A 55,130-nucleotide genomic window follows, 5' to 3' on the forward strand; every position below is an offset into this window, starting at 1 on the left:
CCCTAGAAAATGGCAAAGCACTGCAACTGACCCTAGGCGGGACGCCAAACGTGTGGGATGCGTATCTGCAAAATGGCTTAAGCCTCATCACGGATGCCTTCAGTGGTTATGGCTTTATGGCTGAAATCATGGGCAGAGAGGCACTCAATCGCAGTTTGCAAGAACGTACCTTAGATATGGCGTTCGCTTTTGACCAAATCAAAGCCGATGAGCTCAATTGTAAAAAAGTCGCGGATGTGGTGTTGGTCTTGGTTTCGACCTCAGAGGGCAGCGTGGATCAAGTGCTGGAAGACAAGTACGTGTATGTCGATTGGGGCACTAAGTTTGCCTCTGAACATGCTGAGCGTCACCCTAAAATCCCAGCGCCTTATCTACGTACTTCAACAGCGCGCATCGCTTTAGACTTCATCCTTGAAAAGGGAGGAAGTGCTTACTTACCCACCTCTCTTGTCGAGCCCTTCTTAGCCAGCGGGCAATTGGTCAAAGTGGATGGCGTGGCAGAGTGGTATCGTCCGATCTACTTGAGTTATCGCAAGGCGAGCACGTCGATTGATGCCATCAGTCAGGTAGAGAAGTTGGTGAAAACCATCGACCCTGTCACGGCGTTCAGCTTTCAGCAGATGGCGGATTGGCCGGTAGACGAGTAGGCCTGAGTGGTTGAAACGGAATAGCTTGAATCGGGATGGATTAAAACGGTTTGTTAAGAAACGAGCTCGATAGAAAAGAAAAACCTCGACGATCCGATTAAGTGAAGCGTCGAGGTTTTTTTGTGTCTAGCAATCGAGAAAGTCGGGTTATACGAGCTCAGCCAATTGAGTAAGCGCTTGCTCACGAGCTTCTGCAGCCGGCTCATCACCCATGTTGAGTGCTTCTGCGTAAACAAACTCAACATCGGTAAGGCCGATAAAGCCAAGAATCGTGGTGAGGTAACTTTCAATCGAGTTACGAGGTGAATCTTTGTGTAGACCACCGCGTGTTGTGACCACCACGACTTTTTTGTTTTCAAGTAGGCCAACAGGACCGTTTTCCGTGTAGCTGAACGTGACGCCCGCACGAGCAATCAAGTCGAAGTAGTTCTTCAGTTGAGTCGGGATCAAGAAGTTGTACATCGGTGCGCCAATCACGATCTGATCGGCCGCTTTGATTTCATCGATCAACTGGTTCGAAAGTGCGAGCACGGCTTTGAGCTCGTCAGATAAATCTTCTGCTGGGCTACGAAGCGCAGTAGCGACGTTAAGGTCAAGAACAGGGATTGGGTTGGCGGCCAAATCACGCTCGATGATGCCTGATTTTCCCTCTAGCACCTTGTCAATGATTTGGTTTGACTGAGAGTGCTCACCCAAGATACTGGATTTTAGAACGAGTGTCTGTGCCATAATTTTATCCTTTCAATGAGGTTCTTAAACTCTAAACACGAATCGCAGAACGGTTAAGTGTCTCTAGCTCGGCTAGTTGATAACCAGTCTATCGCTATGTCAGAGAAAGGATAAGCGGAGAAAACTGAGTGACTCATTCAATTTTTTTGAATGAGTCACTCTCTCAACAACTAGAGGCCATTCAGAGATTCATCAGGCTTTCGATGGACTCTTCAACGCTCAAATGATGGAACGACTGCACATGCGCTCCGTCGGAGGCATCAATCAGAATGTGGTCAATATTGGCTGCGCCATGCGAGTCGATGTAACCGAGCGATTGTTCGACGCTGTCGCAGATCATGGTGATGTTGTCCTTTAGGACAATCGTGCAAGTGTGTAAATTCATAGCCAACTACCTTATTTTTATTGTTCATCTTTTAATTTAGATGAGGTTCGCACTTTCGCCAAGACCTTCATCCCAAAGTTTTCATCCAAAAGTTGAGAAGGTTGAGTTCCGAAAATGGCTAGTATTGCGTGTGCAAACCGTTAGACTTTCTCCATGACTTAGCGCCAAGAGAGCAATGTGAATAATGACCACAGGTGAAAAAGGACAGGGCGTGTCATCGCCGATGGCGATGCTCGGCCCATTGAGTGTGCACGAATGCCAGCAAGCGAGGTTAAGCCGAGATGCCCGCTTTGACGGCCAGTTCTACATTGGCGTCAAAACAACGGGTATTTTCTGCCGTCCGATATGCCCAGCCAACTTACCGAAAGAGGAAAACGTCACCTACTTTCTTGATCGCGCCCAAGCATTGCAGGCGGGCTTTCGACCATGCCTACGCTGTCGACCGGACAGTGCGCCGAGTTCGTGGGCATGGAAAGGGGTGGAAACCACATTTCAACGTGCCATCACTCTGATTGAGCAAGGAGAGGTAGACAGTAAGGGATTGCCTCATTTGTCCGAGCGTCTGGGGATCAGCGATCGCTATTTGCGCAAGCTGTTCGAAAAATACTTAGGGATGTCACCGAAACAATACCTGCAATCGACTCAGCTGCTGTTTGCCAAACAACTGCTCCACTCGAGCTCGATGCCGATTGGGGCGATTGCGTTTGCCAGTGGATTTCAAAGCGTGCGGCGCTTCAACGACGCGTTTAAACAGGTGCTGAAACTAACGCCGAGCCAAGTGCGTCGGCAAGGCAGTGATGCCCAATCGCACTCTGTGATTGATCTTGCGTACAAAGGCCCACTGGATTGGTCGCAAATGCTGGATTTTTATCGTTTGCGCGCAATAGAGGGATTAGAGCAGGTCAGTGACCGCCATTATTCGCGCGTTGTCACTGTCGGTCATCATCACGCTCATATTTGCATTTATCCCCATAAACCGGGCGTGATGAGGGTAGAGTTTGAGCTTGAGGACACACGCTTGCTTCGACCTTTAGTGACTCAGCTAAGACGCATGTTTGATTTGGACACCGACATCACCGCGGTGGAAGCACATTTGACGGCGATAGAGTCGTCATTGGTTAAGTATTCTGGGCTGCGAATTCCCGGTGTCTGGGATTGTTGGGAGGCCGGCGTGAGGGCGATTTTGGGTCAGCAAGTGTCCATCAAAGCGGCGATTGGACAGCTCAATTTATTGGCCTCGACCCTCCAACCAGGCGGCGTCACTCACTTTCCAACGCCGGCCGAGGTGGCGAGTGCCGATTTGGCGTTTTTGAAAATGCCGCAAAGTCGCAAGGAGACCCTCTCGCGGTTTGCCCAGTTTATGCTAGAACAACCTCAGGCAGAGCCCGATGAGTGGCTGACCTTGAAAGGCATCGGCCCTTGGACAGTCAACTACGCCAAACTGCGCGGCGCCTCGCAAGCGAACTGCTTTCTTGATACGGATCTGGTGGTGAAAAAAGCGTTGGCGCGCTTTCCTTCTCTCACCTCTACACGCGTCGCCCCTTGGGGGAGCTACGCGACTTTTCATTGTTGGAGCCATGCATGACCACGCACAACGAGCAAACTCAATACGTCTACACCACCATGACCAGTCCTCTCGGTGAGATGGTTTTACAAGCCACTCGTGAGGGGCTGACTGGAGCGTGGTTTGAAACACAGACCACTCAGCCAGAAAATTTAGGCCAGCGCAGCGATTCTGATCCTATACTGACTAAAGCAATCAAACAGTTAGAGCAGTACTTTGCCAATCAGCGTGACAGTTTTGACCTGCCTCTCGCCGCGCAGGGCACGCCATTTCAACGTCAAGTTTGGCAAGCGCTAACGACGATACCTTTTGGTGAAACGTGGAGCTATCAGCAACTCGCCGATGCCATAGGCAACCCTAAAGCGGTGCGCGCGGTGGGGGCGGCGAACGGGAAAAATCCCATTTCGATCATTGTGCCTTGTCATCGCGTAATAGGTAAAAGCGGTAAATTAACGGGTTATGCGGGGGGCGTGGAGCGTAAGGCGTCTCTCTTGAAATTGGAAAGTACGAGGTAAAGTTATGGTTGGTCGACAATGCAATTGGGGGATGAGGATACTGCTGGCGTCACTGGTTCTTGTCGGCTGTTCAGAAGATGACGCTGAACGTTACCTCAACAAGCAAACCTATGAGTTTGTCGGTGACTACGAAAACCAGTACAACGACGACGTGCTGCGCTTTAATAATGCGATGGTGACCTTTATTAAAGCGGGGCAGCCGAACTTAGAAAAGAGTTTTAATGTCGAGGGCAATCAGTTGTTCATCCAAATGCGCAACAACTCAAAAGAGCAGCGAGAAGATATCGTGATGCGTATCCACGGCAAAAATGAATTGCTGACGTGCAGCGTGTGCGCGAAATATCAGTTGGCGAGCATCTGGCAAAAGCGCGGTGCGCAGCCTTTGCCAGTGAAGCCTTAATTTTGTCTGTTACGCGCGCTAGAGCGTTTAGAACGTTAAAACGTTAGAACAAGCCCCCATTGAGCGCCATGTGGCAGACGATACTCGCGATATAACCAAGCGCGATAACGGGCATCCATTTGAGGTGACCAAAGAATGTGTACTTACCGTGCGCCGCCCCCATCAAGGCTACCCCCGCCGCAGACCCTATTGAGAGTAAGCTACCACCGACACCGGCGGTCAGTGTGACCAGTAGCCAGTTACCCATCGACATACTCGGCTCCATGGTGAGTACAGCGAACATCACAGGAATGTTATCGACGATGGCTGAGAGAATCCCCACCATGACGTTGGCCCACATGGGATCCCACTGGGTGTACATCACCTCAGAAATCACGCCTAAGTAGCCGAGCAGACTTAACCCTCCCACACACATCACGACGCCGTAGAAGAACAGTAAGGTGTCCCACTCCGCGTGAGAGACACGGCGAAACACATCAAACGGGACGACAGACCCTAGGCGCTTGAGTGCGTAATCATCACGGTTCGCAATCGCGCGCGCGGCTTTTTTGTGTAAAGAGGTCTTGAGGGTTTTTCGAAGAAAAAAACCAAAAAACTGCAAATAGGCGAGCCCCATCATCATGCCCATCACCGGTGGGAAGTGCAGCACGGCATGGAAGGCTACCGCCGTCGCGATCGTCAGGATAAACAGCCCGACAATACGGCGCGCGCCGCGTTTGAGCTCAATGTGTTCATGCACCACGTTCGGCTTACTATTGGGTACAAACAGCGACATGATGAACGCCGGAATGATGTAGTTAATCAGTGAAGGGACAAACAGCGGCATAAACTCAGCAAAGGAGACATGGCCCGCCTGCCACACCATCAGGGTGGTAATGTCACCAAATGGGCTAAAAGCGCCGCCTGCGTTGGCGGCAATAACAATATTAATACAGGCTAAATTGATGAATTTAGGGTTATTGCCCGCCACTTTCAGTACAACGGCGCACATCAGCAGTGCGGTGGTTAAGTTATCGGCAATCGGTGAGATAAAGAAGGCGAGAATTCCGGTCAGCCAAAACAGCGCGCGGAAATTAAAGCCCTTGCCCACCATCCACGCTTGCAGCGCATCAAACAGTCGACGCTCTTCCATCGCGCTGATGTAGGTCATGGCGACCAATAAGAACAGTAACAGCTCAGCGTATTCGAGCAGGTTATGTTCCAGCGCGGCTTTGGCGACCTCTATCTGATCGTGCTGAGAATAGACGTAGCCAATCATTGCCCAGATGATACCCGCAGCCAACAAGACAGGTTTGGACTTTCTCAGTTGTAAGTACTCTTCGAGCATCACCAAGGTATAGGCCATCGCAAAGATCAGCAGTGCGGCGTAACCTATGGTCGATTGGGTAAGAGGCAGTGTGTCATGGGCGGTGGAAGCAAGGGTCGGAAAAGGGAGCAACAAAAGGGCAAATAGAGCTGACCAATGCAATTTCATACTTTCACTCCTTGAAAGAGTTGTTATAGAAAGATAGCGAGAATGTTGAGTCCCTATTTTAAAGAGTTATCAGATGGGGATGTGTGAGATAGATTGGATATGCCTGAATTTGAATGAGTTATTGTCGACGTTTGACTAAATGGGTAGATGAGAAAGCAAAAGCCTCAAACCGAGGTTTGAGGCTTTTGGCGTACTTTCATTGCGGAAGGTCCGCGAGATGAGCGGTTAGGCCTCAACCTGCTTGAGATGAACCTCTTCCTCTTTTACGCCCGCTTGAGGGTCGTTAAAGCGTGTCTCATCCAGTGCGCCTTCCGATTTCGCGACGATGACCGTCACTGCGCTATCACCGGTAATGTTGACGGCGGTACGGATCATATCCAGCAAGCGGTCGACACCCATGATAAGGGCGATACCTTCCAACGGCAGACCGACTTGGTTAAGTACCATCGCCAGCATCACGAGACCAACACCTGGTACGCCTGCTGTGCCGATAGACGCCAGTGTCGCGGTCATGATTACCATCAAGTAGTCACCCATGGTGAGGTCGATGTTAAAGGCTTGTGCGATAAAGGCTGTCGCGACACCTTGCATGATGGCCGTACCATCCATGTTCACTGTCGCGCCTAGCGGCACCGTGAATGAGGAGACGCGGTTTTCCACGCCCATGCGGTTTTTCACCGTTTCCATCGTGACCGGAATGGTGGCATTTGACGATGCGGTCGAAAACGCAAACATGACCGCGTCTTCCATCTTCTTCAAGAAGGTGATTGGACTCAGACCGGTGAAGCCTTTTAGCATCACGCTGTAAGTGACTAAACCGTGCAAAATCAAGGTGCCAGCAAGGACAAGGAAGTACTCCGCCAAGTTGATGATGGCGCTAAGACCCAGACCAGTAAACAGTTTCGCCATCAAGAAGAACACGCCAAACGGCGCCAAGTTCATCAAAATAGCCACCAGTTTCATGATCACTTCATTGAGATCAGAGAAGAACGCTGCAATGCGCTCACCTGGCTTGCCCGCCGCGCTGATGGCAACGCCAAATAACACGGCAAACACAATCACTTGCAGAGTTTTACCTTCTGCCATTGCGCTGATTGGGTTGGTCGGGAACATGTTAATGATCACCTGACCCAGTGACGGTGCCTCGGCGGACTGGAATGAGCTTGCTGCCGTAAGGTCAGCGCCTGCCCCTGGCTGGAACAGGTTACCCATGGTCAGCGCAAGCGTGATGGCGACCGCCGTGGTGACAATGTAAAACCCTAAGGTTTTGCCGCCCATGCGGCCCAGTGTAGAAAGATCTTTCAGTGAGCTTGTGCCACACACCAGTGAAACAAAAACGAGAGGAACAACAAGCATTTTCAAGCTGGCGACAAATATTTGGCCACCAACTTCAAACAGTCCATTGACGATGTATGTGTCGACAAATCCGTTGTCGGCAAAGAGGGTGCGAATTGCAAATCCTGTCAAGATACCTGTAACCATACCGAAAATCACTCGGCCGGTTAGCGACATGGGTTTCTTGGTATTCATAGTGAACACTCCTTATAGTTATGCGCCTAAAATTCACTTTAAGGCGGGCAGGGAGGTTAGCAGGCAGGATGAAAAATCAGAAAGCGAAAAAGCGCTGGCGATAAGGAGATGTGAGCTGGGTCACTGCTATTTGTCAGTATTTAACGCCAGGTTAACGTCTTAATGTAAATTAATTGACGTATTTTTATTGTTTTTAACAGTTAAAATCCCGACCATTAATACTTGGCTTCTTCTCACCGCATGGGAATAGAGACGATGTGTCCACTTGATTGATTTGGAAAATGCATAGATAAGCATATTTTATTCACTTTATTGCCTATGTCGGCGTAATCGCCGTGAACAGCGACCTTAGGTGCATTTTTGTCGAGCCTCGCAAGAAAAATCTTGTTACTCTCGGCCATTATAGAATGACATCATCAGGCTTTTTTCATGATCAACACCGCTTTATTAGGGATGTTTATTCCCACTTTCTTTTTTGTCTCTATTACGCCCGGCATGTGCATGACATTGGCGCTGACGCTGGGGATGAGTATTGGTTATCGTCGTACCTTGTGGATGATGGTGGGTGAGTTGATCGGCGTGGGTTTGGTGGCGGTGGCGGCGGTGCTCGGTATCGCCGCGGTGATGCTCAATTACCCATGGCTATTTACCGCGCTTAAGGTACTCGGGGGCGGCTATCTGTTCTATTTAGGGATTCAGATGTGGCGCTCGAGAGGCAAGCTCGCTTTAAATCTTGATGAGACGGTCGAATCAGCCCCTCACAGTGACTGGGATTTGGTGGTACAAGGTTTTGTGACCGCGATTGCCAACCCGAAAGGCTGGGCGTTTATGATTTCTCTGCTGCCGCCCTTTATCGATCAATCGGTCGCACTGACGCCGCAATTGGTGGTGTTGGTATCGATCATTCTGCTGTTTGAGTTTGTTTGCATGACGCTTTACGCCACAGGTGGCAAAGGCTTGAAACGCATGCTAGGTCAATCGCATAATGTCCGATTGATGAACCGAATAGCGGGCACCTTAATGATGGGTGTCGGTGTTTGGTTATGGGTGAGCTAGGACAAAGGAGCCATATGTTGGGATCAATCGGTCAGTGGTGGACGTCGACCAAATCCGAATTGCGTGAGGTGCTGGAGTTCCAGTCCCGTGTCTGGGTGGTGAATGTGTTCTCAGGGCGCAACAAAGGTGAGGCGTTTATCGTCAATGAAGACAGCTTTAACGAGCCAATGCAATGGATGAAACGTAAAGGCTACCCTAGCGAACAGTTAGCGAGAGTGAGTGAGATGAAGCGCTCTCAGGTGCTTGAGATAGAACTCTCGAACGTTAAACATCGAGTGATGCGAGTAAAGTAAACCAATCAGGCCAGCGTAACGCTGGCCTGATTGGTTTTTGGTTGGTCATTATGGCTCGCCAAGAGAGTGGAGCCTCTTGGTTATCGAGAGGGCGTTAGATTTTTGCCCATTGAGTTCGGCGGTCTAGCGCGCCGCTAAAGCGAGTCAGCAGGAGTGCCAGAGCGACCACAATAGCGCCGACCCAAGGTGTGTTCATCAGCCCAGTTTGTTCAACGACTAAACCCCCACCCCAAGAGCCCAGAGCGATACCGACATTAAAGGCCGCGATGTTGAGTCCGGAGGCGACGTCTACGGCATCAGGCGTATAACGCTCGGCTAAGTTCACCACGTACACTTGTAGCCCCGGGACGTTACCAAACGCAAACGCACCCCAGATAAGAATCGTCACCACCGCGGCAATCGGTTCGTAAGCGGCAAAGTTGAACACCAAAAGTACGGCGCCAAGACCAGTGAAAATGATCGTTAGCGCTTTGATGGGTCCCATGGTATCGGCCATCTTTCCACCCCAAATGTTGCCAAACGCGACAGACACGCCATACACCAACATGATGAGGCCGACAGAGCTGGCTTCAAAGCCGGACACTTCCTGCAAAATGGGCGCAAGGTAGGTGAACGCGGTAAAGGTGCCGCCATAACCCAGTGCCGTGATCGCATAGACCAGCAGTAAGCGAGGCTGAGTCAGTACGCTCAGTTGTGCGGAGAGTTTGGTCGCCGGAGGCTGTTTCAGATTACTGGGCACCAAAAGCGCACTTCCCACCCAAGCAATGAGACCCAAGATGGCGACGATCAAGAAGGTCGCTTGCCAGCCAAACGTCTGACCGATGTAGGTGCCAAGAGGCACTCCCGTCACCAAGGCGACCGTGAGGCCAGTAAACATGATCGCGATGGCGCTGGCGGCTTTCTCTTTGGACACCAAACCTGTGGCGATGGTCGAGCCAATCGAGAAAAACACGCCGTGAGCAAGACCCGTTAGGATCCGAGCTGCCACCAGGGTGTTGTAACCTGGCGCTTGCCAAGCCAGCAGGTTACCCGCGACAAACAGGGCCATGACGGTCAATAGTACCGTCTTACGGGGCCAGTTTCCCGTCAGCGCGGTCAGCACAGGGGCGCCGACGGCAACGCCAAGGGCGTATAAGCTGACCAGCAGACCGGCTGAGGGCAGCGAGACCGATAAGTCAGCGGCCATGGTTGGGATCAACCCAACGATGACAAATTCAGTGGTGCCGATGGCAAACGCACTGAGGGTTAGAGCAAAAAGAGCAATAGGCATACTTTCATTCTCAATGATGTGTTCAGTGGCGGCCATTATCGAGCTGAATTCTTTTGTGAAAAACAGCGTCTTTTGCAAATGACTTTTGTCAAAATTATGGGTAATTAACGGTGAACTGACCGGTGAGGCTTTTTCGTCGGCGATGTTATTCTCTATAATCGAGCCATAAGCCTACGGGCTTAGCGTCACCTCTGCCAAGACAACTACAGGACACTGACATGACCACTCGACTACTACTCAACGGAAAAAAAGCGGCGCAACAAGATATTCGCGATGCGGTGATGGCCCTGCGCAAAGAAAGCCACACGCTCGAAGTACGGCCAACATGGGAAGCAGGAGATATTGAGCGCCTCGTGTGCGAAGCCGCTGAGCAGCAGGTCACCCGGGTGATTGCAGGCGGCGGTGATGGTACGGTGAATGAAGTGGTTGACGCGATTCTTAAACATCAACTGGCGTTGGAGGTGGCGGTGTTACCGCTTGGCACGGCCAATGACTTTGCGACAGCCTGTCATATTCCGACCGATTCGCCGTATCAAGCCCTCAAGCTGGCGCTTAGTGGAGAGAGTTACCGAGTGGATGCCGCCAAAGCCAACGAGCGGCACTTCATTAATATTGCGACTGCGGGTTTTGGCGCGCAGGTGACGGCCAATACGCCGGTGGCGCTGAAAAACTTCTTGGGCGGCGGCGCGTACACGCTGTCGGGGTTGTTACAGGCGATCAATTTTCAGCCTTTCGAAGGCACCATTCGTTTTGATGACAATACGCGTGAAGCCGGTGTCGTGGTGGGGGCGGTGTGCAACGGTCGCCTAGCCGGTGGCGGTCAAGCTCTGGCCCCCAATGCCTATATTGATGATGGGTTGCTCGAAGCAGTATCGATTGAAGCCTTTAGCGCGGCCGACATCCCTGTCGTGCTCAGTGAGCTTCAGCAGCAAGGCGATGGCGAGACGCAATTTATTCATCGTAAACAGGTCAAGCGCATTGAATGGCTCTCCAACCAAGTTATGCCGATCAACCTCGATGGTGAGCCACTCTCTTGCCCCGAAGTGGTGATGGAGGTGTTACCGCAAGCCCTCGCCCTTGTACTACCAGAGAGCACACCGGTATTAAGCCGCCATCAAAAAGCGTAATAACGCCTAGACCCAATAGGTGGGGATGGATGCGAATGTAAACGTTTCCATCTTTTTGCCTCTGCTCACAGAATCACAGCGTGGTTGCGTTATGATATTCGGCTCAATTCGCACAAAGGATGTCATGATGGAGCCAACGCAACGCATAGAATTAGTCGGGTCGCGCACGCAACTGCTGGTGGAGATCGGTGAGGTCGCCGAAGTCTTGCACTGGGGTAAACGTCTGCCAAGCGCAGAGTCTGGGCTGCCCAACGCCTCTTTGGCGCTGCAACGCCCGGTGCCGTTTGGCCGTCTTGATAAGGATGTGCCGGTCTCTTTGCATCCCGAATTGGGGCGCGGATCGTTTGGCTCGCCTGGCCTTGAAGGACACCGTAATGGCCTAGCGTGGGCGCCGGTTTTCTCTCTTACCCACTGCGAACATGACTTACATTCACTGACTCTCATCTACCAAGACGCACAGGCTGAGCTGCGTTTAACCATTGACGTGCATCTTGGTGAGGATGACGTGCTCAAAACTCGCCAAACGGTCACTAATTTGGCGCAGGCCTCCTATTGGGTGACGCGCTTTGCTCATACCTTACCACTCGATAGGCGCGCTGAAGAACTGCTCACCTTTCATGGTCGCTGGGTTAATGAATTTCAAACCGAGCGCCTTACGCTCCATCACGGTGGTTACCAACAAGAGAATCGACGCGGGCGCACCTCGCATGAGCACTACCCGGCGCTAATCGCGGGCACACCAGGCTTTGGTGAGCTTTCGGGTGATGTATGGGGCTTTCATCTGGCATGGAGTGGCAATCACCGCCTGCGAGTGGACGTCAAAGCGGATGGGCGGCGCGTAATGCAGGCCGAAGCGCTCTATTTACCGGGCGAAATCGCCCTGGCTGAAGGGGAGTCGATATCCACCCCTTGGCTCTATGCTACCTACAGTGAGCAAGGGCTGAGCCGTATGAGTCAGCAGTTCCATCGCCATGTGAGAGAGCAGATTGTCGCCAGTTCAGTCACACAACAGCCTCGGCCTATCCATCTCAATACGTGGGAGGGGATCTATTTCGAACATGATCCCCAATACATCAAACAGATGGCGACTGAAGCGGCACGTATGGGCGTTGAGCGTTTCATCATTGACGATGGTTGGTTCAAAGGGCGCAACAACGACAAAGCCGCATTAGGCGATTGGGTGTTGGATGAGCGTAAATACCCCGAAGGGCTGACGGACATCGTCAACCACGTCAACGAACTCGGCATGGAGTTTGGTCTTTGGTTTGAACCTGAAATGATCAACAAAGACTCGGATCTCTATCGTCGCCACCCCGAGTGGTTACTGGCGGTGGAGGGCTATCATCAGCCAACCGGTCGTCATCAATATGTGATTGATTTACAAAACCCTGAGGCGTTTGATTACCTATTTGAGCGTTTGGATCATTTTCTCTCCAACTATGCGATTGCCTACATCAAATGGGACATGAACCGAGAAGTGGTCCAACCGGCTCATCACGACCGCGCCGCTGGGCACAAGCAGGTCGAGCGGTATTATCAACTGGTTGATAAAGTGCGCGCTGCCCATCCGCAGGTGGAGATCGAATCTTGCGCTGCAGGCGGTGGGCGGATTGATTTTGAAGTGCTCAAGCGCACCCATCGATTCTGGACGTCTGACAACAACGACGCGCTCGAGCGACAAACCATTCAACGCGGCATGAGCTTGCTGTTCCCGCCAGAAGTGATGGGCAGCCATATTGGTTCTGGCCACTGTCACAGTACCCGCCGCAGGCACAGTATCGAATTTCGCGGCCTCACCGCGCTGTCTGGTCACATGGGGATAGAGCTTGATCCCGTCTCTGAGCCTGAGCAAGAGAAAGCGGGATTTGCCCGTTATGTGGCGCTGCATAAGCAGCTTCGTCCGCTGCTTCACCATGGCGTTAACTGGCGTTTACCCACCGAAGATAGTGCGCACCAAGCCTACTGCGTTGTCGCAGACGATCAATCGCAAGCGGTGGCCGTAGTGGCGCAACTGGCTATGCCTACTTATGCACTGAGCGGACAATTAAGATTTGCAGGGCTAGACGATAGTGCCCAATACCACGTCAGCTTGCTTGATAAGCCCCTCAACTTTGACACCATGGTGTGCCGTCAGCCCCCTTGGACAGAACAAGGTTGTACCCTGTCTGGCGCATGGCTACATCAAGTGGGCTTAGCCATGCCGATACTGGATCCCGAAAGTGCGATTTTGATTGCGCTCACGCGGGTGGACTAGCGTTTTACGTGTCAAGTTCGTGGTGGGTTTACAGTGTAAAGCCAGCGCGGACTTCGCTATACTCTGGGCATTCGTAGTCACCACTTTAGGTCTGACATGCTGACACGCTCCGATGATTTACAAATATTGCTCAGTGTCGTCGATAGCGGCGGTTTTTCAGCGGCGGCTGACGCGCTCAACATCCAAGTGGCGCGTGTCTCTCGTGCGGTGAGCAAGATCGAGCAGCAACTTGGTGTGTCCATCCTTAATCGCACGACGCGCCGTGTTGAGCTTACGGTAGAAGGCAAATTGTTCGTCGATTCGGTTCGCCAAGGGTTACAGCTGATTGGTCAAGCCGAAGCGGATTTGATGTCTCGCGGTGAGTTGCCCAAAGGGCCATTGCGCGTTGATGCGGCCAGCCCGTTTGTGTTTCACCAACTTGTGCCCCTGATTCAATCGTTTAAAGTCGCGTATCCCGATATCGAACTCGAACTGACGTCCAATGAAGGTTACGTCGACTTACTTGAAAAACGCACGGACGTTGCGATTCGTATCGGCCACCTTAAAGACTCCACTTTACACGCCAGTCCGCTCGGTAAAAGTCGACTCTATATTGTCGCTTCGCCAGATTATCTCGCGCGTTTTGGCACGCCCACTCGCGTCTCACACTTATCCTCTCACCAGATCATTGGTTTTACGGCGCCGAAAGTGCTCAACCATTGGCCACTGAAAGGGCTAGAACCCATCGCGCCGATGCTTCGCAGTGCGAACGGAGAGACGGTGCGTCAATTGGCACTCGCGGGGAATGGCATTGCGTGTCTCTCCGGTTTTATGGTCAATCAAGATTTGGCGAATGGCGCCTTGGTGTCTTTGCTGGAGGAGTGGCGAGTGGAAAATACCGCGCGCGAGCAGGTCAACGCGGTGTATTACAAATCTTCCCACGTCGCCAAGCGCATTTCGGCGTTCATTGAATTTATCAAACCCCGCTTGACACTTTAGGCGGCAGCGCCATTGATGTCAGTGAAGGGCACTTAAGCAAGGCAAGGAGAACCGTATGATCAAAACTACTACCTCAGTGGTCGAGGGCAAACCTGTTGACGCCTATCTTGGCGTTGTGGTCGGAGAGGCAATTTTAGGTGCTAACATCTTCAAAGATATGTTTGGTGCCATTCGAGACGTTGTAGGCGGTCGCTCTGGTGCTTACGAGCGAGAAATGGGCCGCGCTCGAGAAATCGCTTTTGCCGAGATGGAGCAACACGCGCAGTCTCTGGGCGCCGATGGTATTGTCGGTATCGACATCGATTACGAAGTGATCGGCAGCGGCGGCAGTATGATGATGGTCAGTGTTAGCGGTACCGCCGTTAAATTTCGCCAATAACGCGCGATAACTTTTTATTCGCGATAACGTAAATTAATGAGGCAATCAATTTGATGAAAATATGGGTGGATGCGGATGCGTGTCCTGTGGTGATCCGCGATGTGCTTTACCGCGCGTCGCAACGCACTGGCGTCGAAGTGACGCTCGTCGCGAACCAGTTTATACGCACGCCAGCGTCACCAAAGGTGAACATGTTGCAAGTTCAGCAAGGGTTTGATGTGGCAGACAATGAGATTGTTAAACGTTGCCAAGCGGGCGATTTGGTCATCACCAGTGACATCCCTTTGGCCGACGAAGTGATCACTAAAGGCGCACAGGCGCTCAACTCGCGCGGTGAAATGTACAGCAAAGAAAACATTAAAGCGCGCTTGAACATGCGCGATTTTATGGACACCATGCGCAGCAGCGGCGTCCAGATGGGCGGGCCACCGCCACTCAGTCAGGCAGATAGGCAGCAATTTGCTAACCATCTCGACAAATGGCTGGTCCATTGGCAACGTTCGGTCAAGCCTACAAAACCCGAGTAGGCTTTGCTTACCCAACAATCCGCTTACCCAATAATCAGTTTACTCAACATCAAGAGGAGGGGGGATGTCTCTGGTCAATCAATTGGCGCTGTTTATCGATGTGGTGCAGCAAGGCTCATTTACCAAAGCGGCGGCGCTTCATAATATGGATAACTCCTCGCTCTCCAAGCAAATTAAAAAGCTTGAGAGTGAGCTCGGTGTGCAGTTACTCAATCGCTCCACGCGTTCCTTTTCGTTGACGCCGGCGGGGGAGGAGATCCTAGAGCAAGCGCATAATCTGCGTAAAACGGTAGAAGACGTCAAACTGATTGCCGACACCTACCATGCTGAGCCCAAAGGACGCATTCGTATTACGGCGCCTTTGCACATTGGTCAGCAATATTTGCAACCGGTGATCAACGCGTTCATGCGCCGTTACCCAGAGGTGGAAGTGACGCTGCTGATGGACGACAAACGCTCAGACATTATCTCTGAGCATTTTGATGTCGCATTTCGTCTCGGAATCTTGCAAGACTCAAGTTTGATCGCCAATAAAATCGCAGAGATTCGCCCGGTGATCCTCGCCTCCCATGACTTCATTGCCCAGCATGGCGAGCCTCGCTCACCACAAGAGTTGGTGCGCCTGCCTTCTGTGGTCTACAGCAACGGCTCAGTGACCATTGACACAGTGCGCTTAGGGGCAATGTCCGACGCCTCCGATCTGCACAGTTACAAAATGCAAGGGCGATACAAGGTTAACGACGTCCGCACTCTACTCGATGCCGTGCAAGCGGGGCTCGGTTACGTGATGATCTCATCCAGTAACTTAACCCAGTCTGTCGAAACCATGAACCTCACCCCGTTGCTGACCGATTACCGGCTATGTAACCAAGGCACAGCGCTGTATGCCCTCTATCCCCATCGCAAACAAACGGTATTAGTGCGCGAGTTTATTCAAGCCGTCAAAGCCTTCATCGGCCTGCCACCGATTTGGGAGCAGCATATTGAAGGCTTTGAGGGGATGTATCTTGGTAAGGGGTGACCGTTAACGCTCGACTATCCCCTCTATCGCCTCGATCACCGCCTGCACCTTTCTATCATCTAGTGCATCTGGATGAGGCTGCGCAAAGGCTTCGATATCGTTGTCGTAGTAGCGTCCGCCTGCGCCTCTGAAGGCGTCATCTAGGCTGGCGCTGACGAGAATGTCGGCGCCAAGGGAGAGATCGCCACCTGCGATACCAAACGCCTCCTTAACCATTTTGCTACCGAGCAGTGATTTCGGGTTAACCGAGACAATCATTGGTCCCGAGTGTCGATGTGCTTCACCCAGTGCGCGAGACCACATGGTAATCGCTAGCTTGCTTTGCGCGTAAGCCTCTCTGTCAGACAAGTGACCTTTTCCTTGCAGGGCTTCAATGCTCACACTGGCTTGCGCTGCAGAAGAGAGGTTCACTACGCGCCCATGGGCAGGAATGAGTGGCAACAATCCTTGGGTCAGCAGATAAGGTGCGACCGTATTGACGGCAAAGCGAATATCGAGGCCATCGGGCGTTTTGTCCGCTGGCGCGTTGAAGATACCTGCGTTGTTGATCAACACGTCAAGTGGTGTCTCTCCCAGTGTGGCGCTCACTTGTTCAATCAATCGCTGCACATCGCTGAGGACAGAAAGATCGGCGATAAAGGCTGTGAGTGTGGTGTTATGTTCTTGATTAAGCGTTTCAACCACTTTGGCGAGCTTGTCGGGGTTGCGGCCATGAACCAATACGCGATGCCCTTGCTTTACAAGTTGGCTTGCAGTCAATAGACCAATACCATCGGTCGCGCCTGTGATTAGAATAACTTTTTGTTCGTTCATGATTGTGCTCCGAAGGTAAGTGATGACAGTGCTATTGTGCATAAAGGCGGTGTTAGATGCATTAGCCGAGGCGCCCAATCATTATGGACAGTTTGTTCCAAAATGAGCAACCAGCAGTGATGAATATAGCTGTGGCCTACGTGATTCAAAAGGCACAAAAAAACGGCGCAGAGCGCCGCTTTGAATAAAATCTGCTGGTTACCTATTTTGGCATAATGACCGTATCAATCACGTGAATGACGCCGTTGCTTGCCTTGACGTCAGTCATGATAACGTTGGCGTTATTGACCATCACTTTGTCGCCCATCACTTTAATCATCACATCTTGGCCTTGGACGGTGGTGACTTTATCCATTTTGACGACATCGGCAGCCATCGCTTTCGCTGGAATGACGTGGTAAGTCAAAATAGATACGATTTTGTCTTTGTTCTCAGGCTTGAGGAGCATCTCTACGGTTCCCTCGGGCAGTTTGGCGAACGCATCATCGGTGGGTGCGAGTACCGTGAAAGGACCGTCACCTTTCAATGTCTCTACCAGCCCTGCTGCTTGGACAGCGGCGACCAGTGTGGTGAAGCTACCATTCTCTACGGCGACATCGACAATGTCTTTTTTCATGCCGTGGTGGTTAGCGTTTGCAGTCGAGATCATCAAAAGGCTGCTCATAGCGATAACGAACGTCATTAGTGTTTTGCGAATCATAACGAATGTCCCTGTGTTGTGTTGGATTCGCTGGTTGGTACGTGTGAAGTTTGGCACCGATCAGGATTATTTTTTAAATTTTTCTAAGCTGAACTTTTTCTCTTGGCCGACGTAAAGACTGGTTTGATTGCATATAAGTAAAGTCGGTAAGAGAGGTGGACATGGAGATGCCATTGAGCAAGTTGGAGCAATTTTTTTATCTCGATAAACTGATTATTCACTCACTGGATCTGGCACTTTATCAGGCCAGTGTCGAAGTGGATGGCGAGCGATACTCTGTGATGGACAACACTGGCAAGCGCTTAGTGACGCACTCATTAGTGGAGATGCAAAAGCGCTGTCGAAAACTCAATGCGACGCAGCAGGTTCTCAGACACGAGAGTGCGTATGATGAGATGGTGGGGGGACCTGAGAAAGGGTCGACCAATGCACTCGAGGTGCCACTGAAAGATCATCAACTCTACTAACAAGGCGTCTTGCGGTTAAACCCGGGTTCATCACCGAGTGATAATGGATCGGATCCTGACAAATCGATGAATGTCCCATTTCTGATCGGCAAGAGGTGCTAAGGTTAAAAAACGTACAACACAACCGACAGGACGAGGTGCAAATATGCTAGGTGAAGACCATTCTCTACTTAAAGAGTTTCCAGAGCATAAGGATGACATTTTATCGCTCGCAGAAACCGACCTAAACTTCAACGACCAGATGAAAGAATACAACGCCATCGACAAACAAATACGTACCCTCGAACTTCGAGACTCTCCTATCAGCGACGAAGAAATGCACACTCTCAAACTGCGTCGCGCGCAAATGAAAGACGATTTATTCCAACAACTTCATAAATAAAGCCGCCCATCCCTGATGACGTGAGCGAATGGTATTGCGTGTTGCTCCGACTTGGGTAGACCTAAGCTCCATGTCATGCGTGGAGCTTTTTTGATCTGCAGGCCTGTCTTTCTCCGATTAACTGTTTGGATAAGCGCCGTTACGGTGCACTAGAACGAGGGCTTGCCGCGTAGCGCCTTGGTACTGGCCTTGATGCCTTTGGCTTTCAGACGACGCTCTTTGGAGGCGCGAGTCGGTTTGGTTGGGCGGCGTTTCTTTTGTACCACCATCGCGCTGCGGATCAGGTCGGCTAGGCGGGTCAGGGCATCCTCACGATTTTGTTCTTGGGTGCGATACTGCTGTGCCTTAATGGTAATCACGCCCTCTTTTGAAATGCGAGAGTCCGAAAGCGCCAACAGGCGCTGTTTGTAGACATCGGGCAAGGTAGAGCGTTGGATGTCAAACTGCAAGTGAATGGCCGATGACACCTTATTCACGTTCTGGCCGCCAGAGCCTTGAGCGCGAATGGCGGTTAATTGGATTTCCCAGTCACTCAAGGTGACGGTATTGGATATAACTAACATGACAATACAGTGAACCGACAGCGCTGAGGCTGTTGTGGCTACTTAAATTCTTCTCCGTGGTTATCAAGTGTCAGATGCCCGCACGTTTGGCACTGCTCGTAACGATCAATCAATTCTAATGAGGCCAACGCCGGGCCCACGACCATACCGCTAAAAAAGCCAGAGAAAAAGGCTTTTACGGTTTCTTTTCGGCTTTTTCCATACGGCGAGGGCTTTTGCTTGATGCACTCTGTGTGCTCGGTTTCACACTGACATTGCGGGCAGAATCGAAGACTCATATCGGGTGATCTCCATGTTAACTAGCTGGATAGTAACGACTTATTGCGATGGCAGTGGCGAGAGAGATCTCATTATTCAAAAATTTCGAATATCTAGCTCAACCTGACCGAGTCTTCTTTAATGATAAGAGGCGATACACTGTTTTCATTGCCTAACAGGAGACCTGTGATGACCACCCAACGACAAATTCGCCAACTGATCCCTGCCCACGCCACCTCTGACGGCGATGGTGTGAAAATTCAGCGTGTCGCTGGATTTAACAACACGGCATTTTCTCCATTTTTGATGATGGATGAACTGAAATCTGATCAAAAAGCCGATTATGTCGGTGGGTTTCCACCTCATCCGCACCGTGGTATTGAAACCCTGACTTACATGATGAAAGGGCACTTCCAGCACCGTGACCACATGGGCAACGTTGGAGAGCTACGCAGTGGTGGTGCTCAGTGGATGGCCGCAGGCCGTGGTGTGATCCACAGTGAGATGCCGATTATGGAAGAGGACGATCTGCATGGTTTTCAAATCTGGATCAACCAGCCCGCCAAAAGCAAAATGCAGCCTGCCAAGTACTTTGATTTTCAGCCAGAAACCATTACCGAGTATGTCGGCAAGGATTCAGGTCTGTTTCGTATCTTAGCGGGTGAGATTGAGATTGACGATGAGGTGCAGCGAGGGCCACTGACCGATACGGGTGTACCCCTGTCCGTGACAGACTGGCGCACCCAAGCTGGTCAGCAGGTCACCATTGGCACACCGGCACATCACAATATGATGCTGTTTGTCTATCAAGGAGAGATCCAATTGGGTGGCCAGTGCGTAAACCAAGGTGAAATGGCTCTGTTGACTCTTGGCGACTCGGCATCCTTGATCGCCAACAAAGATTCTGGCGTTTTGTTGTTCGTCGGCGAGCCCATCAACGAACCGGTCGTGCATTATGGTCCCTTTGTGATGAACAGCATGGCAGAGATTGAACAAGCAGTACGCGACTACAATCAGGGTGTATTTGAGACCTATTGATTAGGACGTAAAGCCCATGGTTGAGAGGGTCAAAAATAGCCCGCTAGGCAAAATCGAGTTGAAATGAATTGAAGAATTTCGGTTGCCGGATTGGCGACTGGTCAGTGCAAAAAGTGAATAATCCACTGCCTTACTTTTTGTTTGTGCCACACCCTAGAGTGTGGCTTTTTATTATTGATAGGGCGTTGCTTAGCTTTCGGTCAGCAAGCCTAATTCACGCGCTTGCTCAAGCGAGATCTGGTTAGAAATCAAGTTATGTAAAGCGGCTTCGCTTAACTGAACAACGTTAACACCCTGCGGTGGTGGCGTGACATGGACGACCATGCTTTGCTCACTGCGCTGCGACCACAACTGTCTGTCGACCAGATACACATACGTACCAGACGGTAACTCTGGGTAGATGTCGACCATCAGATTGAGCCACCAACTGGCGCGTCTTAGACCTTGGGCGCCATCAAGCTTTTCAGGCAATTGGATAGACTGTGCACGTAACGCTTTTTGCGTGGCGATGGAGACATCCAGTGCCCCAGGATAGCTCTCACTAAATGGGTTGCTGAACAACCCATCGTAAGAGCAAGCCCAACTGATTGGGCTTGCCAGCGTGATGACTGAGCAGGTGAGCAACGTCGCGACCTGTTTCATCATAACGCCTCCTTAAGGTGTCACAATGTTGAACCAGAAGTTGAAGGTATCAAGCATACCGACAAAGTCTTTGAACACATCGCCGTCACCGTCGAGCGTGATAGAACCATCAGCAATGGCTTGCTCAAGAGTGATGTTACCCAATTGGACGTCATCCAGTGTCGCTTTGGTCAGCGTCAACGCCACATCCGGCTTCTCTGCTTGCTTATGAGTGTGATTGAGCACAGAGTTCTCAACGTACAAGGTGTACTTCTCATCTAGGTCAGTGAAGTTAATGTTGATGGCGTAGTTCTTCCCAGCCGCTTTTTCTGGTAACAAACGTACCGCGAGATAATCAAACAGCATTTCTGGTGGCATGTTCTTGATAATATCTGGCGATGCAGTGTTGGTACCGCCCGCACTTGGTGTGCCGTTACGCAGCTCGTAAGCGCCTTGCAAGTAGACAGAACGCCAAGGGCCAGATTCCGCTTGGTAACCCAACTGCTCATAGGCATCAGCAAGGAGTGCTTTACCGTTTTTGCTCTGTGGATTAGCAAACACCACGTGTTTCATCACTTCCGCGACCCAGCGATAGTTACCCGCGTCAAAGTCGGCTTGTGCTTTTTTGATCGCTTCGCGTTCGCCGCCCATGTACTCAACGTACTTCACAGCAGCATTGGTTGGCGGCAGGTTGTTCAGATCCGATGGGTTACCGGTGTACCAGCCCATGTAACGTTGATAAACCGCACGGCTGTTATGGCGTAGGGTGCCGTAGTAACCGCGGTTGCTCCAAGTCTTATCGATTTCCTCTGGGAACTGGATAATTTCAGAAATCTCAGAACCCACATAACCTTGGTTCATCAAACGGACCGTTTGGTCATGCGTGTACTTGTACATATCACGCTGTTTCTTAAAGTATTTGACGATGTCGCCTTGGCCCCACATTGGCCAGTGGTGACTTTGGAATTTCACTTCGACATCATCACCCCATAGTTCAATGGTCTCTTGCAAGTAGCTTGACCATTTCAGCGCATCACGAACTTGAGCGCCACGGAGTGTAAGAATGTTGTGCATGGTGTTGGTGGTGTTTTCCGCCATCCACAACGCTTTTTTCTGAGGGAACCAGACGTTCATCTCAGTCGGTGCTTCTGTGCCTGGCGTGTATTGGAAGACCATTTTCACGCCATCGACCACGCGTTCGTCACCGGTTTTCTCAATGGTGTCGGTTGGGGCAATCATGGTCGCAAGACCGGTTGACGTGGTTTGACCCAAGCCACCGTTGACGCCGCCTTTTTCGTTACGTGGAAGCAGGGCGCCATACATGTACACTGCGCGTCGACCCATCGCATTACCTGCAATCACGTTTTCAGATACGGCATGCTCGGTAAAGCCAGGGGAGGCCATAATGGTCACTTTTCCATCGATGACATCTTGCTCATCGACGATACCGCGCACCCCACCAAAGTGGTCAATGTGGCTGTGGCTGTAGAAGACACCCACAACAGGACGCTCGCCGAGTTCACTGTTAATGAAGTCGAGTGCCGCTTTTGCGGTTTCTTGAGAGATGAGTGGGTCGAATACGATCCAGCCTGTATCCCCTTGAATAAAGGTGATGTTCGACAAATCGTAGCCGCGAACTTGGTAAATACCATCGGTGACCTTAAACAGGCCGTTGATCATGTTTAATTGCGCATTACGCCACAAACTTGGGTTGACGGTATCGGGTGATGGCTTATCAAGGCCGATGTACTTTTTGTAGGCTTCTAAATCCCAAACAACATCGCCGTTTTGGTTTTTAATGGTAACGACATCCTGAGTCGCGATAAGCCCTTTTTGCGCGTTATCGAAATCTTTGGTGTCACTGAATGGCAGACTTTGCTTGAGTTGGTTGTTCGCATCAATCGTTGCCTGTGTCGCGGGTTTGGGCTCTGACGCAGTGGCATTGGTTGCCACTAGTATCGCCATGGCTAATACTCCCATTCGCTTCATAGCACTCTCCTTGTATATGCACTTTTATGAGCAAGTTAAGCATACGTGAAGAGTGATACAATTCACACTACAAATGCCACCTTAATGTGAAATTTCTGTGAAGATCTCACATTTGTGAACCTCTATATCCCTAATTTTTGGAATGGTATTTCACCTTTACCTTGTTATTGACTCGCTGATCAGAGCGCGAGCGCTGATTTCAGGTGCGCGACGAACGCTTTGACCTGAGAAGGGATAAAGGGCGATTGCGGATATTGGGCGACGATATGACCTTGGTAGCTGCCCGCTAATTGCCACTCGCCCAAAATAGGTTGTAAAACGCCTTGTTGGCACTCAGTTCTGACCACAAATTCAGGGAACAGCGAAATACCCAGCCCTTCGAGTACGGCTTGGCGACGGATCTCACTGTGATTCACGGCAAGATGACCGCTGACAGGGACAGCCACCGTTTGTGTTCCTTGAGTCATCCGCCAGATGCGATCTTTGGGGGATTCACCCAAACAGAGACATTGATGATGGCGCAGATCATTGGGGTGTGCGGGCGTACCATGCTTCGCTAGATACTCTGGGCTGGCGCACAGTAACAGTTGGCAAGGGGCAAGCGTTACCGCGACTAAACCTTCGACAGGATTCGGTGTGATGTGGATGACCACATCGACATCGTCATGAATGGGATCGAGATAGCGGTCTTCCACTTTAAGGGTCAGATTGACGTTGGGGTACTGCTTAGCAAACGTCAATATGGGTGACATAAGGACTTGCTTGGCAAGCGCTTTCGGCACGGCAACGCGAAGCGGCCCTGCGATCGCCTCTTTGTTGGCGTGTGCTGCGCTCACCGCAAGTTTGGCTTGCCCTAGCATGGTTTGACAAAGGTGGAAGACCTCTTGCCCAGTGGCGGTTAATCGCATCTGACGCGTGGTGCGCTCCAAGAGCTGCTCTTTCAGCGCTGTCTCAAGGCGCCGCAGTGAGCGGCTGACCGATGAGGGCGCCACACCCAATTTCACCGCCGCATTGGCGAAGCTTCCTTCTTCCACCACAGTAACAAACACCGCCATTTCAGCCAGTAAGGGGATAAGTTTATTCGTGTCCATGGCGCAATTATCCTTTGCAAAATCGACCAATTGTTTCAGTTAAGTTACTTGTGGATACTGGGAGGGTCAACCACTCTGGGAGAAAATGATGCAAGGAACGCAAACTCTGCCGCTCGCACAGCGGCTACCCATTACCGAAGGATTACTGCTGCTGGTGGCGATCTTTTGGGGCACCAGCTATGGGTTAACTAAAAGTGCGCTGTTTTACACCTCGGCGTTAATGTTCATTACGTTACGTTTTTCCATCACCGCCTTGGTGTTGTTGCCATTGGTGGTGAGAGATTTCAAAGCAGGGCTCAACAAAGATTGGGTCGTTGCGCTGCCAACTGGAGTGATTTTAAGTGCTATTTTCCTGTGTGAAGTGTTTGGCGTTGCGCATACCACAGCGTCGAACGCGGCGTTTTTAATCAGTCTTTGCGTATTATTCACTGCGCTGGCTGAAGTGTTGGTGAACCGCAAGAAGGTCGCCTGGTCTTTGGTATTGTTGTGTGTCGCTAGCGTGGTTGGCGTACTGCTGCTGACCGGTAGCGATGGGGCGCGTGTCGATTTCACGCTGGGGGATTATCTGATTCTACTTGCGGCGCTGCTACGGGCACTGATGGTGACCACCACCAAGCGATTCAGCCTCGGTCGCGCCGTGACGACCACCACACTCACCGCGATTCAATCAACGGTTGTTGCTGGCGTTGCCGCTATCTTGGTCTTGAGCACGTTGCCCCAATCTCAATGGCACCTGCCCACTGAATCCACCTTCTGGGTAACGTTGCTGTATTTGGTCGCGTTTTGCACTCTCTTTGCTTTCTATGTACAGAATTACGCGGTGCGCCGCACCTCTCCGACACGAGTTGCGCTGTTGATGGGCAGCGAGCCACTTTTCGGTGCTCTGTTTGCCATGTTGTGGCTGCAAGAGACGTTTACCTTCGCGCAAAGTCTCGGCGCGGGGTTAATTTTGCTCAGTGTGATGCTGACTTCGCTGCGAAGGGAGTCTGGGCAGCACTAGCGTTGGCGCTTCAAATCCAGCCCAAGCCTCCACGCAAAATAACTGAGGATCAAAAAAGCGCCAGTGTTGCTGGCGCTCAATATAGGGAGTAGAAAGGCGTGTCAGTTAGGCAAAAAACGACGACACCACACCAATCAAGCCGCCAAATACACCGCCCCACACCACCAACCAGCCTAGGTGCTGTTTGATTATGGTTTGCACCATCTCTTTGACTAGCGCAGGTGTCAATTCGTTCAAGCGTTGATCGATGATTTGTTCAATGTTCTGTTTTATCTCATCCATCATGGCAGGCGCTTCAAGCTGCGCTTTGATCGCTTGCTTGACGTTATCGCTCTGACTGATTTCAATCACCGATTGCTGCATTTTTTCAACGAAAGGCTGCTTAAGTGGTGCCAGCGCGTCACTGCCGCCAAACATCGCCAACATGCCGCCGAAGGATGAATTGGCGATCACCTCAACCAAAGAATCGAACGTAGGGTTAAAGTCGATGCTTTCAATCACAGGTTGCAGATTGAGCGTGTGCTCACCGGCCATCTCTTTGTTGAGGAACTTGTCGATGTTTTCATCGGTAAAGAACTGACTCATCATCAGCTGCTTGATGGCGGCTTTAAACTCTTCAAAACGCGCAGGTATTACACCCGAGCCATACAGCCCCGGCACCTTTTCAAACAACATGTGGACAGCTAACCAGTTGGTAATGGCGCCTGAAAAGGCAAACAGACCTGCATAAAACGCGATCTGATGGCCGGATTGAATCCCGCCAGCAAGCAGTGCAAGGGCGATGAGGTTGGTGAGTAGACTTTTGTTGATAGGTTGCTTGTTCATAAGATGATAACGATCAAGGTGTTAATGGGTGAAGCGCAGTATACACCAAGGCGGATTCAATCAACCAGTGCGTGATAAGCGTCACAGCAAGGGTTGGAATAATCGGTATTCCGAAAAAAAGGGGAACTCTCTCTACACTGGTGGCAGTTTTTAAATTGCACACTTTCAGTGAGACTTTTTTATGTTCAAACCCAACTCAATTGCTCGTTCAATGAAATGGCCATTTATGACGGCAGTGGCGTTGTCCTCTGCGATGGCAAGTGCCAGCGGTATTCTACTTCAAGAAGCCGTGGTGGCGAATGCAGGTACCACAGGCGCAGGTGACGGTGTTTACACTGGCTCTGCTGCGGCAATCTGGACCAACCCAGCGACGATGTCATTTATGGGCGAGAGCAAGACGACAGTGAATGCGATGGGGTTTGATCTTAAGTTGAATTACAACTCTGATCGTCATTCTGCTTTTGATGGTTCTTCTCAGACTACGCAACCTGCACTGGCAGTTTTCCACGCTCGTCAAATCACAGATGAGATGCACTTTGGTATTGGCTTTGGCGCTGCAGGCGGCTCAAGCCTTGATTACGGTAAGCAATGGGCAGGTGCTCCGTTTCTAGAAAGCACCACATTGATGCTACTTCAGGTTAACCCAACGCTCTCTTACCAAATTGATGAGCAGTGGTCTGTGGGCGCAGGCGCTCAAATCAACTATGTGTCGTTTGAGCAAGACACGCTAATTATGTCTATCGAGGAAGAAACGGATTGGGCGATGGGCCTGACGTTTGGTGCAATGTACCGTCACAATGACGACCTGGATTTTGGCTTTAGCTACCGCTCAAAAGTAAAGCATAAGCTAGATGCTAGAGTTAATGGTGCTCTAAATGGTGACCGAATTACTAGTGCGTCTACGGAAGTATCGCTCCCTGCTATTTATGACCTCAGTGCTCGTTGGGGCGTTAATTCGGACTTAAACCTGTTGGCCAGTGCACAATGGCATCGATGGAGCGATTGGAAGGAGCTACCACTGGATTTAACGGTTGGAGGTAATCCATTTGATGCTTCAATTGAACGCGATTGGAGCGACGTTTGGAAACTAGCATTGGGTGCGGATTACCGCCTTAACGCGGACTGGCGTCTAAAAGCGGGTATCTCTTACGAAAGCTCACCGCAAAACGATACGTCACTACAATGGTTTGATGTACCAGTGGGCGAGCAATGGCGCTACTCAGTTGGCGCAGCAACCGAGTGGAACGGGTACACCTTTGATATGTTCTACGAGTACGCCGATTTGGGTAACGTAGATCTTAATCGAGATTTGGTTGTCGATGATAAAACTATCAACATGAAAGGCACCTTCGACGGCCGTATTCACTTTATTGGTCTAAACGTGACGTTCTAATCCGCCAGTGTGATTGATGACAAAGCCCTCCTCGTGAGGGCTTTGCTGTTTATCGGCCCTCAGACCACACCGCAAACTCATTGCCACTGGGCTCTAGAAAGTGGAATCGACAGCCCCCGGGGAAATCGAAAATGGGTTTGATGACATCGCCGCCACTGGCGATCACTTTGGCCAGTGTTGTTTCGATGTCTTGGCTATAGAACACCAACAGTGCGCCGCCGGAGGCGGTCTGGCTCTTGGCGTCGGCTCTGAAAAATCCCCCGTCGAGCCCTTGGTCGGCAAACGCCGTGTAGTCTGGGCCGTAATCGGTGAAGCGCCAATCAAACGCTTGGCTAAAAAAGGCCTTGGTGGCTTCAAGATCGTGGGCGGCTAATTCGACGTAATTGAGTTTCTCGTGTTGAGGCATGCTGTGCTCCTTGCAGGGTGTATGACGTTATCTTAGCGCAAACCCTGTGTGGAGCGTTGGCATTTATCAATTGCCGCGCTACAATCAGCGCGCTGCACAAGCAGCGATTACTTTATTCTCAGGGCGGGGCGAAATTCCCCACCGGCGGTATGCCCGAAAGGGTGAGCCCGCGAGCGCTCGATACGTCGAGGTCAGCAGATCTGGTGAGAAGCCAGAGCCGACGGTTACAGTCCGGATGAGAGAGAATGAAACCAAGCCGCCACCGTCGTGGGGGCGATTTCGTTTATCTGGCGCTGACGCTAGAACTCTTCTATGCCCTGATTCTGGTGAAATTTAGGAGTTAACCATGAATCAGTCATCACTACTTGCCGAATTCGGCGACCCAATTACCCGCGTTGAACGCGCATTGACGGCTTTACGTGAAGGTCGAGGTGTGTTGCTACTCGATGATGAAGATCGTGAAAACGAAGGGGATATCATTTACTCGGTTGAGCACCTAACGGATGCGCAGATGGCGCTGATGATCCGCGAATGCAGCGGTATTGTTTGCTTGTGTTTGACCGAAGATCAAGCCGATAAATTGGCCCTGCCTCCGATGGTTGAAAACAACAATAGTGCCAATCAAACCGCGTTTACCGTCTCTATTGAGGCCAAAGTGGGCGTGACGACGGGCGTGTCGGCGCAAGATCGCGTCACCACCATCAAAACCGCTGCAAACCCTAATGCGAAGCCTGACGATTTAGCGCGCCCAGGACACGTATTTCCGCTGCGCGCGCGCAAAGGTGGGGTGATGACCCGTCGCGGCCATACTGAAGGCACCATCGACTTAATGCAAATGGCGGGTCTGCAACCTGCTGGCGTATTGTGTGAGGTGATGAACCCGGATGGCACCATGTGTAAAACGCCGGAGATTGTCGCGTTTGGGAAATTGCACTCGATGCCAGTTCTGACCATTGAAGATATGGTGCTCTATCGTCAGCAACACGAGTTGAAACTGGCGTAATTCGCCTGCGATAAGCGCAGCTAAAATACCAATAGATAAACAAAAAGGTGTGGCCTCAAAACCACACCTTTCTATTTTTGTTTGACACATTTTTGCCTGACTGAGTCAATCACTACCCTTTAATGACCGACCGATTGAGAAAAGACGTTCATCACAATCACGCCACTGATGATCAATAACATGCCAATCACTGCCGCCCAATCGAGCTTTTGACCGAACGCCACTGCACCGACAGCGGTGATCAACACAATGCCGAGCCCCGACCAAATCGCATACGCAATGCCTACGGGAATGGTCTTCAATACCATGGCGAGAAAATAGAATGCCACGCCGTACCCCACCACGACCAAGAGACTGGGCGTGAGCTTGGAAAACCCGTCTGAAGCTTTCAGCGCGCCCGTCGCGATCACTTCTGCCACAATCGCAATGGTTAGATACCAATAACCCATACTCATTCCTCTACTTTACGAACGCCTGTAAACCGCAAGGGATGGTGCCATTTCCTATCGATGGCGGCAAGTCTGACTAAGAGGTCGATGCTTCTTGTCCGACACAAATCTGCCCTGTCATGAAATTTTCTTCGTCTATTCCCTATCTTGTTCAATAAGGCATCGCTGCATCGCGGGGTTTACAGTCCTTTTCACTGTGATTCTCCCCCGTTAGTGGCGGTGGTTATCAGGGAGCGGAGAAGGCAGATGGACATGGCACACACACTCAACGCTTGGATTTTGTCTCATCCCCATTCAGTGGGGTGGATGATGATCGCGCTGATCCTCCTTTCCTATTTGCTCGAAGATCTCGCTTTGGTGACGGCAGCGACCTTGTCGGTCAATCAAGTGATGGCGGTGGAGTGGGCGCTGCTGGCGATCTTTATCGGTATTGCCAGCGGCGATTTGGCGCTCTATGGCCTCGGGCGATTAGCACAGCGCATCGGTTGGTTGAAGGTTCGCTGTTTTCGACATCATAGAGCCCGTCGGCTGTGTAAAACGCTCAATGCCAATGCTTTTGTAACCTTGTTCATCGTCCGCTTTGTACCGGGAATGCGCAGCGTGAGTTACACCGTCAGTGGTTTTTTAGGCATAGCGTTGCCGGTGTTTCTTTTGGCCGTTCTTATCGCCACAGCCATGTGGACGGCACTGATCTTTGCCTCGTTCTACCAAGTGGGCGGTTGGATAGGCAGTGAGGATGCCTGGACTCGCTGGTTGATGATACCTGTAGGATTACTTGCGCTGTGGGCATTAAACCGCGTCGCGCAACAGTATTGGAGAAGTGAACAGAATGCACAATCGTGATGTGGAAGTGATCCCGCAAGGGAAGGTCAATGCAGGGATGCCTGTACTGAGCAAGCCAAAAAGAGTGATTTCGCCGTTTGAGTTTCTGCCTGCGTGGTTTTTTTATGCGCCGGTTGTGGTGCAAAGCGCGCTCCTCAGCGCAAGGCATCTGGATTGGGCATTGCCACTTATCGCTAACCCTGCCATCAAGTTAAGCGGCATGGTGGGCGAGTCAAAAAGCGACATTTTCGCCAGTGCCGGAGGGAAAACCCGCCAATGGATTTTGCCCTACATCACTGTCGAGGTGGGTGACTCGTCAAGCTCCGAAGCTCTCAATAACGCGATGATGGCGCTGCATGATGCCGGGCTCGATTTCCCGCTGGTGGCCAAGCCTGATTTGGGTTGTCGCGGCGCTGGGGTCAAACTCATCAACGGCTCAGACGATTTGGCGCGTTACTTAGCGCATTTTCCTGCCGGTGGCCGTTTTCTTTTGCAACAAAAATCCCGCTACCGCGCAGAAGCCGGGCTGTTTTACGTGCGCCAGCCGGGGGAAAGGCGCGGCAGAGTCATCTCGATGACACTCAAATACTCCCCTTTTGTGGAAGGCGATGGCGTTTCGACGCTTAGAGAATTGATCGCTCGCTGCCCGCGCGCTGGGCGACTGCAACACCTCTATTTACCGCGTCATGAGGCCAAGTTAGAGAGTGTGGTGGAACAGGGGGAAGAGTATCCGTTGGCGTTTGCGGGCAGTCATTCTCGCGGCGCGATTTTTCGCAACGGCAACGCCTTTATCACACCAGAATTGGAAGCGACGCTCGATCACGTGCTGGGTGAGTTTGAAGGATTTCACTACGGCCGTCTTGACGTCAAGTTCGACAGCATCACCGCGCTGATGCAGGGCAAGCGCTTTGATATTTTGGAAATCAATGGTGCGAGCAGTGAAGCCGCGCACATCTGGGATAGCGATACCCCATTGCTGCACATCTTCAGCACCTTACTGACACAGTACCGCTTGTTGTACCGAATTGGCTCTCAGCATAAGCAACGCGGGGTGAACACACCTTCTCTGGCGGCGTTATTCAACGCTTGGCGAGAGGAGAAAGCTTTAACGCAGCGCTACCCCATGACGGATTGATCAAAGGAATGATGATGAAAAAAGCGATGACCTCTTCACCCACTCTCACCGCGAGAGCGACGCTCAGCGATAAACATAGGGCGACCCTCTCTGGCGCGGTGCTAGGCGGCATTGAAACCTTGCACCAAGGTCAACGGTTTCTCAGTGTGCTTGGCAATGACGACTACGTTGCATTAGCTGCGCCCCATGTATCGAGCTCGATTGGTGAGCATTTTCGCCATTGGTTGGATCTGTTTCATGCCATTCGCCATGCACAGGGACAAGACCAAGCAACACCAAACAGCGACATGAACAAAATTGATTACAACGTGCGTCGGCGCGGCCATCCCGTTGAGCGAGATTGCCGCGTGGCCGAGCGAGAGATAGCGCAGCTGGTGGATTGGCTATGCCAACTGCCGCCAGATGCACTCGAAGTGCGAGTGAGTGTGGAATCGGAAGTGATGATGTCTCAGCGTCAAGTCGAAGAGGTGGAATCCACCTTGGCACGCGAGATTACCTTTGCTGCGTTGCACGCCACTCATCACTTTGCGATGGCGAAAGTGGTGGCGTCACTGCGCGGCATCGAGGTGGAATCGGGTTTTGGCGTGGCTCCGGCGACCGCGACTTATCAGAGGGCTCAATAATATGTGCACCTTATCTTGGACCTATCACGGCGTGAGTCATTACCGCGTCTACTTCAACCGCGATGAGCAGCGAACTCGTCAGCCCGCCACTGAGCCACAAGCCATGCAGTTGGAGGAGGTTAACTGTCTGATGCCACTTGATCCAGAAGGCGGTGGCAGTTGGATCGCGACCAATGAGTATGGCGTGACTGTGTGTCTGCTCAACTTCTACCAAGGGCAGATGCCCCAAGGACCACTGACAAGTCGTGGGCAAATCGTTAAGCAGCTTGCCAGCAGTGTATCGAGTCAAGAAGTGGACAGAAGAATGCTGGCGCTGAACTTGAGCCACTATGCCCCGTTTACTGTGGTCTCGTTCGATACTCGTCGCAACGCGAATGAAACCGTAATGTGGACATGGGATGGCCAAGCGCTCAGTCATCATCGTGCGGTGGCGCCGATTGTCTCGTCCGGTCGGTTCTTTTATGACGCGCTTGACTATCGCACTAGCCTGTTTGCTGACTTGGCCTCTCAGTCGAATGATGACACGCTCGGTGAGCGTTTTCATACCCGACACGATACCCAGCGGCCTCATCTCTCGCCATTGATGGCCAGAGAGGACGCGCGCACCGTCAGTATTACGACCGTCCATGTCAGTCCCACCGACAAAATCATGGGCTATCAAGCGATCGACGCAGGCCCTTTGGCCGATGTATCCCCAAATGCACGCCACTACCGCGTGCCAACCCGTATTGACCTACCCACCAGTATCAAGGAGTCATGACATGAATCTACTACGTTTATTTGCGCTGCTTTTGGTTAGCGTCTCCGCCAACGCGGCGGATCTTATCTCCACCTCATTTTTTAGTAATAAGGCGGTCAGCGGCTACGATACCGTGGCGTATTTCACTCAAGGCCAAGCGGTCAAAGGTGACAGCCAATGGACAACCGAATACCAAGGCGCGCAGTGGCTGTTCTCATCCGCTGAGCACTTAGCGATGTTTGAAGCAGAGCCGGAAAAGTACGCTCCGCAGTATGGTGGCTACTGTGCTTGGGCGGTGTCTGAGAAGAGCGACTTTGCCCCTTCCGATCCTGAGCAGTGGGCGATTGTCGACGGCAAGTTGTACCTCAATTACAACGCGGACATTAAAGGGCGATGGGACAGCGCGCGCACTCTGCACATTCAACAAGCCGACCAAAACTGGCCAGGTTTGATTGCTCAATAGACCAGCGGCGAGTTGACGCGCCACGTTTGTTAATCAAGAGGATGTGATTATGTACGCCAGTCCATTTCGTTTACCACGTAAAACCCCGTTCGGTGTTGGCGAAAGAGCGCTTGAATGGGCGACCGGTTTGTCGCAGTTGGATGCCTTGTATCAACAAGCGGCGCTGCCACAAGACAGTTTTGAGTTTATGCATGAAGCGCTGGCGAGAATCGGCACTCAGTATTCAGTTGATCACGGCAGTGTGTCGTCCATTCCACAGGAAGGCCCTGTGGTGATTGTCGCGAATCATCCATTTGGCGGTATTGAGGGCATTATTTTAGCCTCGCTGGTGGCGCAAGTACGCAAAGATGTCAAAGTGCTGGCCAATGAGTTGCTTAAGCGGATACCAGAGCTCGATTCACTGTTCATCGGCGTGGATGTGTTCGGCGGTGAGCGGGCAAGAACCACCAATCGGCGCGCGATTGCTGAGGCTAATCAGCACTTAAAAGAGGGCGGAGTGCTGATTCTCTTTCCTGCGGGAGAAGTGTCGGCATGGCAAGCCGATGCGAAGCAAATCACCGATAAAGCGTGGAGCCAGTCGGTGGCGAAGTTTGTCCGCCATGCCAAGGCGACGACCGTACCGATTTATATTCAAGGTATGAACAGCAAATGGTTCTATCAAGCGGGTCGTGTGCATCCGCTATTGAGAACGGCCATGCTCGGGCGTGAACTACTCAATAAATCCGGGCAGACGATTTCTGTTTCAGTCGGAGCGCCGATCCCGTTTTCTGAACTGCAACATTTCGATGATGATCAGCAACTGACGCATTATCTGCGGCTGAATACCTATTTGATGGGCAGTCGAGAGGAGAATACGGCAACTCGGCGACCTCCCGAAAGTACCCAGCAGCCGATCATCGCCCCCATTGCCGTGGCAGAACTCGAGCAAGAGATGGCGACGCTCGGCGAGTTTCAACTGCTCGAACAGGGTGAGTTTGTGGTCTACTGCGTGCCCACCGCGAGGATGCCGCGCATGATGCAAGAGATCGGGCGAGTGCGAGAAGAGAGTTTTCGCGCCGTCGGTGAAGGCTCAGGACGCGGCTGTGATGTCGACGATTTCGACCCCAAATATCATCAACTCTTTGTGTGGCATCGCAGCGATCGCGCGTTGGTGGGCGCTTATCGACTCGGTTTGGTGGATGAGCTCACCGCGCAAGGCGGCATTGAGGCGCTCTATTCTCGCAGCCTGTTCGAGTACGATCACGCGTTTGTTAGCCAGTTGGGGCAATCGATTGAACTTGGCCGCTCAGTGGTCGCCGAGCAATACCAAAAAAATCTGCACTCTTTGCTGCTCCTTTGGAAAGGGATTGCAGCGTTTGTGGCGCGACACCCTCGTTATACCCATTTGTTTGGGCCTGTCAGCATTAGCAATGATTACAGCCCAGTGGCGCGCCAGCTCATCGCATCGGTGATGACGGTGCATCATTACGACCAAGATAAGGCGAAACTGGTTCGGCCCACCACGCCACTGAAAGAGAGCGGCAACACCTTCTGGCGACCCGACATGCTCAGTTCATTGGCCGAACTGCCGTTACTGTCCAAAGTGTTGCAGCGCTTGGAGCGTGGGGTAGGGGTGCCGGTGCTGTTGCGGCAATATCTGGGGCTAAATGGCAAACTGGTGTGCTTCAATGTTGACCCTGCTTTTCATTTTGCCTTAGATGGTTTGATTGTGGTTGATCTGACGTCATTACCCGCAAGAACCTTGGGTAAGTACATGGGCAGAGAGTGCGCGCAGGCGTATTTAAGCCACCATAACCGAAAGGCATGAGTCATAAACGATTCGACTAAACCGCGCGGGCTTATTGGCTCGCGCGCGCTAAGCGTTGGGGTATACTGGCGCTTCTCGTAACGGACGCTCATACCCTCTTAGATTGGATTTTCTCGCATTATGCCCCACATGTTGATCTTGTGCTTGGCGCTTATCGCCTTTGCCGCCAACTCCTTCTTTTGTCGTCTTGCTTTGGCAAGCGGCGCGATTGACCCGGGCAGCTTCACCTTGCTGCGTCTCTTCTCCGGTGCGATCACTTTAGCGCTTTTACTGTTTATGCGCGGTCACTTTCAGGGTAAGGCGTCGCTCGGTTTTCTCCGTTCGCCCCTCAGTTGGTGGTCTGCTATCGCTCTGTTTGTCTATGCGGTGTGTTTTTCGTACGCCTATACCGAACTCAGCACAGGGACGGGCGCGCTACTGCTGTTTGGTATGGTGCAAATGACGTTAATTGCCTATCACGTAGTCTCAGGCAATGCGCTGACTAAGCTGGAGAAAGTCGGTATTTTGGCCTCGGTGACAGGTTTTGTGGTTCTGATGCTGCCATCCGCGCAATCACCGAGCCTTGGCGCAGCGAGTTTGATGTTGGCCTCTGGCGTTGCATGGGCGATGTTTACCGTGCTTGGCAAAAAAAGCGGTGTCGCATCCGTTGCGATTACCCACGGATTTATTCTCGCCAGCCTCCTCGCACTGCTCGCGAGCCCGGTGTTGCTTATGGATGTCACCCTAACATCTGCGGGCGTGATGTGGGCGCTTGCCTCGGGTATCGCCGCTTCAGGATTGGGTTATATCCTTTGGTATCAAGTGCTCAAACGGATCACCGTGCTCAAGGCCTCCATCGCACAACTCGCCGTTCCGGTGATCGCCTTTCTCGCCGGTTCTATTGGGCTTGGTGAGTCCATCACCTTTAGCGCTGTATTGGCTTCGGCTTTGGTGCTTGGCGGGATTGCGGTGATTTTTGTGGCGAAGGCGGAGTGAAAGTGATGAAGACTATTTGCAGATGTCGATGTTCGACTCTTCTTGGTTCGAAAGCCATGTCATCAGAGTCACGCGTACGCTCCACCTGAAACAAGAACACCTATGTATAGAGGTGCTGCCCCTGATAGTGATAAGATCCCCGCGTCAAAATCAACGAGAAACACTATGTTCATCCATCATGTAAACGGTATCGACTGGCTGGTGATTACCGCTTTTGAAGAATTTAAAACGTTATTCATTGAAGACGCAGGTGAGATACCCCGTTGCTTTTCTACCGCCAGCGAATTGAGTTTGATTGATCAAGCTAGGCGCACCTACGGTTATTTGCCTAGGCTCAGCGGCGTTATCACCGACACCGGGACTTTTCAAAGCCAAGATAACCAAGACGATCTGAACCCGCAGCTCGCTTGTCTCGTAGAGGGACGTGGCCGAGTGTTTATCTATCACGGCGGCTTTGTCGCGTTTGTGGATGACGAGCAGACGTTTATTACTCGGATAGATTGAGCCTTGATCAGGGCACTGAAATCACTGACTTTCCATCACTGCGGTTATCTCAATGCCGGGTTGTATTGGGCTAACGCGTATTTGGACAACACCTTCTTAGCTCATCTGCCCAAAGCTATCAGGTCAGATGAGGAAAAGTATCTTGTAGCCTTAAACACTTGTATGGCGCTCATCCCCAAAGGTTATTGCTTACTCAACAGGAACTTACGCAAATCTCGCTCAGCGCGCATAACAAACAGAATATAGACTTTGTCACTGTCCTGTTTATAGAAAACACGACATGGATTAACGACAACTTCACGATAACTTAAATGTTCTAATTCTGGCGGAATACGACCTGATTCAGGGAAAGTTTCTAGGCGTTCGACTTTAGAGAAAATCGTTTGTACTAACTGCTTTGCCGCTACGACATTTTCAAGTGCTATGTATTCAGCGATATCATTGAGGTCAGATAACGCTGGCTCAGTCCAGATTATTTCAGCCATTTTGACATTTTGTCCTTGGCTTCATCATGACTCACCACTTTGCCGTCAGCTAGTGCGCGCTCACCTCGCGCAATACCCTCCAGAATAGCCAAACGATTTTGCATAAACTCGTAATCATCAACATCAACTAAATACGCGGATGGCTTACCATGTTCAGTAATTAACACTGGTTCTTTTGTGTCGTGGAGATCTGCGAGGATCTTAGTTGCTTGACGCTTGAGTGATGTAACTAGTTCTACTTTCATGAGAGCTGCTCCAAAGGAATACAAAAGTGATACTATTCTATCACTTTGAGTATAGCAAGCTCCATGACGGCCACTTGAGTAACTTGTTAGCTGATTAACTTAAACGTTTAAGTCAATTTGCAACTCCGAACAGTCGACGATATGGAAACCAATTTCTTTGTCACTTAATGATTTATGATCAATTAAGATCGAACCATCATTCAGGTTGCAACTGACATTACTACTGTGATTATTACTGGCAATATTAAAGCAGTTAGATATATTAATTTTTACTTGTAATCCTGTGTCCGAGATTTTTGCAACAGCATCCCTTAACGCAATAGCGTCTTTGTACAATGAAACAATTGTATTGGATAGTTGATAACCACCGTCGTCGGCAAGAGGCGCAAAAAGCTGCTTGTTGTTCATAACGAAATCAACCAACAGCTCAATAGAACCTTCTTTAATTTCTACTTGATAGTCAATTTGTTCACGTATATGTCTATCCGCTTTAGACTTTCCTAAACTAACAGCTATGAATTGATCGAGAATTTTTCGATAATTTGAAATAAGTACATCGAGAGAGCGCAGGCTAAAACTACCTCCAGTAAATGCCAAGCCTTTGGCATATATTCTGAAATCCTCTTTCATAATACTCCTATCTCAATTATGTAGGTGTCAGCCAACGCTCTATAGACGGACTTTTTCAGCCTTTGAATTCCGTATATTTTTCTGCCATTTGTTATGAAACTCAAATGATATCAGCCTGTTGTGTGAATCGACGTGTAATTTTGGGGGCGAGCTACGGAAAATTTCGTAGTATAAGAGATCAAAATACGGATTAGATTGACTTGGCCTATTGGTGTGCTGATCAGGTATTCTGTTTGCAGGTCCTGAGAAGGAGCGAGGCAACAATGAGCGACGAAAAATTGCACAGTTGCAGCTCATAAATCATTAAAAGCGGGGGGAACATCTGGTCACAAGATAACAGACTACTCATTTCTTTCTATTCTCTCTTTTAGCAGTGCTTTTATCTCCTGATGCTAAACCCGCGGTAACCCACCAATAATTTCAGCTCGTCTACTTGAGGTAACCTAGAGTCGCCTTTCCCCTCATATGTCTGCTCCAATGCAAAAAATTTAAGTCATATTAAACATGTAGTTAATGTAATTTTTATCAACCTTCAGGGTGGTTACTAAAAGTTAACTAATTGCACTCGAAATGTAGGTAACCATAATAAACCGCAACACAGCGAAATTATTGCTCGCTTTGTCATACAGCCAATTATTGAAGGGTTAATATCATGAGTAACGTTCTAATCATTAACGCACACGAGCCATCTCCATTTTCTGAAGGCAAACTCAATGCGGCTTTAGTAGAGAAAGCTCGCACCCAGTTAGAATCAAAGGGTCATGACGTTCGCGTTGTCACAATGCAAGATGACATCGTAGTGGATGAACAACTGGCGAACTTTGAGTGGGCAGACCGAGTAATACTCCAATCGCCTGTCAACTGGATGACGATTCCGTGGTCGTTCAAAAAATACATGGATGACGTCTTCACGGCGGGGATGGGCGGTGCGCTGTGTGCCTTTGATGGTAGAACGCCGGAAGAGCCAAAGAAAAATTATGGAACAGGCGGCACTCGTACCAATACAAAATACATGCTGTCTTTCACATTCAATGCACCAGAAGAGTCATTTAATGATGATAGCGAGTACTTGTTCCAAGGTCGTAGTGTCGATGACTTGATGTTCCACATGCACGCCAACTTCCGCTTCTTTGGTATGTCTGCACTGCCAACTTTTGCTTGCTACGACGTGATGAAAAACGCCGACATTGAGAACGATTTTGCTCGCTTTGAAGCGCACTTAGACGCACACTTTTGAGGAGGTTTTTATGAGTACTGAATTTACTTATTACACTGCAGAAACGGCTCCTGAAGAGTCTAAAGAACTGGTAGCTCAGTCGATAAAAGGCTTCGGTATGCTACCAAACTTGCACGCGGTTCTTGCTGAAGCCCCGGCTACCTACGAAGCATACAACACGGTCTTTGACCTGTTTATGAAAAACACAACGTTCAGTCCATTGGAGCAACAAGTGGTCTTTATGACCGCTAACTTTGAAAATAACTGTCACTACTGTGTTCCTGGTCATACGTGGATGATGAAGGCGGGCAAAATGCCAGATGAGGTGATTGAAGCATTACGTGAAGGTACTGCCATCCCTGATGCGAAGCTACAAGTACTGCATGATTTTACCAAGGCACTGCTTGACAACCGTGGTCATATCGGTGATGAAAAACTGCAAGCATTCCTAGACGCTGGTTTTACCAAACGTCAAGCGCTGGAAGTGCTGACTGGCTTGTCTGCTAAGCTTATCTCAAACTTCACGAATGCACTGGCACATACTGAAACCGATGCGCCATTCCAGAAGTTTGCGTGGACGCATCCTAGCGAGCGTTAAACTCAGTCAAGAACAAGCAAACACAACTTAAAGCACTGTTTGCCGCATGAGCACAGTGCTTTAAGTAGGGGACCCATATGAATAATACAATTAAGCTCGACATTGTTAGTGATGTTGTCTGTCCGTGGTGCATCATCGGATACAACCATTTAACAGCGGCGATCAAACAACTCGGCATTGAAGATCGCATCGAGATCGAGTGGCAGCCTTTTGAGTTGAACCCGGATATGCCTGCTGACGGTGAAAACCTTCGAGATCACGTTGCTCGTAAATATGGCAGTACCGCAGAGGAAAGTCACAACGCGCGCATTCGTATCGCCAGCATTGGCGCTGAACATGGCTTCAAGTTTAACTACTTTGATGACATGAAGATGGTGAATACGTTTGACGCACACCTTTTACTCGATTACGCCAAGAGCTTAGGCAAGCAGACTGAGCTAAAAATACGTTTATTTAGCGCATTTTTCAGTGAACAGAAAGATGTCTCTGACCGTGAGGTTCTCAAGCAAGAGCTCATCACTGTAGGCCTAGATCCTGAAGAAGGAATGCGCTGGCTAGATGATGTGCAGCGACGTAACTCAATCCGCAGTACTGAGAAACAATGGCAAGAACTGGGCATATCGAGTGTGCCAACGGTGATTTTCAACAGAGAACATGCGGTGTCTGGTGCGCATCCAGTGGAAGGTTATAAACAGATCTTAACTGAGTTAATGGCTCAGACGAATCAAAGCTAGGTTACTAAAAGTATACTGGTTGCAACTGGTCTTTTAGTATCTTATCGTTTTTCTAGTTGGTGATGACTTCAATCCCAGGAGCCGAGATGACTTACTCACAAAAACTCAAAGCGGGTGACGCTTTTCCTACATTAGAGGCAACAAAGCTGGATGGAACCACAGTCAAGCTAGGCCAGCCTCAAGGTGATGCAACATGGCAAGCGGTGTTTGTCTATCGTGGTAAACATTGCCCACTTTGCACTAAGTACCTCAATGAAATTGAGACCTATAAACAAGCCTTTAGTGAGGCGGGCGTTGATATTCTGGCTGTCTCTGCTGACTCGAAGCAACAATTGGAGCAACACCTAGACAAGCTCGATATCAGTTTCCCAATCGCCTACGGTCTTACTGAGCAACAAATGAAGACATTAGGGCTTTACATATCGCTACCACGCTCCGAAGCTGAAACCGACCATAACTTTGCAGAGCCGGCGTTGTTTGTTGTCAATGAACACGGCAACCTACACGTGGTTGATCTATCCAATAACCCGTTTGTCAGGCCAGAACTTGGAGCACTGACTCGAGGTTTGGCATGGATTCGCAATCCAGATAACCATTACCCTATTCGTGGCACGCTAGACGACTGAGCCGCCAGTTCGAGATACAACAAGGCAACCGTTCAGGTTGCCTTGCTACGTTGTAAAGGGGAAGCGATGAAGGTTACTCACGCTATTTAAGCGGAACATTCATTATTTGAGTTGCACATTGTTGCTTTCAGACCATTTTCTCAATTCATCAAGAATCGATAACGCACTGCGCCCAAACTCAGTAAGTTCGTAGCTGACTGCCAGGGGTTTTTCATTGAGCACACGACGTATTACCATGTTTTCACTTTCTAGCTCTTTTAGACGCTGATCGACCATCTTCTTACTTGCGCCGCCCAACATTCTGGACAGATCATTAAACCTCACTGGGCCATCTTTGAGATGGTAGATGATGGAGCCTTTCCATTTGGAGCCCAAAATCCTCATACCTTTTTCGATCGCACAAGGTTCGGTACAGGCATCAACAACGCTCTTACGCCCTTTTGGGTCAACTTCAACTTTTGCTTTCATACAGCCCCGCGTCATTTATCAGCAATGATAATAAAAACGTCACTCATAGTGATTGAAGACCTACAGCGAATAGGTGTACGAGTGGGCACCTAATTGTAAGTCTATTCCGGTATATATTAGTTACCTAGAGATTGAATGCAATCAGTATACTTTTAGTAACCTGGTGCATGACGAGCGGTAACCACTGACATGAAAATCTGCATAAGAAGGCTATAGAGTGCGTTTTTCTTCGGCCATTTCGACTCACTTTTCTCGTGACAACACAAGTGTATAAATTTTCGTTATTATTTTTATAATTATCGATAATTTTTCATTTGGTTTGGTCGTCCTTATACTTCTCTCTATCGAAACAAAACACGCAACAAATAAATCAGTTTTTGGAGAAAGTTATGAAAATGAACCACGTTGGTATCATGGTGGGTGATATGGACAAAGCGGTCGAGTTCTATACGAAAGCACTCGGTCTTCGCATTGTGATGAACAACACCAAAGTGATCGAAGAGCGCGAATCTGCGATCGGTCGTATGTGTATTGCTGTCTTTGGTGAAGGCTTTAAAGGGTTCAACATTGCTCACTTAGTGACAACCGATGGGATCGGTGTTGAGCTGTTTGAAATGGTTGACCGTGAAGAGCGTCACAAGGTTGATTTCTCTCGCCTAGGTATCTTCCACTTCTGTCTTCAACTCCCTAAAGAGCAGTTTGAGCCAGCGATCAAGCGCGTAGAAGAGTTTGGCGGCAAAGTGCGCATGGATATTCACCGTTACCATCCAGAAGATGATTCTAAGCAAGCGCAAATGGTGTACCTAGAAGACCCGTTTGGTAACTTATTTGAGTTCTACTCGCACTCTTATGAAGACACTTACGCGTCTGATTACGAGTAATGCCTTGACTTGCTAAAGCGATGATATTCGTACCCACTAGAGATTTGCTCTAGTGGGTATTTTTTTATCTATATGAGTTTGGTGCTTGTCTGTGTCGCCTGGGCTAACTCAGCTTGTATTGCGTGGGACAATAGGCCCGTGAAACGCGTGGATCTCGGCGTTGGAGGTGTTTGGTCGCCCGTCCGCTGACTCTTGCTCTCCAAAGCTTAAAACTGCGTGGTTTAAGGTGGAGACGCATCAACTGAATAACAGCGGATTCATTGAGACCAAATTGCCACTCAATGGCCTCAAACGGGGTTCGGTCTTCCCAAGCCATTTCGATGACTCGGGATTGCATTTCTTGAGATAGATTCATTAATCACTCGCAGAGGGTTTTTGACCTTCTACGCGTTGAGATCGACCTTGGTTCAAGTCTGGCGAGTGAAACGCTTTAACCTTTATGGCGTTTGGCGACTAAAGTAAATTTGTAGTCACTCGACTTAAAGTAGTTTCGGCTGTACTCAAACACGACATCACCAAGCAGGTAGCCTCGTGTGCGCTTTTCTATGATGGGGTCGGCAGGGTTTATGCCCAGTAATTCGGCAATATCTTGCGGAGGTAAAACGGGAATGATCTCTTGTTCGCTGCGATCAATGACCAATCCTTTCTGCTTTTCAATATAGTCGTATTTTGACCCTTGCATCACTTGGTAGGTCAGATCAGGGAACATGGCGGTAGGCATCCAGGTCTCTTCGACGGTAATGGGGTTGTTGTCAAGAAAGCGAACGCGCTTGATATAAAAAATACGCTCTCCTTCTTTGATGTCGAGGTGTTCAGCCATCGTCAGCGATGCGGCTTGAATTTCAAAAGACAACACATCACTGTGAGTGACCCCATCTAAATGCGCCCACTTCTCTGCAAAGCTACTCTGTTGGTAGATGTCGTAGTTAACTTTGTTCTCTTTGACGTAGGTGCCACTGCCTTGAATGCTCTCCAGCTCTTCATTTTCGACCAGCAGTTTTAACGCTTGTCGAACCGTCACGCGGCTGACGGAAAAGGCTTCTCTCAGCTGTGCTTCAGTTGGAAGAGCTTGACCGACTTTGTACTCTCCCGAGCGGATCTTTTCTCGTATCGCATCTGCGATTTGTCGATACATTGGCAGTCTTGCCATGTGGACCTCGTTTGCTACTCACCCTTTGAGACAACACCTGCTGTACTGAGTCCCAAATACGCTATATTTTAGAGGTATCATACGAATTTAGTGCAATATGACAAGTGGTTGTTTGTAAATTATTCCTTTACTGATAATACAACATTAATACATATATTGGCGCAAATGAGATCTCGATCATGGATCATTTGTATTTAAGATGTATTATTGGGCTCATTGTTGAACAGACAACAATACACGAATGAGACAATGGGACAAAAGTTATGAATTTGACATCTCTTACCAACCCATCGCTGATCAACCTACAAACGACGTTTAACAGTCGTGATGACGCGATAAAAGCGCTTGCTGAACAACTAAACCAACAAGGCAAGCTGCATGATAAAGACGAGTTTCTCAAAGCGGTGTTTGCACGCGAGGAACAAGGCCCAACGGCGCTTGGTGAAGGCTTAGCTGTGCCTCATGGCAAGACGGATGCGGTCAAAGAGGCGGCGTTTGCCGTCGCGACCTTAAAACAGGATCTCAAGTGGCAAGGATTAGATGAAGAAGAAGAGGTGAATCTGATCTTCCTTATCGCGATTCCTAATGCAGAAGCTGGGTCGACGCACATGCATTTGCTCACTGAGCTGACGACCACATTGGTCGATGATGACACACGTGAAGCGGTCCTTAATGCGACAACAGTAGAACAAATTCTCACGCTACTCAGTAACGAGCAAGAGATACCTAAAAAACAAGACAACTTGGATACAAATGCGCCGACAATTGTCTGCGTCACTGCCTGTCCTGCGGGCATCGCGCATACATACATGGCAGCAGAATACCTTGAGAAAACGGGTAAGAAGTTGGGCTATCACGTACATGTCGAGAAGCAAGGCGCAAATGGCATTGAAGATAGGCTCACCGCAGAGCAACTCAACAAAGCCACGGCTGTCGTGTTTGCTGCTGAAGTCGCCATTAAAGAAATCGAGCGTTTCAACGGTATTCCGCGTGTTGAAGTTCCCGTGGCAGAGCCTATCAAGCATTCTGAGCGTATTTTGCAACAGGCTGTCGAAGCAGGTAAAAAAGGTATCGGGGCTGAGCGCACTATCGCGACCGACGATAAACCAAAAAAAATACCACTGAAAACCGAGCTTAAACAAGCGCTGCTCTCTGGTATCTCTTACGCGGTGCCTTTGATTGTGGCTGGCGGTACGGTCCTTGCTGTCGCTGTTCTTATCGCGCAAATTTTTGACTTGCAAGACTTATACGCCACCCAAGATTCTTGGCTTTGGATGTACCGCAAGTTGGGCGGTGGCCTACTAGGGACACTTATGGTGCCTGTGTTAGCGGCGTATACGGCTTACTCATTGGCGGATAAACCCGCTCTCGGTCCCGGTTTTGCAGCGGGTATTGCCGCGAACTTGATTGGCTCAGGCTTTCTGGGCGGCGTCGTTGGCGGTTTGATTGCAGGTTACGTGATGCGCTGGGTGAAAGAGAACATTCGTCTCAGCCCTTCATTTAACGGCTTTTTGACCTTTTATCTCTACCCTGTCATCGGTACGCTCGTTGCGGGTTCTTTGATGTTGTTTGTGATTGGTAAGCCCGTCGCATGGTTAAACCAAGGGCTCACAGATTGGTTGAACGGTTTATCCGGTACTAATGCGTTGCTGCTTGGCGCGGTCATTGGTTGCTTTGTCTCCTTTGACTTAGGCGGGCCGGTCAACAAAGCCGCTTATGCATTCTGTCTAGGCGCGATGGCAAATGGTGTTTATGGCCCATACGCTATCTTTGGCTCGGTCAAAATGGTATCGGCGTTCACTGTTACAGCGTCTACGCTTCTTGCTCCGCGTCTATTTAAGGACTTTGAAATAGAAACGGGCAAATCCACTTGGCTGCTTGGCCTTGCTGGCATCACGGAAGGCGCCATTCCTATGGCGATCGAAGATCCTATCCGAGTGATTGGCTCCTTCTTACTGGGTTCAGTGGTGACAGGCGCGATGATTGGTGCGGCGGGGATCGGCCTTTCCACGCCGGGAGCGGGTATCTTCTCACTGTTCTTACTTCATGATTCGGGATTAGGTGGCTTTACCGCCGCGGCTATCTGGTTGGGCGCAGCGCTCATTGGTACAGCCATCTCGACTATCACTCTACTTATGTGGCGAGCACATGCGGTAAAAAAGGGCAAATTTGAAGCCCAGGTCGCTCAGTAAGCCGCACTCTCTCTAAATAAAAATAATAACTCAGGGCACAGGATAACTGTGCCCTCATTTAGCACACCTATTCCCTTGGTATACAACGAATTCAACACTGCAATGCAGTTCGAAAGGTACACAAAATGACTACATCACGCGTTCATATTACTCCTCACATGCACTGGGATCGCGAGTGGTATTTCACCACCGAAGAGTCACGCATTCTTCTGATCAACAATATGGAAGAAATCATGCAACGTCTGGAGAGCGATCCCAAGTACAAGTATTACGTACTGGATGGCCAGACCGCCGTACTGGAAGACTACTTCGCAATCAAGCCGGAAAACAAACAGCGCGTTCAATCTCTTGTTGAAGCGGGCAAACTGATTATTGGTCCTTGGTATTCGCAAACCGACACGATGCAAGTATCGGGTGAATCGATCGTTCGTAACATGCTGTATGGCATGCGTGATTGTCTGGCGTTAGGGGAGCCAATGAAGATTGGCTACTTGCCCGATTCATTCTCCATGAGCTCACAACTGCCTATGATTTACAACGGCTTCGGAATTGACACCGCCATGTTCTGGCGTGGTTGTTCTGAGCGCCATGGTACCAACAAGACTGAGTTTGTATGGCAGTCTAACGACGGTTCTGAAGTTCTGGCACAAGTGCTGCCATTAGGTTACGCGATTGGTAAATACTTACCTCAAGATGAAGCAGGTTTGCGTGCGCGTCTTGATAAATATTTCCCGGTATTGGAAAAGCCATCAGTCACCAAAGATATTTTGTTACCCAATGGCCATGACCAGATGCCGATCCAAAAAGACATCTTTGAGGTGATGGACAAGCTGCGTGAGATCTACCCTGAGCGCGAATTTATGATGAGCCGCTTTGAGGAGGTGTTTGACCGCATTGGTGAGGAACGCGACAACCTAGATACCGTCAAAGGCGAGTTTAATGATGGAAAGTACATGCGTGTTCATCGCACCATTTCTTCGACGCGTATGGACATTAAACTGATCCACGCTCAGGTTGAGAACAAGATTGTGAACATTCTTGAGCCCTTAGCTTCTATCGCATGGACACTCGGTTTTGAGTATCACCACGGTCTGATTGAAAAGATGTGGAAAGAGAGCATGAAGAACCATGCACACGACTCGATCGGCTGCTGTTGTTCTGACAAGGTGCATGCGGAAATCCTCAACCGCTATATTCTCGCGGATGATATGGCGTCGAACCTCATCAACTTCTACAAGCGCAAAATCGTTGATCACATGCCTGAGCGCGAAGGGTGTGACAAGCTTGCGCTATTCAACTTGTCGCCCTATGAGCGCGATGAAGTGATCAACACCACGATTACGATTCGTGCCGATGCGTTTAACTTGTTTGATGACCAAGGCAAACCGGTTGAGTACTACATCCAAGATCAGCGTGTGATTGACCCTGGCAAGATTGACCGTCAAATCGTTCATTACGGCAACTACGATCCGTTCATCGAATATGACATTCAAATCAAACACGCCGTTCCTGCAATGGGTTACACGACATTGCATATTGAAGCCAACCAAACCGGCACACAAAAAGGTGTGGATACCCCAGATCAGGCGCAGGTGATGGAAAACGAGTTTTACCGCATCCAAGTCAACGCCAACGGAACACTGACTATTTTTGATAAAGAAACGCACATGACGTTTGATCAAGTGCTGCGCATTGAAGATGGTTCGGACGATGGTGATGAATACGATTATTCGCCGTCGCGCAAAGAGTGGTTGCTCTATTCTGATGAGTTTGATGCCAACACGTCGGTAAAACATGAAGGATTCCAGTCCGTTGCAACCATCGAAACTCGCATGGCGGTACCCGCAGATTTGACAGAACGAGAGGCTCGTAGCGGTCAAAATGGCTATGTGCATGTCCAGTGCCAAGTGGTGCTTGCGCAGGGCTCTCGCCGTATTGATGTGCGCATGCTGGTGGACAATCAAGCCGACGACCATCGAGTTCGCGTGTTGATTCCAACGCCATTTGTGTCAGAGCACGTTGTGGCTGACAACCAGTTTGGTTTGATTACTCGTCCAACGAATGACCCAGCGATGTCGGTGTGGGAGCAAGAAGGTTGGAAGGAAGCGCCTGTTCCTGTTTATCAATTGATGAACTTCGCTGCTGTGGAAAATAAGGCGGGCGGTATGGTCATCATGACTAACGGTTTGCGCGAGTTTGAAGTGATCGCAAGCCAAGGTGACGATCAGCGTGATACTTTCGCGCTCACCTTGCTTCGTGGTGTGGGTGTATTGGGTAAAGAAGAACTGTTGCTGCGTCCTGGTCGTCCATCAGGCATTAAAATTCCTACGCCAGACTCCCAAACCCGTGGACCGTTGGAGTGCCATTTCGCGCTGTATGGATTTGCGGGCAATCACATTGACGCCAACATCATGGCGCATGCGCGCGATAACGTCACACCGATAGAGTGTTACAACAAGATTCCTTACAACGCAATGAAGTTAAATGTGGGTGAGCAAGACAAGCCGTTAACTTACTCACTACTGAGCAAGTCTCAACAAGGTGCGGTGCTCAGTGTGTTGAAAAAAGCGGAAGACGAGGATGCCTTAATTCTGCGTGTCTATAACCCAGCAGAGAGCGGTGAGATAGAAGACTGCGTGTCATTCACGCGTCCAGTCCGTTCATGGCGTGAAACAGGCTTGGATGAGCAAGTGAAAGAGCGCGAAGTCGAAATGCAATCATTCGCGACGCTTAAAGCCTGCCAAGCCAAATCGTTCCAAGTGAAATTTTAACTCGGTCGTGAACCCAATGAGCCTGCGTTCTCGCAGGCTCTTGTTAAGCTGTTGTGAGAAGCATCATGTCGATTTTTAAACTAGAAAACGTCATTCAAAACTACGCTTGGGGAAGTAAACATGCCATCTCCAAGTTGTTTGGTATTCAGAACCCTAACGATGAGCCGCAAGCGGAAATTTGGATGGGTGCACACCCAAATGGCTGTTCTAAAATTGCCGCTACGGGAGAGTTGTTGTCAGAGGTGATCGCGAAAGACAGCAAAGGTATGTTTGGAGATTATACGGCTGCTCGTTTTGGTGAGTTGCCCTATCTGTTTAAGGTACTGGCGGCAGAAACGCCGTTGTCGATACAGGTCCACCCGAGCAAAGAGAGAGCACAACAGGGCTTTGAGAGAGAAAACGCCTTGGGTATTGCCCTAGATGCGCCAAACCGTAACTACAAAGATCCGAATCACAAGCCGGAGTTGGTGTATGCGTTAACCTTCTACAAAGCCATGAATGGTTTTCGTCCTATCGCAGAGATCATCGCGCTGTTTAACGAAGCCAACATATCGTCACTAAGCCAAGAATTGGCACAGCTTAAGCAGCAACCCAATAGCGATTCGCTCAAGTGCTTTTTTAGCGCGATTATGTCACTCGAGGGCGCTGCGAAGCAGTTTGCTCTTGAAGAGCTGTATGCCGCGATTGAGCGCCCTGCAAAAACCGCTATGTCACGTGAAGCATTTCAGTACGTTGCGGATTTTAAACAACACTATAAAGATGACATTGGCTTGTTCTCACCCTTGTTGTTGAACACGGTTGAGCTGGCGCCTGGAGAGGCGATGTTCTTACATGCGGAAACACCTCACGCCTATGTACAAGGGACAGGGCTGGAGATCATGGCAAACTCTGATAACGTTCTACGCGCGGGGCTGACGCCGAAATACATTGATGTTCCAGAGCTGATAGATAACACGCGTTTTGAGCCCATTGATCCTCGCCACATTAAGCTGGAGCCCGTACTTAAAGAGGGTAAGTTGAGTTATCCGATTCCTGTCGATGATTTCGGTTTTGATGTTCTGTCTGCGACGGATGAAGTGAAATCCATCTACCTGCGCAGCGCAGAAATCTTATTTTGTGTTGAGGGTGAAGCGGTCATCAGTGCCAATGATGAACACGTCACTCTGCGTCCAGGAGAGTCGGTGTTTGTCAGCCATAATTCTAACGTTTACCAATATCAAGGGAACGGTATCTTGGCTCGTGCTTACAACTAGTGCCCCCCGGACGGTTGTCAACAATAAAGGTACCAGAGCCTAAACGGATAGGTTCTATTTAGGCTCAGTATTGGTTTGATGGTCGCTCACAACTCTGTCGAACGCAGTTTGACCATGCCGCCGCAAGGCGGTTTTTTTACGTGTTGGATCCCGGTCATTCTCCGCGTTCAAAGCAGCGCTTTTATCTCTTCCAACTTGGCAACAATCGCATTCTTGTCCAAGGGCTGGGCGACTTTCATCGCGCTACTCTCTCGTTGGATGAGGGTAACAGGTACGGTGATCTGGGCGCGCTGGTGAGGGTCTCTGTTGTCACTCTCAATCGCGATCTTGACCGCTTGTTGACCAATGGTGAAAAAGTCTTGCTCGACAGTGGTGAGGGCAGGGGTGAAATAGGCGCTGTCTTGTTGACCATCAAAGCCCACCACCGAAACGTTATCGGGTACTCGAATACCATGTTCATTGAGGGCGCAGAGAACGCCCAGCGCCATTTGGTCACTGGCCACTAAGACCGCATCGAATGAGAGACGCCTTGCAAGGGCGGTTTTGATGGCCAAATAGCCGCTCTCGGCCTGCCAATTCCCAGTTTCACACAGCACTACTTGCGCTTGATGGTTTGAGAGGGTGTCTTGCCAGCCTTGTAAGCGTAGGGATGACGCCGTGGATTCTTGTGGCCCTGAGATCAGCACAAAACGCTCGCGACCACAGTGAATTAAATGCTGGGCCGCAAGACTTGCGCCCTCATAGTGAGCGGCGCACACCGAGTGGGCTGGCGTATCGGGCGGAACGTCGATAAAGACTAAGCGAAGCTGCGAGAACTTCTCGACCAACTGCACCGCTTGGCCACTATCTAATGGGGCATTGATGATGATGGCGTCCACTTGCTGCGCCATCAGCTCACGAATGGCGCTTTTCATCGCGTCCATGTCTGTCTGGCTGACCACAGAGAGTGCGGTGCCATAACCCAACTGTTGCGCCTGTTGGCGAATGCCACTGTCAATCAGTGCCACGCCATGCAACGAGAGATCCAATGACACCACGCCCACCATATGACTTTTCGCTCGGCTGAGCATTTGAGCGCCCTTGTTGGGCACGTAGCCCAACGCCTTGATCGCTGCGTTGACTCTATCGCGTGTGGCAGGGGAGACACTGTCAGCACCATTGGTGACACGTGAGACAGTCTGCGTTGATACACCGGCCAATTTTGCGACATCTTTAAAGGTGATGGACATAAAAACACCACTCCAATATCACGAATTTAATGTGATCATAACACGACACTTATGTTTCCGAAAACAAATTGAAGTGGTGCACAGTCTTGTCAGTATGAGGTTAATATTGATCACATTTATAGGCGGGTTTTGTCGTATCGCTAGTGAAAATTAGCACAATGAATCTATTCATTATGTTTGCGAAAACATCAAGAGGGTGTATGAGCCAATTTATTCATTTATCAAGTCAACAACACAGCGTGATCATTAAAGTGGATCGCGTTCCTGAGATTCTTCATTGGGGAGCGAAGATTGCTCAAATCGATGAGGATTTACTGCTCTCTACCGAGCGACCGATATCTCAAGCTCGACTGGATGTCGATGTGCCTTTGTCCTTGTGTCCTGAACTCGGTAGTGGGCACTTTAATGCACCGGGTATAGAAGGGCATCGTGATGGAGAAGACTGGGCACCGGTTTTCCAGGTGACGGGAGTCTCTCACAACGATCACAGCGCAACCTTTGAGCTCAGTGATGATGTGGCAGGGCTTGCGCTCACGATCGAGTTGCAACTGGACCCTGTCAGCGATGTGCTGCAAAAACGTGTTGCGGTGAAAAATGTTGGCGCATCAACCTATTATCTTGGCAAGCTCTCGTCGACCCTACCATTGCCGAATCACGCGAATGAACTGATGACCTTCCACGGCCGTTGGTGTCATGAGTTCCAAACTCAGCGTCAGCGCTTTGAACATGGTGGCTTTATGCAAGAGAATCGCCGTGGACGTACCTCTCACGAGAATTTCCCAGGCTTGTTTGTCGGAACCAATGGCTTTAGTGAGCAGCAAGGTCAGGTGTGGGGTGTTCACCTCGGTTGGAGTGGCAACCATCAAATGCGCGCTGATGTACGAAGTGACGGACGCCGTTTTGTTCAAGCGGGTGAGTTGCTGCTCTCTGGTGAAATGCGCTTATCGCCCGGCGACGTTTACCAATCACCTTGGCTCTATGGCGTGTACAGCCAAACCGGTCTCAACGGTATTTCTGAGCGCTTCCATCAGTTCGTGCGCTCTCATATTGTGCGTTTCCCTCAAACTAAGCCTCGTCCAGTGCATCTGAATACGTGGGAGGGCATCTATTTTGACCACAAGCCGGAGTACATCATGCAGATGGCCAGCGAAGCGGCAGAAATGGGCGTGGAGCGATTCATTATTGATGATGGTTGGTTTGTGGGCCGCGACGGTGAGCGAAGCGCTCTTGGTGACTGGTATCTGGATGAAAACAAATACCCTGATGGGCTCGAGCCAGTGATTGCACACGTCAATGATAAGGGCATGGAGTTTGGTTTGTGGGTGGAGCCTGAAATGGTGAGCCAAGATTCCAATCTCTACCGCGCACACCCTGATTGGGTGCTGGGCTTACAAGGCTATCATCAGCCGTCAGGTCGCTGGCAGTATGTGCTAGATCTGCAAAATCCGCTCTGTTTTGAGTACCTTTACCACAGACTTAACGATCTGTTAAGCCGCTATAACATCACCTATCTTAAGTGGGATATGAACCGTGAATTGGTTCAACCTGGCCATCAAGGCAAACCGGCGGTGCATGGTCAAACCAAGGCGCTTTATCGTTTGGTGGATAAGTTACTTGAGGCACATCCAACGGTGGAGATTGAGTCTTGTTCATCGGGCGGTGGACGAATTGATTTTGAGGTCTTAAAACGAACCCATCGTTTCTGGGCGTCAGACTGCAACGATGCGTTGGAGCGTCAAACCATTCAGCGTGGCATGAGCTACTTTTTCCCACCGGAGGTGATGGGGGCGCACATTGGCCCCGCTGAGTGTCACTCAACCAACCGTCGTCACAGCATCAATATGCGCGGTGTGACTGCTTTGGGTGGACATATGGGGGTTGAACTCGATCCCGTGTCGGTCAGCAAAAAAGAAAAAGCCGCCTTTGCGCACTATATCGCCTTGCATAAACGCTATCGCCATTTGTTGCATCACGGCCGATCATTTCGCATCGACCCTGCTGATGATCGCCAGCACATCTATGGCGTGGAAAACGGCGACGAAATGCTGCTGACGGTGTGTCAATTGGCGATGCCAAATCACGCGCTGCCTTCGCCGCTGCGTGTCAGTTGTGTGGATGAACACGCGCGTTATGAAGTGACGATCGTCGAAATGCCGCAAACCAGCTTCCAACTGATGAAACAAAGACCGAAATGGTTGGATAAGACGCTGAAATTAAGCGGCGACAACCTCAAAGAAATTGGTGTGACTTTACCCATTTTAGATCCGGAATCGGCGTTGATTGTCCATCTGAAAAAGACCCATTAACGTCACAAGTTTACCATCACGCTAGACTTTGCCTGCTGAGCTTCTAAGCAGACCCCCGGCACGGTTTAGCGTGATCCCCTACATAACGAAAAAGCGATCCCCAAGCGCTAATTAGAATATTTCAATAATGAAGGAAACAAGATGTCTATAACCGTACTACTATCGTTTCTGCTCTTTACGGGCTTTGTGGTGGTATTTACCTACAACAAAGTGCGTAACGATAAGAACAATTCTGAAGAAGGTTTCTTCCTCGGTGGACGAAGCCTTACCGGTGGGTTGATTGCTAGCTCACTGATTTTAACTAACCTCAGCGCCACCAGTTTTGTCGGCATGAGTGCCCAATCCTATACCCACAATATGAGTGTGATGGGGTGGGAAGTCGCGTCCGGTGTCACCTTGGTGATCATCGCGCTACTGCTGGTCCCGCGATACCTTAAACAAGGTATTACCACCATTCCTGACTTTCTCGAAAGCCGCTATGACATGTCGGTGAAAAAGTTCGTTACCTTACTCTTCCTCTGCCAATATGTGATTAACATTCTCCCGACCACCTTGTACGCTGGCGCAGTGGTATTGGGTGAGATATTTGATGTGCAAGGCTTGCTCGGTATTTCTGAGTTTGGTTCGATTGCGTTGATCTCCGCGACCATAGGTGTACTCGGGTTTTTCTATGCCATTTATGGTGGCCTGAAAGCGGTGGTGATTGCCGATACTATCAATGGTGTTGGGCTGATTATTGGGGGATTGATGATCCCAGTGTTTGGCTTAATGGTGCTTGGTGGTGGCAGCTTTGCCGAAGGGTTGGATATTCTACTAACGGCGGCGCCAGAGAAGCTGCAATCGGTCGGTACCGAAAGCGATCCACTGCCGTTCTCAACCCTATTTACGGGTTTGTTGCTGGTGAACCTTTACTACTGGGGAACGGATCAATCGATCATTCAACGTGCATTGGGTGCAAAAAACCTCAAAGAGGGTCAAAAAGGTGTGATTTTGGCCGGTGCGATTAAGGTCATTTCGCCGCTGTTTTTGATCATCCCCGGTATCATTGCGTTTCACATGTTTGGCGCCGATGCGGGCAATCCAGACTCAATGTACACGCGCCTTGTCAATGAAGTGTTGCCTAAGCCATTGGTAGGGTTCTTTGTTGCGGTCATGTTTGGTGCGATATTGAGTACCTTCAACGGGGTACTCAACAGCTCAACCACGCTTTTTGCACTTAACGTTTATAAACCTTTGTTTGGCAGAGGTAAAAGCGACGAGGAGCTGGTGGGCAAAGGACGTGTGTTTGGTGTGTTGATTGCTATCGTCTCGGTTTGCATCGCGCCATTTATCATGTACGCACCGGAAGGTTTGTTCCAATACTTGCAGATGGTTGCGGGCTTCTTTAGTGTGCCGATCTTTACTATCGTGTTTGTCGGTTACATTTCTAAACGTGTGCCTGCACTGGCGGCGAAAGTGGCATTGGTGGTGTTTGTTTCATCCTACGCGGCCATGCAGTTGGTGTTCGATACGCCGATTCACTTCCTGCACCAACTGGCCATTCTATTTGTTGTTTGTACGGCGTTGATGTTCATCATTGGCCGTTTTGCTCCTCGTGACACGGACTACGAGATGCCTATCAACGAGTCAATGGACGTGACACCGTGGGCATTCCGCTTTGAAGCGTCAGCGATCATCTTATACATGGTGTTGGGTGCGTATGTGATGTTCTCGAATGTGGGTTTTGTCTCAAATGACCCGACGGTAATGCAGGTGTACGGTGTCTGTGGTTTGGTGATGCTGGTCGGTATCGCTTTGAGAGTCGCCAAGCGCCGTAAATCGACGTTGCTAACCACTCAAACAGAGTAACCGCCTAGTGACTGTTAACAAATAATAAAATCCCCCGCTTATCAATGGATAGGCGGGGGATGTTTATTATCTGAATTTGCCTGCTTGTTGGGCGAGACTTAAGCGATTTTCGTCATCTTATCGACGGAGAAACGCTCCACCATGCCCTCAACTTCGGCGCCGTAGGCTTGAAAGTGCGCGCTGGCGGCGTGCGCTTGCAGTGCTTGCTCGGATTGCCAGATTTCATACACAACGAAATGGGCAGGATTGTCGTTGTTTTTGTGTAAATCGTAGCAAATGCACC

The 55,130-nt window shown here is 50.1% G+C and carries 59 protein-coding genes and 1 riboswitch (1 of these 60 running past the window's edge); of the genes, 36 read left to right on the forward strand and 23 right to left on the reverse strand.

Annotated features, from left to right (window positions below; all coding sequences use genetic code 11):
* On the forward strand, positions 1-647 hold a 647-nt coding region (locus AC6R0R_RS01380), incomplete at its 5' end, for a LysR substrate-binding domain-containing protein (protein WP_500625427.1).
* A gap of 147 nt (positions 648-794) precedes the next feature.
* Here the strand turns inward: AC6R0R_RS01380 and AC6R0R_RS01385 are convergent.
* Complete coding sequence (locus tag AC6R0R_RS01385) at positions 795-1,376, reverse strand: FMN-dependent NADH-azoreductase (protein ID WP_334553146.1); 582 nt, start codon at positions 1,374-1,376, stop codon at positions 795-797.
* A 181-nt stretch (positions 1,377-1,557) separates the two neighbouring features.
* Entirely contained in the window at positions 1,558-1,761 is a 204-nt protein-coding gene (locus tag AC6R0R_RS01390; protein ID WP_334553147.1) for a hypothetical protein, read from the reverse strand.
* 184 nt (positions 1,762-1,945) lie between these two features.
* On the opposite strand from AC6R0R_RS01390, the gene AC6R0R_RS01395 reads away from it, so the two are divergent.
* From AC6R0R_RS01395 to AC6R0R_RS01405, 3 genes are read left to right on the forward strand one after another with little or no spacing between them, the layout of a single operon-like run.
* A complete protein-coding gene (locus AC6R0R_RS01395) occupies positions 1,946-3,346 on the forward strand; it encodes an AlkA N-terminal domain-containing protein (protein WP_500625428.1) in 1,401 nt (466 codons plus the stop codon).
* The gene (locus tag AC6R0R_RS01400) at positions 3,343-3,840 is read left to right on the forward strand and encodes a methylated-DNA--[protein]-cysteine S-methyltransferase (RefSeq protein WP_334553149.1); all 498 of its coding nucleotides are present in this window, start codon (positions 3,343-3,345) and stop codon (positions 3,838-3,840) included. The genes AC6R0R_RS01395 and AC6R0R_RS01400 overlap by 4 nt, the downstream gene beginning before the upstream one ends.
* A gap of 4 nt (positions 3,841-3,844) precedes the next feature.
* On the forward strand, positions 3,845-4,240 hold the full coding sequence (locus AC6R0R_RS01405) for a hypothetical protein (protein ID WP_500625429.1): 396 nt from the start codon (positions 3,845-3,847) through the stop codon (positions 4,238-4,240).
* A 43-nt stretch (positions 4,241-4,283) separates the two neighbouring features.
* On the opposite strand, the gene nhaD is transcribed toward AC6R0R_RS01405, so the two are convergent.
* Positions 4,284-5,714 carry a sodium:proton antiporter NhaD gene (gene nhaD, locus AC6R0R_RS01410; RefSeq protein ID WP_500625430.1) on the reverse strand — a complete coding sequence of 477 codons (1,431 nt, stop codon included), beginning with the start codon at positions 5,712-5,714 and terminating at the stop codon, positions 4,284-4,286.
* A gap of 225 nt (positions 5,715-5,939) precedes the next feature.
* On the reverse strand, positions 5,940-7,244 hold the full coding sequence (locus tag AC6R0R_RS01415) for a dicarboxylate/amino acid:cation symporter (RefSeq protein ID WP_500625431.1): 1,305 nt from the start codon (positions 7,242-7,244) through the stop codon (positions 5,940-5,942).
* 432 nt (positions 7,245-7,676) lie between these two features.
* Here AC6R0R_RS01415 and AC6R0R_RS01420 point away from each other — a divergent pair, with 432 nt between their 5' ends.
* Together AC6R0R_RS01420 and AC6R0R_RS01425 are read left to right on the forward strand one after the other, a co-directional pair.
* On the forward strand, positions 7,677-8,300 hold the full coding sequence (locus AC6R0R_RS01420) for a LysE family translocator (protein ID WP_500625560.1): 624 nt from the start codon (positions 7,677-7,679) through the stop codon (positions 8,298-8,300).
* A gap of 14 nt (positions 8,301-8,314) precedes the next feature.
* Positions 8,315-8,593, forward strand: a complete 279-nt coding sequence (locus AC6R0R_RS01425; RefSeq protein WP_334553157.1) for a hypothetical protein — start codon at positions 8,315-8,317, stop codon at positions 8,591-8,593.
* A gap of 94 nt (positions 8,594-8,687) precedes the next feature.
* Here AC6R0R_RS01425 and AC6R0R_RS01430 read toward each other — a convergent pair whose 3' ends face one another.
* Positions 8,688-9,863, reverse strand: coding sequence for an MFS transporter (locus tag AC6R0R_RS01430; protein WP_500625561.1), 1,176 nt, complete (start codon positions 9,861-9,863; stop codon positions 8,688-8,690).
* A 218-nt stretch (positions 9,864-10,081) separates the two neighbouring features.
* Here AC6R0R_RS01430 and yegS point away from each other — a divergent pair, with 218 nt between their 5' ends.
* From yegS to AC6R0R_RS01460, 6 genes are all read left to right on the forward strand, one after another.
* Positions 10,082-10,990, forward strand: a complete 909-nt coding sequence (gene yegS / locus AC6R0R_RS01435) for a lipid kinase YegS (protein ID WP_500625432.1) — start codon at positions 10,082-10,084, stop codon at positions 10,988-10,990.
* A 127-nt stretch (positions 10,991-11,117) separates the two neighbouring features.
* Entirely contained in the window at positions 11,118-13,244 is a 2,127-nt protein-coding gene (locus tag AC6R0R_RS01440; RefSeq protein ID WP_500625562.1) for an alpha-galactosidase, read from the forward strand.
* A gap of 96 nt (positions 13,245-13,340) precedes the next feature.
* The gene (locus AC6R0R_RS01445) at positions 13,341-14,222 is read left to right on the forward strand and encodes a LysR family transcriptional regulator (protein ID WP_500625433.1); all 882 of its coding nucleotides are present in this window, start codon (positions 13,341-13,343) and stop codon (positions 14,220-14,222) included.
* 55 nt (positions 14,223-14,277) lie between these two features.
* Entirely contained in the window at positions 14,278-14,601 is a 324-nt protein-coding gene (locus tag AC6R0R_RS01450; protein ID WP_334553164.1) for a heavy metal-binding domain-containing protein, read from the forward strand.
* Positions 14,602-14,654: 53 nt separating this feature from the next.
* Positions 14,655-15,128 (forward strand): YaiI/YqxD family protein, encoded by a 474-nt coding sequence (locus tag AC6R0R_RS01455; RefSeq protein ID WP_500625434.1) that lies wholly within the window; start codon positions 14,655-14,657, stop codon positions 15,126-15,128.
* Between the two features lie 64 nt (positions 15,129-15,192).
* Entirely contained in the window at positions 15,193-16,149 is a 957-nt protein-coding gene (locus AC6R0R_RS01460) for a LysR family transcriptional regulator (protein WP_500625435.1), read from the forward strand.
* 3 nt (positions 16,150-16,152) lie between these two features.
* On the opposite strand, the gene AC6R0R_RS01465 is transcribed toward AC6R0R_RS01460, so the two are convergent.
* Both AC6R0R_RS01465 and AC6R0R_RS01470 read right to left on the reverse strand, forming a co-directional pair.
* Positions 16,153-16,962 (reverse strand): SDR family NAD(P)-dependent oxidoreductase, encoded by an 810-nt coding sequence (locus tag AC6R0R_RS01465; RefSeq protein ID WP_500625436.1) that lies wholly within the window; start codon positions 16,960-16,962, stop codon positions 16,153-16,155.
* Between the two features lie 202 nt (positions 16,963-17,164).
* The gene (locus tag AC6R0R_RS01470) at positions 17,165-17,644 is read right to left on the reverse strand and encodes a fasciclin domain-containing protein (RefSeq protein WP_500625563.1); all 480 of its coding nucleotides are present in this window, start codon (positions 17,642-17,644) and stop codon (positions 17,165-17,167) included.
* 179 nt (positions 17,645-17,823) lie between these two features.
* Between AC6R0R_RS01470 and AC6R0R_RS01475 the strand changes: the two genes are divergently transcribed.
* Both AC6R0R_RS01475 and AC6R0R_RS01480 read left to right on the forward strand, forming a co-directional pair.
* Entirely contained in the window at positions 17,824-18,129 is a 306-nt protein-coding gene (locus AC6R0R_RS01475; RefSeq protein ID WP_500625437.1) for a DUF6482 family protein, read from the forward strand.
* Positions 18,130-18,274: 145 nt separating this feature from the next.
* The gene (locus AC6R0R_RS01480; RefSeq protein WP_334553188.1) at positions 18,275-18,511 is read left to right on the forward strand and encodes an HP1242/YdcH family protein; all 237 of its coding nucleotides are present in this window, start codon (positions 18,275-18,277) and stop codon (positions 18,509-18,511) included.
* 149 nt (positions 18,512-18,660) lie between these two features.
* Here the strand turns inward: AC6R0R_RS01480 and arfB are convergent, their stop codons facing one another.
* Both arfB and AC6R0R_RS01490 read right to left on the reverse strand, forming a co-directional pair.
* A complete protein-coding gene (arfB, locus tag AC6R0R_RS01485) occupies positions 18,661-19,074 on the reverse strand; it encodes an alternative ribosome rescue aminoacyl-tRNA hydrolase ArfB (RefSeq protein WP_500625438.1) in 414 nt (137 codons plus the stop codon).
* Between the two features lie 38 nt (positions 19,075-19,112).
* Entirely contained in the window at positions 19,113-19,352 is a 240-nt protein-coding gene (locus tag AC6R0R_RS01490; RefSeq protein ID WP_500625439.1) for a hypothetical protein, read from the reverse strand.
* 169 nt (positions 19,353-19,521) lie between these two features.
* Here AC6R0R_RS01490 and AC6R0R_RS01495 point away from each other — a divergent pair, with 169 nt between their 5' ends.
* A complete protein-coding gene (locus AC6R0R_RS01495) occupies positions 19,522-20,370 on the forward strand; it encodes a pirin family protein (RefSeq protein ID WP_500625440.1) in 849 nt (282 codons plus the stop codon).
* Between the two features lie 189 nt (positions 20,371-20,559).
* Here AC6R0R_RS01495 and AC6R0R_RS01500 read toward each other — a convergent pair whose 3' ends face one another.
* The 3 genes from AC6R0R_RS01500 to AC6R0R_RS01510 form a co-directional block, all read right to left on the reverse strand.
* Positions 20,560-21,015 (reverse strand): hypothetical protein, encoded by a 456-nt coding sequence (locus AC6R0R_RS01500; protein WP_487903001.1) that lies wholly within the window; start codon positions 21,013-21,015, stop codon positions 20,560-20,562.
* A gap of 9 nt (positions 21,016-21,024) precedes the next feature.
* Positions 21,025-22,980 carry an alkyl/aryl-sulfatase gene (locus AC6R0R_RS01505; protein ID WP_500625441.1) on the reverse strand — a complete coding sequence of 652 codons (1,956 nt, stop codon included), beginning with the start codon at positions 22,978-22,980 and terminating at the stop codon, positions 21,025-21,027.
* A gap of 179 nt (positions 22,981-23,159) precedes the next feature.
* The gene (locus tag AC6R0R_RS01510) at positions 23,160-24,071 is read right to left on the reverse strand and encodes a LysR family transcriptional regulator (RefSeq protein WP_500625442.1); all 912 of its coding nucleotides are present in this window, start codon (positions 24,069-24,071) and stop codon (positions 23,160-23,162) included.
* Between the two features lie 88 nt (positions 24,072-24,159).
* On the opposite strand from AC6R0R_RS01510, the gene AC6R0R_RS01515 reads away from it, so the two are divergent.
* Positions 24,160-25,071 carry a DMT family transporter gene (locus AC6R0R_RS01515; protein WP_500625443.1) on the forward strand — a complete coding sequence of 304 codons (912 nt, stop codon included), beginning with the start codon at positions 24,160-24,162 and terminating at the stop codon, positions 25,069-25,071.
* A gap of 105 nt (positions 25,072-25,176) precedes the next feature.
* Here AC6R0R_RS01515 and AC6R0R_RS01520 read toward each other — a convergent pair whose 3' ends face one another.
* Positions 25,177-25,881: a DUF445 domain-containing protein gene (locus tag AC6R0R_RS01520; RefSeq protein ID WP_500625564.1), complete on the reverse strand. Its 705-nt coding sequence runs from the start codon at positions 25,879-25,881 to the stop codon at positions 25,177-25,179.
* Positions 25,882-26,095: 214 nt separating this feature from the next.
* Between AC6R0R_RS01520 and AC6R0R_RS01525 the strand changes: the two genes are divergently transcribed.
* The gene (locus AC6R0R_RS01525) at positions 26,096-27,289 is read left to right on the forward strand and encodes an OmpP1/FadL family transporter (RefSeq protein WP_500625565.1); all 1,194 of its coding nucleotides are present in this window, start codon (positions 26,096-26,098) and stop codon (positions 27,287-27,289) included.
* 49 nt (positions 27,290-27,338) lie between these two features.
* Here AC6R0R_RS01525 and AC6R0R_RS01530 read toward each other — a convergent pair whose 3' ends face one another.
* Complete coding sequence (locus AC6R0R_RS01530; RefSeq protein WP_500625444.1) at positions 27,339-27,695, reverse strand: VOC family protein; 357 nt, start codon at positions 27,693-27,695, stop codon at positions 27,339-27,341.
* A gap of 110 nt (positions 27,696-27,805) precedes the next feature.
* A riboswitch (FMN riboswitch) is annotated at positions 27,806-27,946 on the forward strand.
* Between the two features lie 95 nt (positions 27,947-28,041).
* Between AC6R0R_RS01530 and ribB the strand changes: the two genes are divergently transcribed.
* Complete coding sequence (gene ribB, locus AC6R0R_RS01535; protein ID WP_500625445.1) at positions 28,042-28,698, forward strand: 3,4-dihydroxy-2-butanone-4-phosphate synthase; 657 nt, start codon at positions 28,042-28,044, stop codon at positions 28,696-28,698.
* A gap of 119 nt (positions 28,699-28,817) precedes the next feature.
* Here the strand turns inward: ribB and AC6R0R_RS01540 are convergent, their stop codons facing one another.
* Positions 28,818-29,147 carry a DMT family transporter gene (locus AC6R0R_RS01540; protein ID WP_500625446.1) on the reverse strand — a complete coding sequence of 110 codons (330 nt, stop codon included), beginning with the start codon at positions 29,145-29,147 and terminating at the stop codon, positions 28,818-28,820.
* Positions 29,148-29,393: 246 nt separating this feature from the next.
* On the opposite strand from AC6R0R_RS01540, the gene AC6R0R_RS01545 reads away from it, so the two are divergent.
* From AC6R0R_RS01545 to AC6R0R_RS01580, 8 genes are all read left to right on the forward strand, one after another.
* A complete protein-coding gene (locus AC6R0R_RS01545) occupies positions 29,394-29,990 on the forward strand; it encodes a DedA family protein (protein WP_500625447.1) in 597 nt (198 codons plus the stop codon).
* The gene (locus AC6R0R_RS01550) at positions 29,977-31,104 is read left to right on the forward strand and encodes a D-alanine--D-alanine ligase (protein ID WP_500625448.1); all 1,128 of its coding nucleotides are present in this window, start codon (positions 29,977-29,979) and stop codon (positions 31,102-31,104) included. Before AC6R0R_RS01545 ends, AC6R0R_RS01550 begins: the two co-directional genes overlap by 14 nt.
* A 14-nt stretch (positions 31,105-31,118) precedes the next feature.
* Entirely contained in the window at positions 31,119-31,727 is a 609-nt protein-coding gene (locus AC6R0R_RS01555; RefSeq protein WP_500625566.1) for a hypothetical protein, read from the forward strand.
* A gap of 1 nt (position 31,728) precedes the next feature.
* A complete protein-coding gene (locus tag AC6R0R_RS01560; protein WP_500625449.1) occupies positions 31,729-32,487 on the forward strand; it encodes an NRDE family protein in 759 nt (252 codons plus the stop codon).
* Between the two features lies 1 nt (position 32,488).
* On the forward strand, positions 32,489-32,929 hold the full coding sequence (locus AC6R0R_RS01565) for a YHS domain-containing (seleno)protein (RefSeq protein ID WP_500625450.1): 441 nt from the start codon (positions 32,489-32,491) through the stop codon (positions 32,927-32,929).
* A 49-nt stretch (positions 32,930-32,978) separates the two neighbouring features.
* Positions 32,979-34,736 carry a bifunctional lysophospholipid acyltransferase family protein/GNAT family N-acetyltransferase gene (locus tag AC6R0R_RS01570; protein WP_500625451.1) on the forward strand — a complete coding sequence of 586 codons (1,758 nt, stop codon included), beginning with the start codon at positions 32,979-32,981 and terminating at the stop codon, positions 34,734-34,736.
* 120 nt (positions 34,737-34,856) lie between these two features.
* Positions 34,857-35,711 (forward strand): DMT family transporter, encoded by an 855-nt coding sequence (locus tag AC6R0R_RS01575; RefSeq protein ID WP_500625452.1) that lies wholly within the window; start codon positions 34,857-34,859, stop codon positions 35,709-35,711.
* A 165-nt stretch (positions 35,712-35,876) separates the two neighbouring features.
* Entirely contained in the window at positions 35,877-36,215 is a 339-nt protein-coding gene (locus tag AC6R0R_RS01580) for a cytosolic protein (protein WP_500625453.1), read from the forward strand.
* Positions 36,216-36,397: 182 nt separating this feature from the next.
* Here AC6R0R_RS01580 and AC6R0R_RS01585 read toward each other — a convergent pair whose 3' ends face one another.
* From AC6R0R_RS01585 to AC6R0R_RS01595, 3 genes are all read right to left on the reverse strand, one after another.
* Entirely contained in the window at positions 36,398-36,700 is a 303-nt protein-coding gene (locus AC6R0R_RS01585; protein ID WP_086495638.1) for a type II toxin-antitoxin system RelE/ParE family toxin, read from the reverse strand.
* Positions 36,688-36,945: a type II toxin-antitoxin system Phd/YefM family antitoxin gene (locus AC6R0R_RS01590; protein ID WP_005448240.1), complete on the reverse strand. Its 258-nt coding sequence runs from the start codon at positions 36,943-36,945 to the stop codon at positions 36,688-36,690. The genes AC6R0R_RS01585 and AC6R0R_RS01590 overlap by 13 nt, the downstream gene beginning before the upstream one ends.
* A 99-nt stretch (positions 36,946-37,044) precedes the next feature.
* On the reverse strand, positions 37,045-37,575 hold the full coding sequence (locus AC6R0R_RS01595) for a hypothetical protein (protein WP_500625454.1): 531 nt from the start codon (positions 37,573-37,575) through the stop codon (positions 37,045-37,047).
* A gap of 652 nt (positions 37,576-38,227) precedes the next feature.
* On the opposite strand from AC6R0R_RS01595, the gene AC6R0R_RS01600 reads away from it, so the two are divergent.
* From AC6R0R_RS01600 to AC6R0R_RS01615, 4 genes are all read left to right on the forward strand, one after another.
* Complete coding sequence (locus AC6R0R_RS01600) at positions 38,228-38,812, forward strand: NAD(P)H-dependent oxidoreductase (protein ID WP_334553235.1); 585 nt, start codon at positions 38,228-38,230, stop codon at positions 38,810-38,812.
* A gap of 10 nt (positions 38,813-38,822) precedes the next feature.
* Positions 38,823-39,389: a carboxymuconolactone decarboxylase family protein gene (locus AC6R0R_RS01605; protein ID WP_500625455.1), complete on the forward strand. Its 567-nt coding sequence runs from the start codon at positions 38,823-38,825 to the stop codon at positions 39,387-39,389.
* 77 nt (positions 39,390-39,466) lie between these two features.
* The gene (locus AC6R0R_RS01610) at positions 39,467-40,123 is read left to right on the forward strand and encodes a DsbA family oxidoreductase (protein ID WP_500625456.1); all 657 of its coding nucleotides are present in this window, start codon (positions 39,467-39,469) and stop codon (positions 40,121-40,123) included.
* Positions 40,124-40,209: 86 nt separating this feature from the next.
* Positions 40,210-40,749 carry a peroxiredoxin family protein gene (locus AC6R0R_RS01615; protein ID WP_500625457.1) on the forward strand — a complete coding sequence of 180 codons (540 nt, stop codon included), beginning with the start codon at positions 40,210-40,212 and terminating at the stop codon, positions 40,747-40,749.
* 102 nt (positions 40,750-40,851) lie between these two features.
* Here AC6R0R_RS01615 and AC6R0R_RS01620 read toward each other — a convergent pair whose 3' ends face one another.
* Positions 40,852-41,217, reverse strand: coding sequence for a winged helix-turn-helix transcriptional regulator (locus tag AC6R0R_RS01620; RefSeq protein WP_487902769.1), 366 nt, complete (start codon positions 41,215-41,217; stop codon positions 40,852-40,854).
* Between the two features lie 389 nt (positions 41,218-41,606).
* On the opposite strand from AC6R0R_RS01620, the gene AC6R0R_RS01625 reads away from it, so the two are divergent.
* A complete protein-coding gene (locus AC6R0R_RS01625; protein ID WP_334553242.1) occupies positions 41,607-42,098 on the forward strand; it encodes a VOC family protein in 492 nt (163 codons plus the stop codon).
* A gap of 103 nt (positions 42,099-42,201) precedes the next feature.
* Here the strand turns inward: AC6R0R_RS01625 and AC6R0R_RS01630 are convergent, their stop codons facing one another.
* Both AC6R0R_RS01630 and AC6R0R_RS01635 read right to left on the reverse strand, forming a co-directional pair.
* Positions 42,202-42,453, reverse strand: coding sequence for a TIGR03643 family protein (locus AC6R0R_RS01630; RefSeq protein WP_500625458.1), 252 nt, complete (start codon positions 42,451-42,453; stop codon positions 42,202-42,204).
* Between the two features lie 75 nt (positions 42,454-42,528).
* Positions 42,529-43,248, reverse strand: coding sequence for a GntR family transcriptional regulator (locus AC6R0R_RS01635; RefSeq protein WP_487902768.1), 720 nt, complete (start codon positions 43,246-43,248; stop codon positions 42,529-42,531).
* A gap of 263 nt (positions 43,249-43,511) precedes the next feature.
* On the opposite strand from AC6R0R_RS01635, the gene mngA reads away from it, so the two are divergent.
* The 3 genes from mngA (at position 43,512) to manA (ending at position 49,464) form a co-directional block, all read left to right on the forward strand.
* A complete protein-coding gene (mngA, locus tag AC6R0R_RS01640; protein ID WP_500625459.1) occupies positions 43,512-45,440 on the forward strand; it encodes a PTS 2-O-a-mannosyl-D-glycerate transporter subunit IIABC in 1,929 nt (642 codons plus the stop codon).
* Between the two features lie 125 nt (positions 45,441-45,565).
* Complete coding sequence (gene mngB / locus AC6R0R_RS01645) at positions 45,566-48,211, forward strand: mannosylglycerate hydrolase (RefSeq protein WP_500625460.1); 2,646 nt, start codon at positions 45,566-45,568, stop codon at positions 48,209-48,211.
* A 65-nt stretch (positions 48,212-48,276) separates the two neighbouring features.
* Positions 48,277-49,464, forward strand: coding sequence for a mannose-6-phosphate isomerase, class I (gene manA / locus AC6R0R_RS01650; protein ID WP_500625461.1), 1,188 nt, complete (start codon positions 48,277-48,279; stop codon positions 49,462-49,464).
* 167 nt (positions 49,465-49,631) lie between these two features.
* Here the strand turns inward: manA and AC6R0R_RS01655 are convergent, their stop codons facing one another.
* A complete protein-coding gene (locus AC6R0R_RS01655) occupies positions 49,632-50,693 on the reverse strand; it encodes a LacI family DNA-binding transcriptional regulator (protein ID WP_500625462.1) in 1,062 nt (353 codons plus the stop codon).
* Between the two features lie 200 nt (positions 50,694-50,893).
* Between AC6R0R_RS01655 and AC6R0R_RS01660 the strand changes: the two genes are divergently transcribed.
* Together AC6R0R_RS01660 and AC6R0R_RS01665 are read left to right on the forward strand one after the other, a co-directional pair.
* Positions 50,894-52,999, forward strand: a complete 2,106-nt coding sequence (locus AC6R0R_RS01660) for an alpha-galactosidase (protein ID WP_500625463.1) — start codon at positions 50,894-50,896, stop codon at positions 52,997-52,999.
* 141 nt (positions 53,000-53,140) lie between these two features.
* Entirely contained in the window at positions 53,141-54,847 is a 1,707-nt protein-coding gene (locus tag AC6R0R_RS01665) for a solute:sodium symporter family transporter (protein ID WP_500625464.1), read from the forward strand.
* 98 nt (positions 54,848-54,945) lie between these two features.
* Here the strand turns inward: AC6R0R_RS01665 and AC6R0R_RS01670 are convergent, their stop codons facing one another.
* On the reverse strand, positions 54,946-55,130 hold the 3' portion of the coding sequence (locus AC6R0R_RS01670; RefSeq protein ID WP_500625465.1) for a putative quinol monooxygenase. The gene runs 112 nt beyond the window's last position; 185 of the gene's 297 nt are visible here — the last part of the coding sequence; the start codon falls outside the window, past its right edge — the gene reads right to left on this strand; its stop codon occupies positions 54,946-54,948.

The sequence above is a fragment of the Vibrio sp. R12-SW3-ISO1 genome (assembly GCF_059834005.1).

What these genes read in the sequence shown, in the direction of transcription:
- AC6R0R_RS01400 (WP_334553149.1), top strand. Translation starts at nt 3,343, where the DNA reads ATGACCACGCACAACGAGCAAACTCAATACGTCTACACCACCATGACC.
- AC6R0R_RS01500 (WP_487903001.1), bottom strand. Translation starts at nt 21,015, where the DNA reads ATGATGAAACAGGTCGCGACGTTGCTCACCTGCTCAGTCATCACGCTG.
- nhaD (WP_500625430.1), bottom strand. Translation starts at nt 5,714, where the DNA reads ATGAAATTGCATTGGTCAGCTCTATTTGCCCTTTTGTTGCTCCCTTTT.
- AC6R0R_RS01585 (WP_086495638.1), bottom strand. Translation starts at nt 36,700, where the DNA reads ATGGCTGAAATAATCTGGACTGAGCCAGCGTTATCTGACCTCAATGAT.
- AC6R0R_RS01430 (WP_500625561.1), bottom strand. Translation starts at nt 9,863, where the DNA reads ATGCCTATTGCTCTTTTTGCTCTAACCCTCAGTGCGTTTGCCATCGGC.
- arfB (WP_500625438.1), bottom strand. Translation starts at nt 19,074, where the DNA reads ATGTTAGTTATATCCAATACCGTCACCTTGAGTGACTGGGAAATCCAA.
- AC6R0R_RS01505 (WP_500625441.1), bottom strand. Translation starts at nt 22,980, where the DNA reads ATGAAGCGAATGGGAGTATTAGCCATGGCGATACTAGTGGCAACCAAT.
- AC6R0R_RS01470 (WP_500625563.1), bottom strand. Translation starts at nt 17,644, where the DNA reads ATGACGTTCGTTATCGCTATGAGCAGCCTTTTGATGATCTCGACTGCA.
- AC6R0R_RS01580 (WP_500625453.1), top strand. Translation starts at nt 35,877, where the DNA reads ATGTTCATCCATCATGTAAACGGTATCGACTGGCTGGTGATTACCGCT.
- mngB (WP_500625460.1), top strand. Translation starts at nt 45,566, where the DNA reads ATGACTACATCACGCGTTCATATTACTCCTCACATGCACTGGGATCGC.
- AC6R0R_RS01590 (WP_005448240.1), bottom strand. Translation starts at nt 36,945, where the DNA reads ATGAAAGTAGAACTAGTTACATCACTCAAGCGTCAAGCAACTAAGATC.
- AC6R0R_RS01415 (WP_500625431.1), bottom strand. Translation starts at nt 7,244, where the DNA reads ATGAATACCAAGAAACCCATGTCGCTAACCGGCCGAGTGATTTTCGGT.
- AC6R0R_RS01390 (WP_334553147.1), bottom strand. Translation starts at nt 1,761, where the DNA reads ATGAATTTACACACTTGCACGATTGTCCTAAAGGACAACATCACCATG.
- AC6R0R_RS01445 (WP_500625433.1), top strand. Translation starts at nt 13,341, where the DNA reads ATGCTGACACGCTCCGATGATTTACAAATATTGCTCAGTGTCGTCGAT.
- AC6R0R_RS01450 (WP_334553164.1), top strand. Translation starts at nt 14,278, where the DNA reads ATGATCAAAACTACTACCTCAGTGGTCGAGGGCAAACCTGTTGACGCC.
- AC6R0R_RS01385 (WP_334553146.1), bottom strand. Translation starts at nt 1,376, where the DNA reads ATGGCACAGACACTCGTTCTAAAATCCAGTATCTTGGGTGAGCACTCT.
- AC6R0R_RS01565 (WP_500625450.1), top strand. Translation starts at nt 32,489, where the DNA reads ATGAATCTACTACGTTTATTTGCGCTGCTTTTGGTTAGCGTCTCCGCC.
- AC6R0R_RS01545 (WP_500625447.1), top strand. Translation starts at nt 29,394, where the DNA reads ATGGACATGGCACACACACTCAACGCTTGGATTTTGTCTCATCCCCAT.
- AC6R0R_RS01515 (WP_500625443.1), top strand. Translation starts at nt 24,160, where the DNA reads ATGCAAGGAACGCAAACTCTGCCGCTCGCACAGCGGCTACCCATTACC.
- AC6R0R_RS01455 (WP_500625434.1), top strand. Translation starts at nt 14,655, where the DNA reads ATGAAAATATGGGTGGATGCGGATGCGTGTCCTGTGGTGATCCGCGAT.
- AC6R0R_RS01570 (WP_500625451.1), top strand. Translation starts at nt 32,979, where the DNA reads ATGTACGCCAGTCCATTTCGTTTACCACGTAAAACCCCGTTCGGTGTT.
- manA (WP_500625461.1), top strand. Translation starts at nt 48,277, where the DNA reads ATGTCGATTTTTAAACTAGAAAACGTCATTCAAAACTACGCTTGGGGA.
- AC6R0R_RS01480 (WP_334553188.1), top strand. Translation starts at nt 18,275, where the DNA reads ATGCTAGGTGAAGACCATTCTCTACTTAAAGAGTTTCCAGAGCATAAG.
- AC6R0R_RS01460 (WP_500625435.1), top strand. Translation starts at nt 15,193, where the DNA reads ATGTCTCTGGTCAATCAATTGGCGCTGTTTATCGATGTGGTGCAGCAA.
- AC6R0R_RS01635 (WP_487902768.1), bottom strand. Translation starts at nt 43,248, where the DNA reads ATGGCAAGACTGCCAATGTATCGACAAATCGCAGATGCGATACGAGAA.
- mngA (WP_500625459.1), top strand. Translation starts at nt 43,512, where the DNA reads ATGAATTTGACATCTCTTACCAACCCATCGCTGATCAACCTACAAACG.
- AC6R0R_RS01595 (WP_500625454.1), bottom strand. Translation starts at nt 37,575, where the DNA reads ATGAAAGAGGATTTCAGAATATATGCCAAAGGCTTGGCATTTACTGGA.
- AC6R0R_RS01630 (WP_500625458.1), bottom strand. Translation starts at nt 42,453, where the DNA reads ATGAATCTATCTCAAGAAATGCAATCCCGAGTCATCGAAATGGCTTGG.
- AC6R0R_RS01490 (WP_500625439.1), bottom strand. Translation starts at nt 19,352, where the DNA reads ATGAGTCTTCGATTCTGCCCGCAATGTCAGTGTGAAACCGAGCACACA.
- AC6R0R_RS01540 (WP_500625446.1), bottom strand. Translation starts at nt 29,147, where the DNA reads ATGGGTTATTGGTATCTAACCATTGCGATTGTGGCAGAAGTGATCGCG.
- AC6R0R_RS01475 (WP_500625437.1), top strand. Translation starts at nt 17,824, where the DNA reads ATGGAGATGCCATTGAGCAAGTTGGAGCAATTTTTTTATCTCGATAAA.
- AC6R0R_RS01660 (WP_500625463.1), top strand. Translation starts at nt 50,894, where the DNA reads ATGAGCCAATTTATTCATTTATCAAGTCAACAACACAGCGTGATCATT.
- AC6R0R_RS01605 (WP_500625455.1), top strand. Translation starts at nt 38,823, where the DNA reads ATGAGTACTGAATTTACTTATTACACTGCAGAAACGGCTCCTGAAGAG.
- AC6R0R_RS01560 (WP_500625449.1), top strand. Translation starts at nt 31,729, where the DNA reads ATGTGCACCTTATCTTGGACCTATCACGGCGTGAGTCATTACCGCGTC.
- yegS (WP_500625432.1), top strand. Translation starts at nt 10,082, where the DNA reads ATGACCACTCGACTACTACTCAACGGAAAAAAAGCGGCGCAACAAGAT.
- AC6R0R_RS01615 (WP_500625457.1), top strand. Translation starts at nt 40,210, where the DNA reads ATGACTTACTCACAAAAACTCAAAGCGGGTGACGCTTTTCCTACATTA.
- AC6R0R_RS01655 (WP_500625462.1), bottom strand. Translation starts at nt 50,693, where the DNA reads ATGTCCATCACCTTTAAAGATGTCGCAAAATTGGCCGGTGTATCAACG.
- AC6R0R_RS01495 (WP_500625440.1), top strand. Translation starts at nt 19,522, where the DNA reads ATGACCACCCAACGACAAATTCGCCAACTGATCCCTGCCCACGCCACC.
- AC6R0R_RS01465 (WP_500625436.1), bottom strand. Translation starts at nt 16,962, where the DNA reads ATGAACGAACAAAAAGTTATTCTAATCACAGGCGCGACCGATGGTATT.
- AC6R0R_RS01425 (WP_334553157.1), top strand. Translation starts at nt 8,315, where the DNA reads ATGTTGGGATCAATCGGTCAGTGGTGGACGTCGACCAAATCCGAATTG.
- AC6R0R_RS01550 (WP_500625448.1), top strand. Translation starts at nt 29,977, where the DNA reads ATGCACAATCGTGATGTGGAAGTGATCCCGCAAGGGAAGGTCAATGCA.
- AC6R0R_RS01625 (WP_334553242.1), top strand. Translation starts at nt 41,607, where the DNA reads ATGAAAATGAACCACGTTGGTATCATGGTGGGTGATATGGACAAAGCG.
- AC6R0R_RS01610 (WP_500625456.1), top strand. Translation starts at nt 39,467, where the DNA reads ATGAATAATACAATTAAGCTCGACATTGTTAGTGATGTTGTCTGTCCG.
- AC6R0R_RS01530 (WP_500625444.1), bottom strand. Translation starts at nt 27,695, where the DNA reads ATGCCTCAACACGAGAAACTCAATTACGTCGAATTAGCCGCCCACGAT.
- AC6R0R_RS01395 (WP_500625428.1), top strand. Translation starts at nt 1,946, where the DNA reads ATGACCACAGGTGAAAAAGGACAGGGCGTGTCATCGCCGATGGCGATG.
- AC6R0R_RS01440 (WP_500625562.1), top strand. Translation starts at nt 11,118, where the DNA reads ATGGAGCCAACGCAACGCATAGAATTAGTCGGGTCGCGCACGCAACTG.
- AC6R0R_RS01405 (WP_500625429.1), top strand. Translation starts at nt 3,845, where the DNA reads ATGGTTGGTCGACAATGCAATTGGGGGATGAGGATACTGCTGGCGTCA.
- AC6R0R_RS01575 (WP_500625452.1), top strand. Translation starts at nt 34,857, where the DNA reads ATGCCCCACATGTTGATCTTGTGCTTGGCGCTTATCGCCTTTGCCGCC.
- AC6R0R_RS01510 (WP_500625442.1), bottom strand. Translation starts at nt 24,071, where the DNA reads ATGGACACGAATAAACTTATCCCCTTACTGGCTGAAATGGCGGTGTTT.
- ribB (WP_500625445.1), top strand. Translation starts at nt 28,042, where the DNA reads ATGAATCAGTCATCACTACTTGCCGAATTCGGCGACCCAATTACCCGC.
- AC6R0R_RS01600 (WP_334553235.1), top strand. Translation starts at nt 38,228, where the DNA reads ATGAGTAACGTTCTAATCATTAACGCACACGAGCCATCTCCATTTTCT.
- AC6R0R_RS01665 (WP_500625464.1), top strand. Translation starts at nt 53,141, where the DNA reads ATGTCTATAACCGTACTACTATCGTTTCTGCTCTTTACGGGCTTTGTG.
- AC6R0R_RS01555 (WP_500625566.1), top strand. Translation starts at nt 31,119, where the DNA reads ATGAAAAAAGCGATGACCTCTTCACCCACTCTCACCGCGAGAGCGACG.
- AC6R0R_RS01620 (WP_487902769.1), bottom strand. Translation starts at nt 41,217, where the DNA reads ATGAAAGCAAAAGTTGAAGTTGACCCAAAAGGGCGTAAGAGCGTTGTT.